Below are 55,170 nucleotides of genomic sequence, written 5' to 3'. Positions count from 1 at the left end.
GGGGGGGGGGGGGGGGGGGGGGGGCCTCGTCTGCACGGACCCTGCATCTGGACGCCTACCCACCCCCAACCCCTCCCTCAAAGGGAGGGGCGATGGATGCTATTTCACCGCGCCGCTTCTGAGCAGCTTCGGCACCAGGAACACCGCCGCGACCAGTGGCCATTTGCGCTGCCAGGGCTTGATCGCGATCTGCGTGCCCGCGTGCCGGTTGATCTTCCAGGCGAGGTAATCGATGCCGCCCGCGAAGGTGAAGCTCGCCTTGGCGAGCCGCGCCACGGTCAGCCTCTTGCCACGCCGCTGCAGCTGCGCCCAGCGGGTTTCGGCCTCGGCGCGCGGCAGGCTGCCGATATCGGGATGCTCGCGCGCGATCGCCTCGCCAACCCTGGCATAATGATCGGGCGCGAAATCGACGACCTTGTCGGGCCGGTCGCCGCGCTCGGCGCGCAGTTCCGCACCATAAGTGCGGGTAAAGCCCGTGCGCCAGATGGCAAGCGGATCCGCCGACGCGGCATCGGTCAGCGGCGCGGCGTGGCGCATCAGCGTCACCGGTGCATCACACAGGGCGTCCAGAACGCAGGCCTGCGCCACATCATCCGCGCCCCACACCAGCCGCACCGGCTGCGCAAAGCGCGCCCAGACCGAGACATCGCCCGCCTGCATCGAGCACGCCTTGGCGAGGTCAGCTTCGGACAGCACCGCGTATTTCGCGGCGAGGTTGTCGAACGCTGCGGGAAACACATTGGGCGGGATCAGCGCATTGGCGCGCGCCATCCAGCCGCCCTTGCCAGCCTGCCGATACGCCGCAGCATAGTCCGAGACGATCACGTAGAAATCGAGCATCAGCCCATCGAGCTGCGCCTCGCGCAGGCACGATCCGTAGAAGATCACCGCGCGCGCCGCACCGCCGAACGGGCGAACCAGCTCGGCGGCAAAGGCGCTGACGCGCGGGTCCACCGGCTGCAGCGCCTCGGCGGCGATCAGGGCATGGAGACGGTCGGTCATCGGCAACGCTTACCCCTCCCGCAGCCGGGAGGGGATGAAAATCTCAAGCCGCCAGACGCAGGAACGGTACCGGGTCGGTCGAGCGCAGGATGATCGGCTTGCCCGCGCTGGCCTCGAAGATTTCACCATCGAGCACGACCCGGCTGCGGCTGCGGTCGCTATCGATGCGGATCATGTCCTCGCGCGCCAGGTGCACGCCGCGCCCCCGCCGGGTGCCGAAGCGGCCCATCAGCGTGTCGATCAGCAATGTGGTGAGGCCCGCACGGTTGTGTTCCACAGCGATGAACTTCAGGTGGCCGGTAGGCGAACTGCCGCTTTCGGCCCTGCTGCCGAGCAGCAGCTTTTCCAGCGTCGTCACCATCACCACCAGGAAGCTGCCGTTGAGCTCTCCCTTCTGGAAGTACGAGATGCGCAGCGCCGAGCGCGTGATCGGCAGGAACTTGGCGGTGAGGCCGAACAGCATGGTCAGCAGCCCGGCGACCGCCGCGATGAAGTGGCTCACCGAATTGGGCAGCCCCAGCGGATAGATTTTCTGGCGGCAGTACAGGATGATCTCGGCCAGGCCAGCGCCGCCCATGAACATGCCCAGCACCGGACGGCCATCCTCGCCATCGGTCAGCGCGATCAGTTGGCGAACGACGATATGGCTTTCCAGATCATTGCGCGCGATGTCGACGATGCGGTCGAGCGTGGGGATCGGCTTGCCGCTGGCCCCCAGATCGAGCGCGATCAGGTTGGTCTTGCCGTTGGGCAGAACCGCGACCGGCGGAGGAGTCTTGCCGAAATGGCCGCCGTGATACAGTTCGGTGAGCGTCGCCTGCACCGTGCCGTCGCCGCCGTTGATCACCAGCACCCGCGGCTTGACCAACGCGATGGCGCGCAAGGCGTCGGCGATCTGGTGGACCTCCTCGACCTCATAGTGAAAGATGTCGGGATTGCGCGCGCAATAATCGCGCACCGCCGGCAGCAACGCCTTGTTGCCGGTGGAGCGGGGATTGGAAATGAGCGCAACGAGGGTCATTTGAGTTTATCCTATCGGCTTGATCGACATGCCCTGGCGATAGTTCATGACCACCGAGATGCGCGTTACGCCGGAACCGACCCGGATAGCGGTCTTGCTTGCAGAAGGCTTTAGGCTGAGCAGCGAGAGCGAGGGGTTATTGGAAAAGCCACCCCCGTCGTTCCAGCCCGACTTGCCGCTGCCATCGACATCATGGCGGACCGCGATGCCGTAAACGCCGGCTTCGGGAACCGGTACGCAGAAATTCATCTTGCCGCCGCGCGGGGCGACCGGAGTGTCGATGCGATTGATCCACGCTCCCTTTTCCAGCCAGCTGGCCTTGGTCCCGGGATAGGCCTGAACCCGGATCCGCCCGGTTTCCGCCTTGAAGCCGCTGACCTCGACATGCACCGCAGGGCCCGATGCCCCGGCGCTGCATTTGCGCATGTCGTTCGAGATTTCCTGACGCTGCGCGCTGGCCACAGGCACGGATACTGCAAAGGCAATGCTGCCTGCAGCCACGAAGGCCAATGATTTTGCCGCAATTTTGAACATGACGTATTCATTCCCAGAAGCTATAGCCAGACCGCTCCGAATGACGCGGTTTGGCTGATGAGCCCCCTTTACCCGTCTGCTTATGGGAAGCGTTTGCGGCCAAATCATGGTGACAGGGCGACAATAAGTTGAAATTGCTAACCGCCACAGACGCTTATATCGGTCGTCTCGTCTTCTTTCCGCTGGTCGGAACACTGGTCATCGCAGCCATGCTGCTGGTGCTCGACAAGATGCTGCGTTTGTTCGATTTCGTCGCGGCCGAAGGCGGCCCGGTGAGCGTGGTGTGGCGGATGCTGGCCAATCTGCTGCCCGAATATCTCTCGCTTGGCATTCCGATCGGCCTGCTGCTGGGCATATTGCTCGCTTTCCGCAAACTGGCGATGTCGTCCGAACTCGACGTGTTCCGCGCCGTCGGCCTCAGCTACACCCGGCTGCTGCGCGTGCCTTACATGTTTGCGGTCGCGCTGATGCTCGTCAACCTGGCGCTAGTCGGCTATATCCAGCCCAAGGCGCGCTATGCCTATGAAGAACTGGGCTTCGAGCTACGCTCCGGCGCGCTGGGCGCGTCGATCAAGGTGGGCGAATTCACCCAGTTGGGCGACCGGATGACGCTGCGCATCGAGCAGAGTCGCGACAGCGGGCGCGAACTCTACGGCATCTTCGTGCGCGCCGAGGCAAATTCGGGCACCAATCTGTCGGTCAGCGCAGAGCGGGGCAAGTTCCTGGCCACTGACGACCCCAACACCATCATCTTCCGCCTGACCAACGGCACGCTGATCCACGATGCGCCCGACTATAGAACGCCACGCGTGCTGACCTTCTCCAACCACGACCTGCCGATCGATCTGCCACAGATCGAATCGTTCCGCAGGCGCGGCGGTGGAAAGGACCGCGAATACACGATCCCCGAACTGGTGCGGATCGGTGCCGATGCGAACATCCCCGAACAGCTGCGCAACCAGAGCCGTGCCAACTTCCATTTCCGCATGGTCGAGGTGGTGATGATGCTGCTGATGCCGCTGCTGGCGGTGGCGCTGGCGATTCCGCCCAAACGATCGACATCGGCGCTGGGCGTGTTCCTGTCGATCGTGATGATCGTCACCTATCACAAGATCAACGAATATGGCGAGGATGTGGGCGCGCTGGGTCTGGTCGATCCGATCATCGCCCTGTGGCTGCCGTTCGCATGCTTTGCCGGGCTGATCGGGTGGATGTACTATCAGGTGGCCTTCGTGCCGGGCGGCCAGCCGATCGGGGCGCTTGAAAAGCTGTTCTCGAAATCGGGCGCCGCGATCCGCGGGCTGTTCAGCTTCGGGCGCAAGCGGGCTTTCCAGGAATAGGTGCCGGCGGATGCAAATGGAATTCTTCCCCTCGCGCACCGTCGCGATCTATATGGCGCGCAAGTTCCTCACCAGCATCCTGGCGGTGGCGGCCTTGCTGTTCATCGTGCTGCAGTCGCTCGACCTGCTGGGCCAGAGCGGCAAGATCATGGCCTATCCCGGCAACGGACAGGCGCAGCTGCTGACCTATATCTCGTTGCGCGCGCCGCAGATCATCGACCTTGTGCTGCCGTTCTCGGTACTGCTGGCGACCATCATCACGCTGGCAACGCTCAACCAGAACAGCGAAGTGGTGGCGATGAAGGCCGCCGGCCTGTCTGCGCATCAGGTGCTCGCGCCGCTGCTGATCGCCGCCTTTGGCGTATCGGCGATCACCTTCGTCTTTTCCGAACGCATCCTGACCCGCGCAACCGCCACGCTGAGCGCCTGGGAGCAGGCCGATTTTGGCCCCATTCCCCGCGATTCCAACGTCAAGGCGAACATCTGGGTGCGTGAAGGCGACAACATCATCCAGGCCGACATGGTCGAGGGCACCGGCAAGGCGACGCGGCTGACCGGCGTTGCCGTCTTCGCGCGCGACAGCCAGGGCGGGATTGCGCGCATCATCCGCGCTCGCAATGGCACCTTTACCGGCCAGGGGTGGAAGCTCACCGAGGCCAGCCGGTTTGACGTCGCCACCGGGCAGAAGCAGATGCTGGGCGATATCGTTGCTGCCAAGGGGGTTCGCCCCGACCAGTTCACGCTGAGCAAGGTCAACCCCGAGGGCCTGTCCTTCCTGCAATTGTGGCAGGCAATTGAAGAGCTCAAGGCGGCTGGCCGACCCACGGCCTCGCTCGAATCGAACCTGTGGCACAAGCTGTCCGGGCCGCTATCGGCATTGCTGATGCCGTTGCTGGGCGCGGTCGCGGCGTTCGGGCTGGCCCGATCGGGCCAGTTGTTCCTGCGCGCGGTGATCGGCATGGGGCTGGGCTTTGCCTATTTCGTTGCAGACAATTTCGCGCTGGCGATGGGCAATCTGGGTGCCTATCCGCCCGTGCTGGCGGCGTGGTCGCCCTTCTTTCTCTTCCTGATGGTTGGTGAAACGGTTCTGATCCGCACCGAGGAATAGCGGGCAGAACCGGTTTGCCGGACCCAGGCCGCCTGGTGCACGGCAGGCCGCAATCTGCGGTCGGCAACGCGCGGCGCTGATTGCCCATCCTGCCAAAGCCCGCTAAACCCGCGAGCCCAAGACCGTGCGCCAAGTACGGCGTCAAAGGAGCCTGAACCCGGTGATCGCCAACACATCGCTTGACCAGTTTGCCCGTTTCAACAATCTGCTCGATCTGTTTTTCGCGCGGGCCGAAGAGCTGGGCGACGCACCGTTCTTGTGGGCCAAGCGCGGTGGCACATGGACATCGATCAGCTGGAACCAGGCCGCAGGGCAAGTGGCAGAGCTGGCGCACGCGCTCAAGGACATGGGGCTGGCGCGCGGCGACCGGGTGATGCTGGTCAGCGAAAACCGGCCCGAATGGTGTATCGCCGACCTTGCGATCATGGCGGCAGGCTGCATCACCGTGCCGACCTACACCACCAACACCGAGCGCGATCACCAGCATATCCTCGACAATTCGGGTGCGCGTGCGGTGATCGTCTCCGATGCCAAGCTCGCCAAGACGCTGCTGCCTGCTGTTCTGCGTGCGGGCAACGCCTGGCATGTCATCGGCATGGAGCCGCTCAAGATCGGCCAGGCCAGCCGGTTCCGGGCGCACAGCTGGTCCGATCTGGTCACCGGCGATCCTGCGCGCCAGGCCGAACTGCTGGCCAAGGTGCGCAGCGATGCCGCAGCGCTCACCCGCAACGATACCGCCTGCCTGATCTACACCAGCGGCACCGGCGGCGCACCGCGCGGGGTGATGCAGCACCATGGCGCGATCCTGCACAATGTCGCAGGGCCCACCCGCGTGATCGCCGAGGATTTTGCCTGGGAGGAGGAGGTGTTCCTCTCATTCCTGCCGCTGTCTCATGCCTATGAGCATAGCGCAGGCCAGTTCTTCCCGATCGGCCTGGGCGCGCAGATCTATTATTCCGAAGGCCTGGAAAAGCTCGCCAGCAATATCGAGGAGGTGCGCCCGACTTTGATGGTCGTGGTGCCGCGCCTGTTCGAGGTGCTGCGCGCGCGCATCCTCAAGCAGATCCAGAAACAGGGCAAGGTCGCCAATTTCCTGTTCGAACGCGCCATGGCGCTGGGCGAAAAGCAGCTGGCGGGCCGGGCAGGCGTCATCGACAAGCCGATGGACTTCATCCTGTCGAAGAGCCTGCGCCCCAAGATCCAAGCGCGCTTTGGCGGGCGGATCAAGGCGATGGTCTCCGGCGGCGCGCCGCTCAACCCCGAGATCGGCGTGTTCTTCCATTCGCTCGGCCTCACTTTGCTGCAGGGCTATGGCCAGACCGAGGCCGCGCCGATCATCGCGTGCAACCGGCCCAGCGTGGGGCTGAAGATGGATACCGTCGGCCCGCCGCTCGCCGATACCGAAGTGCGCATCGCCGAGGATGGCGAGATTCTGGTGCGCGGCGAGCTGGTGATGCATGGCTATTGGCAGAACCCCGAAGAGACCGCGCGCGTCCTCAAGGACGGCTGGCTGCACACCGGCGACATCGGCCATATCGACGAGGCCGGGCGCATCGCGATCACCGACCGCAAGAAGGATCTGATCGTCAACGACAAGGGCGACAACGTCTCACCGCAAAAGGTCGAGGGCATGCTGACGCTGCAGCCCGAGATTCACCAGGCTATGGTGGCGGGCGATCGGCGCCCCTATGTGGTCGGGCTGGTGGTGCCAGACCCGGAATGGACGATGGAATGGGCCTCTGCGCAGGGGCTGAAGGTCGATTTTGCCGCGCTTCAGGCCAATCCCGCGTTCAAGGCGGCGGTGCGCGCAGCGATCGACCGCGTGAATGCCGACCTGTCGGTGATCGAAAAGGTGCGCCAGTTCGCCTTTGCCGATGAACCCTTCGGCATCGAGAATGGCGAGATGACGCCATCGATGAAGATCCGCCGCCATGTCATCCGTGGCCGCTATCAGGCAAGGCTGGACGGGCTGTACAAGAGCTGATCGCCGGTCAGGCGGCGGGTTGCCTGCGGTTCCACCACTGCAGCCCTGCCTCCGCCAGCGCCAGCGGCCCTGTCCAGAAGAGCCAGATGCCGAGCGCGGGGAGGAGCCCGTCGAAGCCCTCCAGCTGCTGCGCCAGGCGGCAGAAGACGAACGTCCAGGTCAGCACCATCGACCGGATCATCCACATCTGGTGGGACCGCCAGCGTTTCTGGCTGCCGCGCCGCCAGCCCATGCTGGTCGCAACCAGCCACACGGCCGCCAGCGTACCTGTCGCCAAGCCATTGGCCGGACTGCGGTGCGGATCGCTGATCGCAAGGAACAGCGCGACGAACGCCATCGTCATTCCGGCGCCCACATAGGTGCAGCCGGTGTGCCGGTGCCATTCGAAACCGCGCCGGGTCCAGCCCATCCACAGGGCGACAAAGCCTGACGCGAGCGTGAGCAGTCCGGTCAGTGCGTGCAGCACGATCCACAGCGAATGATCAGCATGGCCTTGCCGCGCACCGCCGCCCAGCGCAGGCATGACGTTGAGCCACAGCACCGGCAGCGTGGACAGCACGGCAAGCCAGAACAGCACGCTGGCCATAGTGAAGCCGGGCCGATGATCGATCGGCGGCCAAGCCTGGCTGGTCACGTCTCTCTCCCCCACTGCGCGATGATCGCCCTGCGCGCCATGATGGCGCAACCCGCCGGCGCTCGCAATGCAAACGAAAACCCCCGGTTCCATCACCTGGAACCGGGGGTTTTCGTATCGCTTTCCGACCGGGGCCGGAGCGGAGCAGCTTATTCGGCCGCTTCGTAATATTGCGGCGCAGCCTCGTTCAGGATCTCGAGGATCTTCTTGAGCGCAGCAGGCTCGTCGGTCTTTTCCATCGCGGCCAGTTCGCGCGCCAGGCGGCTCGAGGCGGCCTCGAAGATCTGGCGCTCCGAATAGCTCTGCTCGGGCTGATCGTCGGGGCGGAACAGGTCGCGGGTCACTTCGGCGATCGATACGAGGTCGCCAGAATTGATCTTCGCTTCATATTCCTGCGCCCGGCGCGACCACATGGTGCGCTTGACCTTGGGCTTGCTCTTCAGGGTTTCCATGGCTTCGCGCAGCGTCTTGTCCGAAGACAGCTTGCGCATGCCGATGCTTTCGACCTTGTTCACAGGAACGCGCAGGGTCATCCGTTCCTTCTCGAAGCGCAGCACGTACAGCTCGAGCTGCATGCCGGCAATTTCTTCCTTCTGAAGTTCCACAACACGGCCGACACCGTGCTTGGGGTACACCACATAATCGCCTACATCAAAAGACAGCGCTTTGGCGGCCATTCAAAAACCTTTCTCAATTCAGGGGAAGTGGGAGCCTTTTCGAACTTGCGGATTTGCCGTTCGAGTGAATCTCCTCAAATATGTACCGAAAGAGGGACACGGATCAGCGTTTATCTGCAGCGCTGATGAGCGGCACTTAACAGATTCGTCACAAAAAAGCCACCCTGTAATGGCCATTCCGGTCCCAAATGGGGTTTTGAGCCCCCAAAAACAAGGGTAGTGGCCTGTGCGCCGCCCAGCGACGCTACGGAATGTGCGAACGTTTGCAGGTAGGTGCGCATTCTGAACACGCCGGCAAGCTCCCCTCCCCGGTCGGGGAGAGGAGCATTGGCCTTCAGCGTGGGGAAAAAGAGGTCAGTCGCCCTCGCCGGGTTCGGGCGAGAAATAGGCCTCGAACTTGCCTTCCTTGCCCTTGTATTCATCGGCGTCGGGCGGCGAATCCCGCTTGACCGTGATGTTGGGCCATTCGGCGCTGTACTTGGTGTTCAGCTCCAGCCATTTTTCCAGGCCGTCTTCGGTATCGGGCAGGATCGCTTCGGCGGGGCATTCGGGCTCGCACACGCCGCAGTCGATGCACTCGCTGGGGTTGATGACCAGCATATTGTCGCCCTCGTAGAAGCAGTCCACCGGACAGACTTCCACGCAGTCCATGTATTTGCACTTGATGCAGGCGTCGGTGACTACATAGGTCATCGGCTGTGATCGCTCCCCTGAATGGCGCACCGGGGCATTCGACCGGTGGGGTATGATGATTCTGCGGGCCTTGCTATTGCGACAATGCCGGTGCGTCAATAAGGCGCTGCCTTCGCCGACGATAGCGGGGCTTTACCCTATCGCCTGCCGCTCGCCCGGTTCGCTGTAACAGGCCATCGCCTCGACCAGTGGCCCGCGCCGCCACGGCAGCTGGTCAATCTGCAGCACCAGAACGCGCGTTCCTTGCGGGACCGTGAGAATATCGCCGCAGCGCACCGCGTGATGGGCCTTGACGACGCGGTGTCCGTTGCTGCGGATCAGGCCCTGCTCGGCCAGAACCTTGCCCTGCGATCGGCTGCGCACCAGCCGCAGATACCACAGCAGCAGATCCATCCGCATCGAAGCGCCTGTTCCTGCCGAGCCTGCACCGCCCTTTTCAGCCAATCGCCACCTTCCATTCCTTCAACGCCGCAAAATGCCCCGTCGGCGCGACCTCAGGAACAGAGCCCGGCCTTGGCTTGCGATCCAGCCCGCGCCAGCGCCACAGCCCCGCACCTTGCCCGGCTTCCGCCGATCCATCGCGCCGGAATCCGGCCGCCCGCATCAACCGACCGACATTGTCGGCGCTCAGCCCCATCGAGATGGCGAGCGCGGGATCTATGGCGAATGTCGGCGCCTGTCCGCGCTTGTCGTGCGCGGCGCGGATCAGCTTTTCGGCCATGTCGACGCGCAAGCCCTGATCGCCCAGCACCCGATAGGCCGGATGCCCGCCTGCCGACAGCGCGGCTGCAGGTATGACGGTGCGAAGGCTCTCCACCATCGGATCGGCGGCAGCAGGCAGCGGCGTCCCCGCCCGCACCGCTCCGGCCAGCCGCAGCAGCCGCTGGCAATCGGGGCGGATCATCGGTGCACAGAACACGTCGAGGCTGCCCAGCCGGATGCCCAGCCGCTGCAGCACCTGCCGTCCGCCCGCGTCGATCGCGCTGATCAACGGTTCGGCCTGCACCCGCGCCATCGCTCCGCCCGCCTCGATCAGTTGCACGAGCAGCGCGCGCAACGGGCCGGGGCAGCGTCGGTCATCGGCGGCCTTGGCCAGCGCGCGCACCGGCGCCAGCGGCTTGAGCAGATGTCCGTCCAGCCAGGCTGCGACATGCGCCAGCAACGCCTCCTGATCGGCCTTGGGGATCGCCTCGAGCGCGCGGTCCGGCTGAAAGCGCGGCGCAGCCAGCGATGATCCACGCACCAGCAGGCCGATGCGCTGGTTATGCCAGAACAGCGCAGGGCGGCCCTTTTCGTCCGCCGCGATGGCCAGCGCGTCCGATCCATCGGCGATCAGCGCCCGCGCCCGCTTTGCCAGCAACCCCGGCAGATGCCGGTCAGCCGCCGCCACCAGCAGCTTGCGATCCGCCAGCCGCGCCTGCGCATCGACAACAAAGGCAAAGCCGCGCAGATGCCCGATCGGCTCGCCATCGACACAGATGGAATCGCCTTCCTCCAGCGTCACCGGCAGCAGCGAGGCATCGCCGCCCAGCCCGCGCAGCAGCACTGCGGTGCGCCTGTCGACGAAGCGCTGCGCCAGCGCGCGGTGCAAGGCATCGGACAGGCGTTCTTCCACTGCCCGTGCGCGCCCGGCCATCTCTTCGGGATCGGCCAGCCAGTCGCGGCGCTGAGCAACATAAGCCCAGGTGCGGATCGCAGCGATGCGCGCGCCCAGCTTCTCGACATCGCCCTGCACCGAGTCCAAGTCGGCAATGCGCCGCGCGATGAAATCGACCGGAATATGCCCGCGCCCCTGGCCCAGATGCTGCCAGAGCTGGGCAACGAAACTGGCGTGATGCTCCGCGCCGCGATGCTGGAAATCGGGCAGGCTGCACACCGACCAGAAGCGCCGCACCGCCGCCGTCCCGCGCACATTGGCGGCGATCTGCGGATCGTCGGCCAGGCGCCGCAGCACTGCCAGATCGATCGCCTCGGGGGCGGGCTTGAGCACCGGGCTGGACGGATTGCGCTCCAGATCGCCGATCAGATGGCCCAGGCTGTCGAAACGCAGCCGCGATTCGCGCCAGAACAAAGACTTGAGCGGCGGGAACCGGTGCTGTTCGATCCGCTCGATCTCTTCATCGGTGAACTGCGCGTCATGATGCCCGGCGACCGACCCGAACGTGCCATCGCGCTGGTGCCGCCCGGCGCGCCCGGCAATCTGCGCCATTTCCGACAGCGTCAGCCGTCGCCGGCGCGCGCCATCATATTTGTGGAGCGAGGCAAAGGCGACATGCTCGACATCCATGTTGAGGCCCATGCCGATCGCGTCGGTGGCGACCAGATAATCGACCTCGCCCGCCTGATACATCGCCACCTGCGCGTTACGCGTCGCGGGGCTGAGCGCGCCCATCACCACCGCCGCACCCCCGCGAAACCGCCGGAGCATTTCTGCCACGGCATAGACCTCTTCGGCCGAAAACGCGACGATGGCGCTGCGCGGCGGCAGGCGCGAGAGCTTCTTGATGCCTGCATAGCTCAGCGTCGAAAAGCGCGGGCGGCCGATGATCTCGGCATCGGGGATCAGTTCGCGCACCATCGGGGCCAGAGCCTCGGAACCCAGGATCATCGTCTCGTCGCGACCGCGCGCGTTGAGCAGTCGGTCGGTAAACACATGCCCGCGTTCGGGGTGCGCGCCCAGTTGCGCCTCGTCGATGGCGACGAACGCAAAGTCGCGGCCCTGATCGAGCGGCATGCTTTCGGCGGTCGAGAGGAACCAGCGCGCGCCGGGGGGAACGATCCGCTCCTCGCCGGTGACCAGAGCGACCTCGTTCGGCCCCTTGATCTTGACCACGCGGTCGTAAACCTCGCGCGCCAGCAAGCGAAGCGGAAAGCCGATCAGGCCGCTGGAATGGGCGCACATTCGCTCGATGGCGAGGTGCGTCTTGCCGGTGTTGGTCGGCCCCAGCACCGCAGTGACGGGGCGCGGCGAAAATCGGGTCATGGGAGCAGCCTCCGGCCCCATACATCATGGTCCGGCGTCCAAGTTGCAAGCCCCATTTGGATGCCGATCACCACGGCTGTGGACAGGTTGCGCTGCTGATCGGGCAATATGCACCGCTCGTCCCGGCCTGCGCGTTTCCCGCGCCGGGTTAATTTGACTTTAACCGGCTTTCTCCACAAGATTTCTGGGCGAGGGTGATCGCCATCGTGTCTGCCAGACGGCGCGGCACGGGAGGAATGGCGGCAAAAGGGTCGATTTTGTTTCAGCAACGCGAACAGCTTGTCGGCGCCGGTGCCGCCAGTGCCAGACTGTCACTGGCTGATGCGCTGCCCACGCCTGCCCTCCCAGCGCCCGCAACCGGACTGAAGGCGCTGCGCCAACGGCTTGAGCGTGCCCATGCGTTCGTCCACGAAACCAACTGGACCCCCGATCTTGGCCAGAACATCGGCAGCCTCGAATGGTTTCGCGGGCTTGCGACCCTGGGCCTGCTGTGCACCGGTGCCTATGCCGTGTGGCCGGGCATCCACCCGCTGGGAGCCGCAGCAAGCGCGCCTGCCCCTGTGGCGATCGAAGAACTGCGCAGCCAGATGATCATGCCGATGGCGTTCGGCAGCGATACCGGCCGCGCAATGGCGGCGACCGATGCCGTGGTCGCGCTGCGCCAGGCCCCTGAGCGCCCTACCATCGAACTGGCCGCCACCATCGGACGCGGCGACAGCTTCATGCGCGTGATGCAGCGCGCGGGCGTCGGCGGCGGCGATGCGCAGGCGGTGGCCAACCTCGTCTCCTCGGTCGTACCGCTCGAGGATATCCGCGACGGTACGCGCATCGACATCACCCTGGGGCGCCGTTTCGCGCGCAACCAGCCGCGCCCGGTCGAACTCATCGCCTTCCGCGCGCGCTTCGACATGAATGTCGAGATCGTGCGCGCCGGATCGGACCTCGACCTGGTGCAAAAGCCCATTCTGGTCGATGCGACCCCGCTGCGCATTCGCGGCACGGTTAGCTCCAGCCTCTATCGCTCGGCGCGCGCCGCTGGCGCGCCGCCTGCTGCGATCCAGGCCTATCTGCGCACCCTGGGCAGCCAGCTCTCGATCGGCAACGATATCCGCTCGACCGACGAGTTCGACATCATCGTCGATTACAAGCGCGCCGCCACCGGCGAGGTCGAAATGGGCGAACTGCTCTATGCCGGCCTCGAACGCAGCGGCAAGCCGCGCGCACAGATGCTGCGATGGAAGTCGGGCAACGGCATGCAGTGGTTCGAAGCCTCGGGCGTGGGCGAAGAGCGCGGCGAGTTTGCCCGGCCCGTCAACGGCGCGGTGACGTCGGGCTTCGGCTATCGTCGTCACCCGATCCTGGGCTTCCGCCGGATGCACAGCGGCATCGATTTCCGCGCACGCAGCGGCACCCCGATCTATGCCACCGCCGACGGCGTGGTGAACTATGCCGGACGCAAGGGCGGCTATGGCAATTTCGTCCGCATCGCGCACGGCGGCAACCTCGCCAGCGGCTATGGCCATATGAGCCGGATCGCGGTGAGCAGCGGCACCCGCGTGCGGCGCGGCCAGGTGATCGGCTATGTCGGCTCGACCGGCCTTTCGACCGGCCCGCATTTGCATTACGAACTGTATCGCGGCGGCCGTGCGGTCGACCCCGGATCGGTGAAGTTCACCACCCGCTCGCAGCTTTCGGGCAGCGAACTGGCCAATTTCCGCGCGCGGCTCAAGCAACTGCAAGGCGTGACGCCGGGGGCCGCGCTTCAGTCCATCGTCCCGGCACCCAGCACTGCGACGGCTGAACCCAAGCGCGAGATCGAACGGATCGCGGGCACGACGATCGCCTGACCGGCACCGGAACCGACCCCGCCACCAGACGGTAATCCTTCCGTGCGTCGCTGCAAACGCCGCGACCAGACGGAGACCGATGATGACCGATCAACCCAGACCCGATCCCGAAGAACGCGATACCCGCCCGAACGGCGAGAAGACCGCCCAACCCGATGACGGCGGGCTCGTCCCTAAGGATTCGCGCAACGTTACCGGAACCACCAAGGTCGAGGATGGTCGCTGGACAGGCGCAGCGGTTCATCCCGAAGAGGGTCCAAAAGTGCCTGATACCAAGGACTAACGCGCGGCCCCATCGATAGGGCCATGCACCGTCAGCCCTTCAACTCCACCCAGGTCGGCGCGTGATCGCTGGCCTTTTCGCGGCCGCGATGGTCCCTGTCGACGCCGATCGCGCTCAGGCGGTCGGCGGCCCGCGGGCTGAGCAGCAGGTGGTCGATACGGAAGCCATGGTCGCGCTGCCAGGCGCCGGCCTGATAGTCCCAGTACGTCCACACCCCGCCTGCTGGGCGCAGCGTGCCGATCGCGTCGGTCCAGCCATCGGCGAGAATGCGCTGGTACGCCGCGCGGCTTTCGGGCTGCATCAGCGCGTCGCTGGCCATCGCGCGCACCGAATAGGTGTCGTTGTCGCGCGGGATGACGTTGTAATCGCCCGCGAGCACCGCAGGCACCTCTTCGGCCATGATCTCAGCCGCGCGCTTGCGCAGCCGGTCCATCCAGCGCAGCTTGTAATCGAACTTCGGGCCCGGCTGCGGGTTGCCATTGGGCAGGTAGATGCTGGCGACGCGTAGCCCGTGGACATCGGCCTCAAGGTAGCGCGAATGCTCGTCCTCAGGTTCGCCCTTCAACCCACGTTGCACTTCGACCGGCTGCGCATCGCGCGCCAGGATCGCGACCCCGTTGAAGCCCTTCTGGCCATGCCAGATCGCGCCATAGCCGAGCTTTTCGAACTCGGCTGCGGGGAAGCCCTCGTCCTGCGTCTTGATCTCCTGCAGGCAGGCGATCGCAGGCCGGGTCTCGTCGAGCCATTCGAGCAGGCGCGGCAGGCGCGCCTTGATTCCGTTGATGTTGTAAGATGCGATACGCAGCATGTCGCCTTCTTATCGGCGCCGCGCACGCTTGCCCAGCGATTTAGCCCCTGTTCATTTCAGCCCGTCTAAGCCACGATCAATCGATACGTCTGGGGAGGCCAATATGCTGCGTTCGTCACGGTTCTGGATCGGAGCGGCTGCGATCAGCCTGGTCTCGCTTTCCTCGGGGATCACCCCCGCGCTGGCGCAGGACGCCGCCGATCCCAACGCGCCGAGCACGCAGGGCAATGTCTCGGTCACCGTGTACAACGGCGGCACCTCGCTGGTGCAGGACATCCGCAGGCTCAACATCGCCAGCGGCACCAGCCGGATCGAATTCCCCGATGTCTCCGCGCAGATCCAGCCAGAGACGGTGAGCTTCGCCGCCGATGGCGCGACGATCGTCGAGCAGAATTTCGACTTTGACCTGCTGACCCCCGGCAAACTGATGGAGAAGGCCGTGGGCGAGACGATCACGCTTGTGCGTACCAATCCCGCGACGGGCGCGGAAACGCGCGAGCGCGCCAAGGTGCTGTCGGTCAACCAGGGCGTGGTCGTGCAGATCGGCACGCGCATTGAGGTGCTGCGCGACGACGGCCTGCCGGTGCGGGCGATCTTCGACAAGGTGCCCGACAATCTGCGCGCACGCCCGACGCTCTCGATCACATTGGACAGCCAGCGCGCTGGCACGCGCGATGCCGCGATCCGCTATCTCACCGGCGGGCTTGGCTGGTCGGCGGACTATGTCGCCTTGTTCGACGAGGCCAAGGGCAGCATCGACGTGCAGGGCTGGGTGACGCTGTCAAACAGCTCGGGCACCACCTATCGCAACGCCGATACCTTGCTGGTCGCGGGCAATCCGCAAGGCGCATCGGGCTTTGGCGGCGGACGCGGCCGCAACATCCGCAGCGCCGGGACCGAGACCGCCAACCGCGAGAGGCTGGGCGATTTCTATCTCTATCCCGTCGGGCGTACGACGATTGCCGACCGCCAGACCAAGCAGATCAACTTTCTCGACGTGCAGGGCGTGCCCGCGTCGCGCGCTTATGAATACCGCGTCGGCTGGCTGGCGAGCGTCACCGAGCCGCGCAGCGCCGATACCGTGGTGAAGTTCAGCTCGAGCCAATCGGGCGGCCTGGGCGATGCGCTGCCCGCAGGATCGGTGCGCTTCTACCAGCGCGACCAGCGCGGATCACCGCAGTTCATCGGCGAAAACGCGATCGACCACACACCGATGGGCAGCGCGCTGGCGCTCAAGACCGGCGAGGCGTTCGACGTCAAGGTCAAGACCACGGTGACCGAGCGCAAGCGGCTTTCTGCGACCCGCTGGCAGACCAGCATGCGCTATGAACTGACCAACGCGCGCGACGGCGCGGTGACTGTCGATCTGATGCAATCGGGGCTCGATTTCGGCTGGGCCGATACGCGGATTGCAGCCGAGAGCGCCAAGAGCGAGCGGCGCAGCAGCAATGCGGTGGTCTGGGCGGTTCCGGTGCCTGCCAACGGCAGCGCGGAGGTCACCGCGACCTTTGAGACCAGGTATTGACCGAACTGCGAAGACCAAATCGATGCACTTGACCCCCTCTCCGAGTTCCCGAGCGAAGTCGAGGGACCTGCGCGCAACCGTGGCGCATACGTCCCTCGACTTCGCTCGGGATAGGCGGAGGGGGGTGCTTGGGGCCTTTTCACGGTGGGTGCTGGCGGCCTTGCTGATGATGGCATGGCTCACCCCTGCCCAAGCCCAGACCCGCCCCGAAATCATCTCGCCCAAGCCCGACTCCGTCGCCGTCACGATCTATCGCGATCCGGGCCGCGGCAATGGCGGGGGGATGAACCTCAGCTACCTCAACGGCTTTGCGGTGGTCACCGAAAAGCGCACGATCAGCGTACCCGCTGGCCCGGCCACCATCCGCTTTGCCGGCGTTGCCGAGGGCATGGTCGCCGTCTCCGCCGTGATCCGGGGCCTGCCCGGCGGGATCATCGAACAGAACCGCGACAAGAAATTGCTCTCGCCCGGATCGCTGGTTGATGGCACGCTCGGCAACCGCGTGACGCTGCGCCGGACCGATCCTGTGACCGGCGCGGTGAGCGAACGCGACGCGGTGATCCGCAGCGGATCGAGCGGCGCGCTCGTGGTCGAAACCGAGGCGGGCATCGAGGCGCTGCAATGCTCGGGCCTGCCCGAAAAGGTGATCTACCAGGACCTGCCCGGCGGGCTGTTCGCCACCCCGGTGCTGTCGGTCGACACCGTCTCGCCGCAGGCTGCCACCGCCGAGGTGACGCTGACGTACCTGGCTGCCGGGTTTGACTGGAACGCCGATTATGTCGTCAAGCTGGGGGCGGACGGCAAATCGCTCGACCTGTTTTCGTGGCTGACGCTCGCCAATGGCAATGCCGAAAGCTTCGCCGATGCCGAGCTGCTGGTGATCGCGGGCACGCTCAACATCCGCCAGCCGATGCAGCAGATTGCCGACAAGCCGCAGGCGACGCCGCTGTATATCCGGTGCTGGCCGCGCGGCAGCACCGCCGAGGGGATCGACGATATTCCGCCGCCCCCGCCGCCACCCCCACCGATGATGGCCGCAGCCCCTGCGCGCATGCGTACCGGCGCGGTTCGCGGGGAGGCGATGGACGAGATCATGGTCACCGCGTCGCGTAATGTGGAGGCGGAGCTCGAGGCGCTGGGCGATCTGAAGCTCTACCGCGTCCCCTTCCGCTCGACCGTCGCGGCCAGGGGGCAGAAGCAGGTGAAGCTGCTCGGCAAATCAAACGTGCCTGCAACGCTGATCTATCGCGGCAATGCCGATGGCTATGACGAGACGCCCGGGCCGCTGCAGATCGAAATCCGGATGGACAACAAGACCGCGACCGGGCTGGGCCTGCCTTTGCCGTCGGGGCGGATCGCGGTGTTCGATGGCTCCGCAGACAACGGTCTGCTGATCGGACAGGGCCGGATGCGCGATTATGCGGTGGGGCAGGAGGTGAAGTTCACCATTGGCGAGAGCAGCGCGGTGCAACTGGCATCAACCCAGCTGCCTGGATCGGGTCAGAAGGGCATCGAAGCGCGCAAGCTGGTGTTGACCAACACCAACCCTGAACCCGTCACCGCCGAGATCGACTTGGCCGCAATCGCCGACAGCGACCTGCGCAAGGCCAGTGGCCGCACGATTCGCAAGGACGGCAAGCATGTCTGGCTGGTCGAAATACCAGCCAATGACAGCGTGACACTCACTTACGAATCGCGGAGCAAAAACCGCTGAGCGCCGGTCGCGGCGCAAGCGCGCCGTTACTTAGGTGCCAGCACCATCAGCATCTGACGGCCTTCCATGCGCGGATAGGCTTCGACCTTGGCGGTTTCCTTGACGTCTTCCTGCACCCGCTGAAGCAAGGCCATGCCAAGCTGCTGGTGCGACAATTCGCGGCCACGGAAGCGCAACGTCATCTTGACCTTGTCGCCCTCTTCGATGAACGCATGGACCTTCTTCATCTTGACCATATAGTCATGGTCATCGATGTTCGGACGCATCTTGATCTCCTTGATCTCCTGCGTCTTCTGGTTCTTGCGTGCGGCATTGGCCTTTTTCTGGGCCTCGTACTTGTACTTGCCAACGTCCAGGAATTTGGCGACCGGCGGCTCGGCGTTGGGGGAGACCTCGACAAGGTCCAGCCCGACGGCAGCCGCGCGCTCTATCGCTTCAGCGGTACGCAATACGCCCAGATTTTCGCCATTCTCATCGATCACCCGAACCTGGGGTGACTGGATGAACTGATTGAAGCGCGGGCCGGATTTGGGTGGCAGAACAAGGCCGCGACGGGGGGCTGGCGGACGTATAGCGAATTCTCCTGATGTTTCTTCGAGCGCGCGATATAGGCGAAGTCGCTGAATAGATAAAGGCTTTGATGCACATGCCGTGCTGCAAAGGCCTCACAAGGGCCGCGCGGCGTGGCATTACCGCAACGATTCAGCCGCTTCTTGCCGTCAGTCGCCGCGCTTCCCATGTTCTCGACGACCAGCAACGCAGGAGAAACGCCATGAACGCACCCACAGCTCCGATCCGCATCGAGCATGAACGTTCCGCGCATGGCGGGCGATTCGTCTACCAGGCCCAGGGGGCAGAGGCCGAGCTGACCTATGCCCGTGCCCCGGCGAGCGGCGACACGCTGCGGGTCAGCGCCGACCACACCTATGTGCCCGATTCGATGCGCGGCCAGGGCATCGCCGCGCAGCTCACCGACGCGCTGATCGACGCCGCGCGCAGCGAGGGGTGGAAGGTCATCCCGCGCTGCAGCTATGTCGTCACCGCGTTCCGGCGACACCCCGAATGGGGCGATGTTCTGGCCAGCTAGGCTGCATCCGCCGCTGTCCGGACACGTTTGGGACTCGACGAACCGCGACCGGTTGGGCAACAGCGGGGGCGACATCCGTGTTGTGGCGACATCTCGATACAAGGCCGATCATGAGCGACCAACTGCATATCCTCAGCCTCTCCTGCCCCGACCAGCCGGGGATCGTCAGCCGCGTCACCGGGCTGTTGTTTGCTGCCGATGGCAATATCCGCGAGGCGGCGCAGTTCGAGGACCAGGAAACCGGTCGCTTCTTCATGCGCGTGGTCTTCGCGCTACCCGAGGCGCAAGCCGACGCGCTGCCTGCGCGCTTTGCCACGCTGGCGGACGAATATGCGATGCAATGGTCGGTCCGCCGCGCCGATGTGCCCCGCAAGGTGCTGATCATGGTGTCGAAGTTCGACCATTGCCTGGCCGACCTGCTCTATCGCTGGCGGATTGGCGAACTGCCGATGGACGTGGTCGGCATCGTCTCGAACCATCCCGCAGAGGCGCTCGCCGGGCTCGATATGGGCGGCGTGCCGTTCCACTATCTGCCGGTCACCCGCGACACCAAGCCGCAGCAGGAGGCGCAGATCAAGGCGGTGGTCGATCAGACCGGCGCGGAGCTGGTGGTGCTGGCGCGCTACATGCAGATATTGTCGGACGACCTCGCGCGCTTCCTCACCGGCCGATGCATCAACATCCACCATAGCTTTCTCCCCGGCTTCAAGGGCGCCAAGCCCTATCATCAAGCGCACGCGCGCGGGGTGAAGATGATCGGCGCGAGCGCGCACTACGTCACCGCCGATCTCGATGAAGGGCCGATCATCGCGCAGGATGTCGAGCAGATCACTCATGCCGATTCGCCCGACACCCTGGTCCGCAAGGGCCGCGACATCGAACGCCGCGTGCTGGCGCGCGCGGTGCGGCATCATCTGGCTGACCGGGTGCTGCTCAACGGATCGAAAACGGTGGTTTTCACCGACTGACGCGGTTGGTGCCTCACGTCAAAGCGCGATAGCTTCCGGAGCCGAGACGCACGCCCGTGCGTAGCTGTGTTCAAGGCGCATCGTCCCCTGGTGCGCGGGCACGTGAGGAGACACACCACATGAAAAAGCTGCTCGTACTCTATGGATCGTACCGCTCGGACCGGGCCGGCATCCGGCTGGCCGATTATTGCATCAACCGCTTTGCCGAGCGCGGCGTCGAGGCCGAACTGATCGACGCCAAGGCGGTGGGCCTGCCGATGCTCGATCGGATGTACAAGGAACATGAGCCCGGCACCGCGCCCGACGCGATGGAGGCGCTGGCCGAAAAGATCAGCGCGGCAGACGCGTTCCTGTTCATCGCGGGCGAGTTTAACTGGGGCGTGCAGCCGGGGCTCAAGAACCTGACCGATCATTTTCTCGAAGAGTGGTTCTGGCGGCCTGCAGCGCTTGCGACTTACTCTGCCGGGCGCTTTGCCGGCGTGCGGGCGGGCCAGGCCTGGCATCCGACATTGTCCGAAATGGGCATGGTGGTGATCCCCAGCATGCTGTCGGTCGGCCAGATCAGCAAGGCGATCGACGAGAATGGCGCGCCGATCGGGTCGGGTGGAGAAGCGCTGGAGCGCAGCTTCGGGAAATTTGCCGATGAACTGACCTGGTGGGCGGATGCCGCCACAGCGCAGAAGGCTGCTGCCAAGCCCCCGTACTGAGGGGGGAAAAGCGAAATGGTGCTGCTGGGGAGGATTGAACTCCCGACCTCAGCCTTACCAAGGATGCGCTCTACCACTGAGCTACAGCAGCACACCATTTCGCTGGCTTGCAAAATGCGGGGTCGCCGTGGCTGCCCGCTCGCAAGGCCTGCGCCTATGCGCAGGTGCCAATGGTTTGTCAACCCTCGCACAGCTTGCCAAATGCGCCTTTGCGGCGATATTCAGCGCCGACCATGTCGCAGCCCCCCAGCCCGTCCCGGCCCAGCGCCGCAGAAGACCGCAAGGCACGGCTTGCCGCCAATCTGCGCGCCAATCTCAAACGCCGCAAGGCGCAGGCGCGGGCGATGGGTGCCACCGAAGAACCGGCCGACGAATCGCAGGGCGATCAGCCCCTCGCGTAGAATTGCAGATGCACCAGACGGCCCGTGTCGGCATTCGCGCCGAATCCGTCGGCAGAATTGTGGAACAGCCAGGGGCTGAACAGAATCAGCCGGTTGAAGCGCATCGGCACCCGCATCACCCGCTCCCACCGCGCCGGCAGCAGCGTGTCTCGGTTGACGACATCCTCGACCAGAGCGTTGACGTCCGCATAGCCGCTTTGCGCCAGCGCCAGGGGATCGCTCGTCACCTTTTCGAGGCCCGTGCGCTTGTGGCGGAAGAAGTCCGTGCCGCCGCGCGCATCCTCGTTGCGGCTGAGGTAGAGGATGCCCGAATAGAAGCACGGATCGATGTGCACCCCGCTCACCCCGCGATCGCCCTTGAGCGTCAGGCGGCAATGGCCGTGCGTGGTCCCGGGCTGCGGCGCGACCGGCACGCCGATGATCCGCGATACCGACGCTTCCAGCCCGGATATCGCCAGCGGCGCGGACGACAGCGTGCCAGGATAATTGCCCTGGCGCGTCGAAGGATCATAGCCCGCAGCCAGCGCCGCAGCGCGGGCGGCATGCGGATCGGCCAGAAAATCGTCGAGGATGAGCAGCGAAGGCAACATGGCGCAGGCATAGCGGCGGATGCGCCTTTGCGAAAGACCGGGCAGTTGCATGGGCCGCAGGGCACGCTAGACAGGCTTATGCCCCGCCCCCGGACATTGTCATGCGCATCCTGATCGCCGGCGCCGGTATCGCGGGCCTCGCCGCCGCGCTGGCGCTCGCGCGCAAGGGCCATCAGGTTCAGATCATCGAACAGGCCGCAGCGCTCGAAGAGGTCGGCGCAGGGCTGCAGCTGGGCCCCAATGCCATGCGCGTGCTGGACGCCCTGGGCGTCGGTGATGCGGTCGCGTCGGCGGGCCAGACGCCGCCGACGATCACGATGCGCGACGGCCGCACCAGTCGCGAGATCCTGAAAATTCCGCTGGGCGATTCCGCGCGCAACCGATGGCGCGCAGCCTATGTGACGCTCCACCGCGCCGATCTGGTCGCGATCCTGGCGGATGCGCTCGAGCAGGCGCAGCCCGGCAGCCTGCGCACCGGGGTGGCGCTGACCGTCATCGAGAACCGGCCCGATGGGGTGACGGTCACAACCCAAACGGGCGAAACGCTCTCCGCCGATCTGCTGCTGGGGGCAGACGGCATTCGCTCGGTTGTCCGCCAGCACCTGTTCGGCGACGATGCAGCGAGGTTTACCGGCCACGTCGCCTGGCGCGCTTTGGTGCGGATCGACAAGGCCGATCCTGCCGCGCCGCCTGCAGGCGTGGGGGCGTGGATCGGCCCGCGCCGTCATGCGGTGACCTATCGCATCCGGCCCGATCTGGTGAACCTGGTCGCAGTGACCGAGCAAGCCGACTGGCGCGAGGAGGGCTGGAACCTGCCCGGCGACATCGACCGGCTGCGCGCCGAATTTGCAGGCTGGGGCGCGATCACCCGATTGCTCGACCGGGTCGAAGCGCCGCTGCGCTGGGGCTTGCACGATCGCAAGCCGATGCGCGCCTGGCACCGGAATCGCGCGGTGCTGATCGGGGATGCCTGTCATCCGATGCTGCCCTTTCTGGCGCAGGGCGCCGCGATGGGGATCGAGGATGGCTATGCCCTGGCCGTGCTGCTGCCTTCCGACGGCGCCGATATCGCGCCGGCGCTCACCCGCTTCTTCGCGCTGCGCCAGCCGCGCACCGCGCGGGTGCAGGCCACGGCGCGATCGAACGGAGTGGATTTCCACGAAGGCAACCCGCTCGCCAATCTGGCCATGCGCCTGCCGCTGGGCCGCGCCGCTGCTGCCCGGCCCGATGCGGTTCTGGCGCGCTGGGACTGGCTTTATGGCGGCGGGCCGATTGCGCCGGTCAGCGGCAAACTTGCCTAGCGCGGCGCTTTACCGCATAAGCGCTCGGCGTCGGCATATGGCCGGCAAACGGGATGAAGCATGTCCGATCAACCGACCATTTTCGTTCTCAATGGCCCCAATCTTAACCTGCTGGGCCTGCGCGAGCCCGAGATTTACGGTTCCGACACGCTCGACGACATCGCCGACCGGCTCGATGACCGCGCGCAGGAACTGGGCTTGGCTATCGACATGCGCCAATCGAACCACGAAGGCCATCTGATCGACTGGCTGCACGAGGCGCAGGCCACCGGCGCACACGCCGTGCTGCTCAACGCCGGGGCCTATACCCATACGTCGGTGGCGCTGCATGACGCGATCCGGTCGATCACCACGCCGGTGATCGAGGTGCACCTCTCCAACCCGCACGCGCGCGAGGAATTCCGGCACCTCTCGTGGGTGGGCCTTGCGGCCAAGGGCACGATTTGTGGCTTCGGCGCAGCATCTTATCTATTGGCGCTGGAGGCAGCAGCGCTGCTATGAGGTCCGGACACCTGACGATCGCGGTGCATCCGCGAACGCAGGACCGGGATTGAATTTACACGGGGAAGCCGCCAAAGACCGGCCCCCAAAATGACAGCAAGGGCGCAGGACACATGGCATCAACAAGCAGCAAAAGCGGCAATGCAAAACAGGGAGGCGGCATGAACATCGACAGCAAACTGGTGCGTGAACTGGCAGAACTGCTGGGCGAAACGGGTTTGAGCGAAATCGAGGTCGAAGACGGCGATCGCAAGATCCGCGTCGCGCGCACGATCAGCGCCGCTCCGGTCGCGCAAGTTGCCGTGGCCGCCGCGCCCGCGCCGGTGGCCGCCGCTCCGGCCGCTGCAGCACCCGCCGCAGCGTCTGCTGAGCCTGCCGGTCCCTCGATGGCCAATGCCGTCAAGTCGCCGATGGTCGGCACGACCTATCTCGCACCCGAGCCGGGCGCAGCGCCCTTCGTCAGCGTGGGCGCCAACGTCAAGATCGGCGATGCGCTGCTGATCATCGAGGCCATGAAGGTGATGAACCCGATCACCGCCGAACGCGCCGGCAAGGTCACCGCGATTCTGGTGGAAGACGGGCAGCCGGTCGAGTTCGACCAGCCGCTGGTCATCATCGAGTAAGCAGCTCATGGCCATCAAGAAAATCCTGATCGCCAATCGCGGCGAAATCGCGCTGCGCATCCATCGTGCGGCGCATGAGATGGGCATCAAGACGGTGGCGGTGCACTCCACCGCCGATGCCGACGCGATGCACGTGCGGCTGGCGGACGAGGCGATCTGCATCGGCCCGCCGCCTGCAGGCCAGAGTTATCTCAACATCGCCAACATCATTTCGGCAGCGGAAATCAGCCAGGCGGACGCGATCCACCCGGGATACGGCTTCCTGTCGGAAAACGCCAAGTTCGCCGAGATCGTCGAGGCGCACAAGATCATCTGGATCGGCCCCAAGCCCGAGCACATCCGCACGATGGGCGACAAGGTGGAGGCCAAGAAGACCGCAGGCGCGCTAGGCATGCCTCTGGTCCCCGGCTCCGACGGCGCGATCAAGGACATTTCCGAGGCCAAGATCATCGCGGCCTCGATCGGCTATCCGGTGCTGATCAAGGCGGCATCGGGCGGCGGCGGACGCGGCATGAAGGTCGTGCCCTCCGAAGACCAGCTCGAAACGCTGATGCAGCAGGCGGGCAGCGAGGCCAAGTCGGCGTTCGGCGACGACACCGTCTATATGGAAAAATATCTCGGCAACCCCCGGCATATCGAATTCCAGGTGTTCGGCGATGGCAAGGGCAACGCGATCCATCTGGGTGAACGTGACTGTTCGCTGCAGCGCCGCCACCAGAAGGTGCTCGAGGAAGCCCCCTCGCCCGTCATCACCGCAGAAGAGCGCGAGCGCATGGGCGGCGTCGTCACCAAGGCGATGGCCGACATGGGCTATCGCGGTGCGGGCACCATCGAGTTCCTGTGGGAAAACGGCGAATTCTACTTCATCGAGATGAACACCCGGCTGCAGGTCGAGCATCCGGTGACCGAGGCGATCACCGGGGTTGATCTGGTGCGCGAGCAGATCCGCATCGCCGAAGGGCATCCGCTGTCGGTCAAGCAGGACGAGATCGAGTTTCGCGGTCACGCCATCGAATGCCGGATCAACGCCGAAGACCCGCGCACCTTTGCGCCCTCGCCGGGCCTTGTCAGCCATTACCACCCGCCCGGCGGCATGCACGTGCGCGTCGATAGCGGGCTGTATGCCGGCTATCGCATCCCGCCCTATTACGACAGCATGATCGCCAAGGTCATCGTCTATGGTCGCACCCGCCAGGGCTGCATCATGCGGCTGAAGCGCGCGCTGGAAGAGTTCGTCGTGCAAGGGGTGAAGACCACCATCCCGCTGCATCAGGAGCTGCTCAACCAGCCCGACTTCCTCTCGGGCGACTATACCATCAAATGGCTGGAGCAATGGCTGGCCGAGCTGGAAGCCGAGGAAAAGGCCTGACAGGCAAATGACTTATGCTGCACCGCACAATTTTTCGTTGAAACGCGGTGCGGCATTGGTCATATTGGTCCGATGGACATCAACAAGACCGTGCTTGAGGCGATTGCGCTGCGCAAATGCCTGGAAGCGACCTACAACCGCACCCGCATCCGGTTTGCGCCGCACATTCTCTACACACGACACGACCAATTGTATCTGGATGCCGTGACGCTGGAGCGTGACGGCAAGCCGCCGCGTGAGTTGAAGGTGGGCGCGTTCAAGCTCGACGGGCTCAACGATCTTGCGCTCACCGATCGCCTGTTCGACCCCCAGCCCGTGTTCAACCCGGCAGAAGACCGCTACCAGGGCACGACCCTGTTCGCGGTGGAAATGGCCTGAGCATCAGCCAGCAGGCGCTCCGCTCTGCTGTGCCGCCACGCGTTCCACCTGCGCCATGACGCGCAGCACGTTGCCGCTCCAGATCTTCTCGACATCCGCCGGCGATAGTCCGCGCGCCAGCAGCGCCTGGGTGATTTTCGGAATGTCGCTGATCTGGTTGAGGCCGATCACGCCGCCGCCGCCATCCCAGTCCGCACCGATGCCGACATGGTCGACGCCGAGCAGATCGATGCAATGGAACACCGCCTGCATGTAGCGGTCGAAATCGGTGCCCGATCGCGGTTCGGCAGCATTGGCCTGTGCCCATTGCTTCATCAGCTGGGTACGCTCGCCCTGCGGCAGGCTGTCGATGACTTCCATCTTTGGACGCAGCGCATCCACCGAAGGGCGCGGCCTGTCGGGTGAGAGAAACAGGCTGTTGACCTGGATCACCCCGCCCTTGGCCGCCAGCGCCTCCAGACGGGCATCGTCGAGGTTGCGCGGATGATCGTGCAAGGCCTTGGGGCCGGAGTGCGACAGGATGATCGGCGCGGCGGAAAGTTCCAGCATCTGGTCGAAGCTGCTGTCGGCCGCATGGCTGGCGTCGATGATAATGCCCAGCCGGTTGGCCTCTTTCACCCAGGCCTTGCCAAGGTCGCTCAGGCCGCCGTGCACCGCCTCGCCATTGGTCGAATCGGCCAGCTGGTTGGTGCCATTGTGCACCGGCCCTGCCATGCGCAGCCCAAGCTGATAAAACGCCTCCAGATTGGCGATGTCGTTGCCCAATGGATAGCTGTTTTCCATCGAGATATAGACGATCCGCCTGCCACCTGCCACAATCTGTGCGGCATCGGCGGCGCTGGTCGCCAGCGCAAAGCTCTGCGGATTGGCGGCGACGAAATCGTGGATCTGATGCAGCCTTTTCAGCGCATGCGCGAGCGCAGCGGCTTGGCCGCGCGCGTCGTTGGGCCCCTGATCGGTGTAGATCACCCAGAAGCCGCCATCCAGCCCGCCTTCGATCATGCGTGGCAGATCGACCTGGGTGGTATCGTGCAGCACATCGTGCCGATCGGTGATTGTCCAGCCCGGCTGGTCGAAATTGGCCGGGCTATCCAGATGCGTATCGAGCGTCAGGATGCTTTCGTGCACCTGCGCTGCATCTGACAGGCCTTGAGCTGCAAGCGGACTGGACAGGCAGGCCAGCGCCAGCGCCGATAGTGTTCGCAATGTCATATCCCTTCAATCGGCCAGAGCCGCAGCGCGCTTGCGCCAGTCGGCGGCCAGCTGCGGCAGGTCCACCAGTGCACGCACAGCTTCAGGTTCTGCCTTGTATTGCCCGCCGATCAACAGCCGGAACACGCGGTCGACCGTCCAAGCGGAAGGCCCCGGCTCCACCAGCCGCATGACATCGCCGGCCTGCACCAGGCCAGGCTCCAGAACCCGGTAGTAAAATCCGCAGCGTCCGGTGCGCACGATCTCTGCCATGACCGATTGCTTGCCCGATACGCCAAAGCGGTGATCGATCTTCCAGCATGGCTGGCGCCCCTTGGTCAGCTCGACCAAAGCCTCGCCCAGCCGGAAGCGATCGCCGATGCGCATGTCGCTCTCCACCAGTCCGCGCGTCGAGATGTTCTCGCCGAACGCACCGGGCTTCTGCAGCAGCTTGTGCGAATCCAGCCGCTGCTGCCAATAGGGATAATGATCGATCGGGTAATGGTGGATCGCCATGTCGGGCCCGCCATGATGGACGGGATCAGCAACCTGATCGCCCTCGAAGCCCAGTTCGCCCAGCATCACCGGGCCGGTGACGGGCTGGCGCGCAATGGCGCTCATCGTGCCGTCTTCACGAAAAGGGCGGGGCTTGCCGGTGAGCAGCGCCAGAATGCGGACCGCTTGCGAACTCATGCGCTGTCAGCCTAACGCGCCCGACTAGATCGCGCAATCCAATTCCATCCCGAATTAACGGGGTTTTACAAAGCTGAATGGCGAGTCAACCGATCGGTTAAGCTGCGGGTCAGGCGAGGCCCGCTAAACCATGCCATCTGAACTGTCCTGTGCCGCGTGGTTGCCGACACGATTGCCCAGGCCATTATCGAAAGGTCGATCATGGTCACCCCACAAACCTCGCTTGCGCATCCCTCCTCCGTCACGATCGAATATACCCGTCCGCTGGGCCACCGGCTGCGCGGAAAGTTTCACCGGCTTCCGCTGCTGCTCGCGTCAATTGCGGTGGCCAGCCTGTTGCTTCCTCTCGCCACAGCCGATGCTGCGGTGCTGAATGCACCGGCAGAGCAACCTGCGGCGGCCATGGCCTCCGGCCTCGAACCAGCAGCGCAGCAGCGCGAAGGGCGCCGAGGCGGCGGCGAGTTTCGCGGCAACCGGGGCGGTGGGGGAGGCCGCGAGGCCCGGGGTGGCGGCGGCCGCGAATTCCGGGCGCAGCCTCGCAGCAATATCGGCAGCGCGCGCATCGATACCCCGCGCGAGTTCCGGCAGGAGCGGCGCGCAGATCGTCAGGATTTCAGGACCGAACGGCGCGGCGATGTTCGCGACTTCCGGCAGGAACGCCGGGGCGACCAGCGCGACTTCCGGCAGGAGCGGCGTGCCGACCGGCAGGACTTCCGCCAGGGCGAGGTCACCCGGCCTGAATTTCGCGCCGACCGACGCGACGACCGTCGCGATTTTCGTCAGGACCGACGGGGCGACACCCGCGACTTTCGCGCTGATCGCCGCGGCGACGTTCGCGATTTTCGGGCCGACCGGCGCGACGACCGCCGTGACTACCGCGACAACCGGCGCGGCTGGGACGGGCGCGGCTTCGCTAGCAGAGGCTGGGACGGCGGTCGGGATGGCCGCGCCTGGGATGGACGGGGCCGCGACTGGAACCGGGGCTGGCGCAACGACCGCAGGTATGACTGGGTCGGCTATCGCAACCAGAACCGCAACTTCTACCGCGTTGGCCGCTATTACCCCCCGGTGCGTGGCTGGAACTATCGCCGCCTGAACATCGGCTTCACCTTGGGCGCTCCGTTCTTTGCCAGCAGCTTCTGGATCAACGATCCCTGGGCCTATCGTCTGCCCCCCGCCTACGGCCAGTACCGCTGGGTGCGCTATTACGGCGATGTGCTGCTGGTCGATGTCTACACTGGCCAGGTGGTCGACGTGATCAACGACTTCTTCTGGTAAGCCAGGCTTGCTGGCGCTCGACCCGCCGAAGCATTCCGGCGGGTCGTGATGCCGTGGTGGCGCACGCTTGACAGGCCTTGCCCGCGCGGCGCAACCAGTGCGGCGATGATAACCGACTTTCTCCACCGCAAGCAGCTGGCGCAGATCGGCCGCGAGGTCGGCGCGCGGCTGGATGCGCACCCGCATGTCCAGCGCATCAGCTTTGACGACGTTCAGGTGCCGATGCAGGTCTATTGCTACCAGGACTTCATGTCGCGGGCCGAATGCAGCGAACTGATCGGGGCGATCGATGCCGATGCCATCCCGTCGGAGCTGTACAACAACGGCCGGGACGACGAGAGCGATTTTCGCACCAGCTACAGTTGCAACCTCGACCGCTGGGACCCCGATGTGCTGCGCATCGACGACCGTATCTGCGCGCTGACCGGGATCGATCCACGGCGCGGAGAAACGCTGCAGGGCCAGCGCTATGCGGTGGGGCAGCAGTTCAAGCCGCATCACGATTTCTTCCATACCGACCAGCCATATTGGCCCAAGGAGCGCAAGTCTGGTGGTCAGCGCAGCTGGACGGCGATGGTGTTCCTCAACGAACCGGGCGGCGGGGGCGAAACCGAATTTCCGCAGCTTTCGTTCAAGATGATGCCGCGCACCGGAATGCTGCTGATCTGGAACAACATGCTGCCCGATGGGCGGCCCAATCTCCACCTGCTGCACAGCGGCAATCCGGTGACCAGGGGCACCAAATACATCATCACCAAATGGTTCAGACGCGGGTTCTGGATGTAGGCGCACCTGTCATGCAAGGGCAGGATATCGCAAGTTGCAGCAGCTTGCGGGAATACGCCGTGGACCGGCGCTCTGGACGAATCACGGGTGCAGCCTTGGCGGACCAGCGCGGCAAGCCTGACCGGGGGACGACGCGTTTGCGATCATTGGAGACGAATTTTCATGCCCACTGCCGATTTGCGTGAACAAAATTCTTCATCTGGCGTTCATCCATAGCCTTGCCCACTTTTCATTGGGCCCAGTGCGTCTATATTGGCCTATGCTTTAAGGCGGTTGTCGCCGAGCAAAAGGAGAGTTCATGTCCAGATTGAATGCACTGCGCTACACCGGCGTGTTTGCCGGTCTCGCGCTGCTGGCCGCCTGCTCGGGTGGCAGCGAAACCCCTGCGGCCGAAGACGCAGCCGCTCCGGCTGCTGATGCCACCGCCGAAACGCCTGCCGCTACCCCGGCTGCTGCCGAAGCGCCTGCACCCGACAACACCGATACCCTGGACGGCAAGAAATTTGCTGACATGACCGGCAATGCTGCTGAAGGCGAGAAGGTCTTCATCCAGTGCAAGACCTGCCACGTCAAGGAAGCCGGCCAGAACCGCGTCGGTCCCTCGCTCGCCGGCATCGTCGGCCGTGCAGCCGGCACCGTCGAAGGCTTCAACTACTCGCCCGCCAACAAGAACAGCGGCATCACCTGGTCGCCGGAAAAGCTGTTCCAGTATCTGGAAAAGCCCGCCCGCGTCGTGCCCGGCACCAAGATGGTGTTCGCCGGACTTCCCGATGCGCAGAAGCGCGCGGACGTCATCGCCTATCTGCAGCAGCCCTGATCGCTTCGATCCGGACCTGAGCCGAAACAGAAAGGCCGTCCCTTGCGGGGCGGCCTTTTTGCATGTCCGGCGGCCAGGCCAGCCAGATTGCATCCCGAACCCGCCGTCCCCGCCGCCGCAGCAGGGGGACGGCCCAGATCGGGCAACGTGTCAGGCAGCGATCGCGCGCCGCGCCAGCTCGCACTGCGACCAGATGTCGCTCAGCGCGTGGATCAGCTTGTCGATGTCGCCATCGCTGTGGACGGGCGACGGTGTGATGCGCAGCCGCTCGGTGCCCTTGGGCACGGTCGGATAGTTGATCGGCTGCACATAGATGCCGTGGTTCTCCAGCAGCCAGTCGCTGATCCGCTTGCACTTGTGCGGATCGCCCACCATCACCGGGATGATGTGGCTGGGGTTGTCGAGATGGGTGATGCCCATCAGGTCGAGCCGGCGGCGAACCTTCTCGACCCGGTCCTGGTGGCGGGCGCGTTCCATCTGGCTGGTCTTGAGGTGACGCAGGCTGGCAGTAGCACCGGCGGCGAGCGCGGGCGGCAGCGCGGTGGTGAAGATGAAGCCGCTGGCAAAGCTGCGGACGAAATCGCACAGCGCGGCCGATGCAGCAATGTAACCGCCCATCACGCCGATCGCCTTGCCCAGCGTGCCTTCGATCACCGTGATCCGGTCCATCAGGCCTTCGCGCTCGGCAATGCCGCCGCCGCGCGGGCCATAGAGGCCGACAGCGTGCACTTCATCGATATAGCTCATCGCGCCGTGCTTTTCGCAGACGTCGAGAATTTCGGCGATCGGCGCAATGTCGCCGTCCATCGAATAGACGCTTTCGAACGCGACCAGCTTGGGACGGCCCGGCGCGATACCCGCCAGCAGGCGGTCGAGGTCTTCGGGGTCGTTGTGCTTGAACTTGAGGCATTCGGCGCGACTGTGGCGGATGCCCTCGATCATCGAGGCATGGTTGCCCGCATCGGAGAGCACCACGCAATTGGGCAGCTTGGCCGCCAAAGTGCCCAGCGCCGCCCAGTTGGAGACATAGCCCGAGGTGAACAGCAAGGCCGATTCCTTGCCGTGCAGGTCAGCGAGTTCCGCCTCGAGCAGCACATGGTGGTGGTTGGTGCCTGAGATGTTGCGCGTGCCGCCGGCGCCCGCGCCGCACTGGTCGAGCGTGTCGTGCATCGCCTTCAGCACATCGGGGTGCTGGCCCATGCCGAGATAGTCGTTCGAGCACCATACGGTGACCTCGTCGGTCCCCTCTTCGGTATAGCGCGTGGCGTGAGGAAAGCGGCCGCGATGGCGTTCCAGTTCCGCGAAGATGCGATAACGTCCCTCATCGCGGATCGTATCGATTTCGCTCTGGAAAAAGCCCTCATAATCCATAACCACTCTCCTTCATTTATCCTTGACGGCCACTGGGCAAGGCCCAGCGCCACAGCGCGCCGTCTCGGAACGGCAACGCCAAAAACACGTGCTCCAGCGCGCCGAGCGCTGCAAGCGTGAAAACCAGGGTCGCGCTGACCGCCGCAAAGCTGTCATCGGGTGCGGCGAGCGCACGTGCCCCCAGCCATAGCGACAGCGCGGCAAGCGCGACCAGGCTGAAAGCCAGCGCGCCATGCAGGCGGCGCGGGCCGAAATAGGTCTTCAGATATTCCAGATGCCCCGGCATGATCTCGTCGCTCATGTTGGGCACGCCGACGAACAGGTTGAGCTTGGCCGAGAGGCGCAGCGCGAACAGCAGGGTGAAGATCACGGCACCCGTGGGGTTGGCGCTGTCCCAGGTCAGCGATACCAGCATCATCATGACGCCTGCAATCGCGATCTCGTGGTAGATCAATGTCGCCGCCGCATCCGAAAACCGCCGCCAGCCGCGTGCCTTCGGGTCGCTGACCGTCCGGCGGGGGCCTGCAACGATACCGGTGAGGAACGTCAGTTCCAGCCAGCCCCAGATCACCAGCGCCGCGCCGAAGCTGACATAGGCGTCCGTCAACGTCGGCCCTGCGGCATCATGGCCATGGGCTGCGAACACGACCACGCACAGGCAGATGCCTGCGGCAAAGCCCGCCCATGAAATGCTGCGCGCAAACGTGTCCTTGCCGCGATTGGCAAGCCACGCGACCACGCCGGTGCTGCCGAACCAGGCAAACAGCACCACCAGGGCAGGCAGTATATGGCCGTGCAGGCTCATTACCAGGCCGGCTGCAGGCGGATGACGGACGGCAGCGCGTTGGGCTTGCCGGGCATGAAGTACATCCGCGCAAAGGCCGTGCCTGCGCCAATCATGCCGCCTGCCCGCTGGACCAGACCGCCCACGCCGCCGCGCGCCTTGCCCGCCGCGATTCGGTCTGATGCCAGACGCAGCTTTTCCATCTGCAAGCGCAGCGCCGGATTGTCGGTGTCGATCTCCACCGGGAAGACCTGGCGGCTGATGGCGGTGCAGATGTCGAACACCTTGTAGTCATACTCGGTCGTGTCGACGCCAAGGGCGGCATGGAACACGGGCCGATTGTGGTCGCGCACATACATGGTGGCATAGACCGACAGGATGAAGAACTTGATCCAGTAGCGGTTCATGCCCTTGAGCAGCTTGGGGTCGGCGTGCAGCAGCATGGCGAAGGCCTCGCCATGGCGGAACTCGTCGTTGCACCACTGTTCGAACCAGTTGAAGATCGGGTGAAACCGGTTTTCCGGATGCCGCGCCAGGTGCCGGAAGATCGCGATATAGCGGGCATAGCCGATCTTCTCGGACAGATAGACCGCGTAGAAGATGAACTTCGGCTTGAAGAACGTGTACTTCTTGGTCTTGGTGAGGAAGCTGAGGTCGATGCCGATCCCGGCGTCCTTGAGCACTTCGTTGATGAAACCGGCATGGCGGCTTTCATCGCGCGCCAGCAGCTTGAACAGCTTCTTGACGTCGGGGTTCTTGGTGCGGCGGGCGATCTCGGCATACAGGATGCAGCCGGAAAACTCCGACGTCAGCGAGCTGACGAGGAAATCGATGAACTCGCGGCGCAGCGCCGGTTCGAGCGATTCGATGACGCCATCGAACGATTCGCTGCGGCGGAAATGCGCCCGGTTCGGGTCGCCCTCCATGTCGGCCATCAGCTGATCCCATTCGGCACGCACCCGGCTGACATCGATGCTGTCGAGCGCATCGAAATCGGTGGTGTAGAAGCGCGGAGACAGCACCGTCTCCTGCGTCGCCAGCTCCATGGTATCAGGAATATCAGCCTGGCTCGTCGCCGGTTTGATCTTTGCCTGCATGTTCATCGCACCACTCCCGTTGTCATCTGAACAGCGTTCACCACCGGCTGGTGGTGAAGCTTACTTCGTAGAGCTCCTTGAGCTCGCCCATCGCGGTCAGCTTGGTCCATGCCCGCAGCAATGGACCTGCCGGATGCACCGTGGCCATGCGCTGGATCAAAACGGACTCGCCAAATCCCACAATAATCGGGTCGCCATGCACCCGCACCTTGTCGCCCGGCTGGATCGCGACATCGCCGTCCAGCTCGACATGCGCATGGAAATGTGCCTCGCTCTGCTCCACCGCGATACGGCAGGGCGTGTCGAACGACGTTTCGCGAAGAAGTCCCATCCTCCGGCCCCTTACTTCAGCAGCGCTTGGAACGTGGCGCGATTGGTCGGACCGAATGCGCCAAGCTCGACAATGCGGTTGGTCGCGGTATCGGTCAGCGACAGCGAACCGTCGCTCCAGTGGTTGAGCTCATAGGGCGCAAGCATCGGAATCGCGCGCTTCTGCCGTTCGCGGCCCATTCCGCGCAGCACGCCACGGATGAAACCGCTGCCTTCGCCGTCATACACGTGCACCGTCGCGCCGCTGCTCGCATCGGTCACCACGACGGTGCCGCCTGCGCCATCGGCAAACTGCAGGATCCGGGTCGACAGCGCCGTCGCGGCCTGCGCGGAGCGCACTTCGCTGGCAGATGGCGAGGGCGAGATCCAGCCCAGCTGGGTGGCGCTGGTCAGCGCCAGGGTCACCAGCACAACGCCGCATGCCATGACCAGCGCGCCCTTGGGCACGGTGTTTTCATGGCTGTGTCCATGGCCGTTGTAGCTGTTGCTCGGCGCGCTGTGCGGTACGGTGTTCATGCGATTGCTCCCTGAAGCCCGGCGGGCATCGTGTCTGCCTGAGGCGCGACCTGTTCCTGCGCGCGGTCGACCGGCGCGATGGCCGCCACGGCACGCGCCAGCCGCTCACCCACGACAGCCGCATCGGGCAGCGCGCGGAGCATCGGTTCGGGATGGCTCAGCTTCCACGGGCGGGCATGCGGCCACAGCACCATGTATCCCAGGTTGTGCTTGCCGATCAGCTGCAAGGCGAGATCGCCTTCCACCGGACCCAGCGCCCGCAGGTTTGCGCCGCCGATCTTTCCAAGCGGCAGGTTGATGCACATGTTGAGTGCAACCCCGACGCGCATCACCACGCGGCGGCTGGTGAGCGTGTACACCGTGGTCCGTCCCACCAGCCAAGCATAGAGCATCAGCAATCCGATGCCCAAGGCGCCGGCGATCAGCGTGGCAATCACGCCGCTGGTGCTGCCGTTGTAGATCGCCAGCACGACAAGTCCGGCGAAATACAGGCCGACGATGCGGGTGAAGAACGCGCTTCGGGCCAGCAGACGCCAGTCGGGTGACCCCTGCCAGAGCAAAGTTTCGCCCTCCGGCAGCTCGCCGGGGAGACCCCGGACGGGTTCATCGTCATATTCCGTGATCATATCAGCGGCTCCTGCCGGGCAGCGTTGGCGTAAAGGTAGCCACCGCCGAAATATCCGGAGATCTTGTCTTCTTCGTAGCGGCTGATCTGTCCGGGCGTTTCGACCTGCGGGCATCCGCTGAACTGCGCAGCGTTGATCGCATCGACCACGATCTGACGGGCAGACTTGCGGATCTTGGCCATCGGCATCGGTGCGAGCGCATGCACGCCTTCTGCGGTGACGACCTCAAGATACCGCACCTGATGCTCCGAGCGATCGACCCAGATTTCCGCCACGGTGCCGGCGACGGCACCATCGGCGCCGATCACGGTCATGCCGCGCGGATCGGGATCGCCGCGTGCGATCGAGAAGCTGGGCTCCAGCGCCATCGGCACGATGCGGTTGTTGCCGAAGGCATCGATGTCCGGAAGACGGCTGCGCTCGGCATAAGCCGACGGGCCGATGCAATCTGCCAGCGGGTTGCCGGTGGGGATATAGGGATCGCCTGCACCCGGGCCGGCCTTGCGCGCGGCGATGTTGAACGGCTCCTTGCCGATCGTCGGCGTATACACCGTGCCGCGGCCGAAGGGCAGCTTGAACGACTTGGGGGCAGCATGCAGCAGCGGACCGCCCATGCCGAGCGAACGTCCGGTCAGCTCGTCTTCCAGCGGGAAGCCCTCTCGGCGATCCTCTCGCCTGAGATAATAGATCAGCCCGATGAAAAAGAGCACGAACGCCCAAAAAGCGATCGATGCGACATCGATGTTCCCCACGATATTGCCGTTAAACATGGCGCTTACCTCTCTTCTTCAAAACTCTCATGTCGGAAATTCGGTGAGGCCGAACCGCGTCTGCGGCGCGGCGGAATCAACGGGCTGGCCCCCGACAAGCGGGCCAAGCACAATCATGGTGACAAGCAGCAGGATGATTTCGATCAGATAGACGGTGCCATAGCCCGTCGCACGATAGGCCAGGGTGTGACCGATCTGGTCAGCGAGCGCGAGCGCGGACACACCGTCGCGGATCAATCCGCCAGACAGGATGGCAAGCCCGCTGGCGCTGGCCTGAACCGCGCCCCAGGCACCCAGCGCCAGGCCCGATCCCTTGTGCTGGCCGCTGCCGGCGATCGCCATGATCGCGCTCAGCGTGCCGACAGAGAACAGGCCCGAGCCGATGCCGATGGTCAGCGATCCGGCAAACACCAGCGCGCTGGTCTCCAGCGGCACGGCAAACAGCAGCATCGCGAACGCCAGCATGCCGATGACCGCGCCAAAGCCGGCCAGCCGCAGCGGATCGACCCCTGCGCCCAGGCGGCGCGCGGCATAGCCGAAGCTCAGCAGCATGCCGAACGCCCACAAGCCGGTGAGGATCGTGGTCGAGCCCACCGACATGCCCAGAATCTCGCCGCCGAAAGGTTCGAGCAGCACATCCTGCATGCTGAACGCCGCCGTGCCGCAGCCGATGGCAAACAGCAGCCGCGCGTTGCGCGCTTCTGCGGTGAATTCGCGCCAGACGACCGAGAATTTCGGCGTCGGCCGTTCAGGCCGGGTGGTCGAGGGGCGGCGCGCTTCCTGCTTCCACAGGGCAATGATGTTGAGCGCCATGGTGAACATCGCCGCGCCCTGGACGATCGCGACCAGCCGGGTGGCCGAGAAATCGGCGAGCAGCGATCCCATCACGAACGCTGCCATCATCATGCCGACCAGCAGCATCACGAACATGAGGGCAACGACGCGGGGGCGCGTGTCTTCGGGGGCCAGATCGGTGGCGAGCGCAAGGCCTGCGGTCTGCGTGGTGTGCATGCCAAGCCCGGTCAGCAGAAACGCAACCGCGCCCGCGATCAGGCCGACGGTGAACGTATCGCCGCGCGACAGCAGCAGCAGCGCGAAGGGCATGATCGCAAGGCCACCGAACTGCAGCAGCGATCCGAACCAGATATAAGGCACGCGCCGCCAGCCGAGCATCGACTTGTGGTTGTCCGACTTGTGACCGATCAGCGCGCGGAAGGGGGCTACCAGCAGCGGAATGGCGATCATCAGCGCGACCAGCCAGGCGGGCGTGCCGAGCTCGACGATCATCACGCGGTTGAGCGTACCGTTGAGCAGCACCGTCGCCACCCCTACCGTCACCTGGAACAGCGAAAGCCGCAACAGGCGGCCCATCGGCAGCTCTGCGCTCGCCGCATCGGCGAATGGCAGGAAGCTGCTTCCCAGGCCGGTAAAGAACCGGGTAGAGGCGCGCGACAGATTCATCCGCGCGACACCAGCATCGCGTGGCTGGTGTAGAAACCGCTGACAATCCGTTCGCTCGCGGCGATGCCATGGCTGGGGAGACGCTGGGCAAGCAGTCTCGACAGCTTCGCTTCGGCCACCGGCACGATCGCGGGTGCGCGATCTGACTTGGGAAAGAGTTTCCCGGTGGCATGCATCGCCGCGAGCAGAGGTGTACGCGGTGCGAAAGTGAAGGCGATCGACGGTGCACGCGCGCCCAGCGCAGTCAGCACATCGACGATATCGCCGGTTTCATAGTGGATCAGCGAGTCCATCGCGACGACATGGTCGAATTCGCCCAGCGCCGGATCGAGCATGTCGCCCACCCGCCAGTCGATATCGAGCCCCGAGGGCGCACGGTCGCGCGCGACATCGACAAGCCCTGCAGAAATGTCGATCGCGGTGACATGCGCGCCCAGCTGCGCGGCAGCCACGGCCAGGGCACCGGTGCCGCAACCGGCGTCGAGGATGCGCTTGCCCTGCAGATCATCGGGCAGCCAGTCGAGCAGCATCGCGCGCATCCGGTCGCGACCGGCGCGGACCGTGGCACGGATGCCGCTGACCTTGGCGTCCGAGGTCAGATCAACCCAGTTCTGCCGCGCGGTGCGGTCGAAATAGGTCTCCAACCGTCCGCGATAGGCGTCATAGGTGGAGCGGGGCGCGTGGCTTGCCATCATTCGAATCCCAGGAATTCGAAGATGTCGCGGTCCTTCATCGGCATTGCGTCGAGCGGATCGGTGCCCTTCCACAAGGTCGCGGCAAGCCGCATGTATTCGAGCTTCACAGCCTCGATCTCGGGCGTCGAATCCATTTCGAAGATGGTGCACTTCTTCAACCGGCTGCGACGGATCGCATCCAGATCGGGGAAATGCGCCAGCCGCTTGAGGCCGGTCGCTTCGTTGAACCGGTCGATCTCGTCGGTGGCGGCAGACCGGTTGGCGATCACGCCCGCCATGCGGACCTCGTAGTTCTTCGACTTTGCCTTGATGGCCGCGACGATGCGGTTCATCGCGAAGATGCTGTCGAAATCATTGGCTGCGACCACCACAGCGCGCTCGGCATGCTGCAGCGGGGCTGCAAAGCCGCCGCACACCACATCGCCCAGCACGTCGAAGATCACGACATCGGTTTCCTCGAGCAGATGGTGCTGCTTGAGCAGCTTGACCGTCTGGCCGACGACATAGCCGCCGCAGCCGGTGCCCGCGGGCGGGCCGCCGGCCTCGACGCACATCACGCCGTTGAAGCCCTGGAACATGTAATCTTCGGGCCGCAGCTCTTCATGGTGGAAATCCACCGTCTCGAGCACGTCGATCACCGTCGGCATCAGCTTCTTGGTCAGCGTGAAGGTGCTGTCGTGCTTGGGATCGCAGCCGATCTGCAGCACGCGCTTGCCCATCAGCGACAGCGCGGCGGACAGGTTGGAGGAGGTCGTCGACTTGCCGATGCCGCCCTTGCCGTAAACGGCAAACACCTTGGCGCCGGTGATCTCGTCGCGCGGGTCGAGCGCGACCTGGGTGCTGCCTTCGCCGAAGCTCGGTGGCGCGCTGCCGTGGTCCAAAAGGCTCATATCAAATCTCTCCCGTCATTCTGCTGCGATCAGGCCTTCCAGCCTGTCTTCGATATCGTCCGCAGCCGCGCGGAGCGCCGCCAGGGTTGCGGCATCCGGTTCCCACAGCCGGCGGTCGCATGCTTCCAGAAGGCGTTCGGCGACACGCGCCGAGGCTTTCGGGTTCAGGGTGGCCAGGCGTGCGCGCATTTCATCGTCGAGCACGTAGGTTTCACTGATCTGCTGATAGACCCAGGGCGCGACCTGGCCGGTGGTGGCCGACCAGCCCATCGTCGTGGTGACATGGCCCTCGATCTGGCGCACGCCCTCGAAGCCATGCTTGAGCATGCCTTCATACCATTTCGGGTTGAGCATCCGGGTGCGCGTCTCGCGGTCGATCTGTTCGGACAGGGTGCGCACCTTGGCGGCACCTTCGGTCGCATCGACGATATAGACCGGCGCGGCCTTTCCGCCGCGGGCGCGGGTCACCGAGCGGCTGACGCCGCCCAAGGCATCGACATATTGGTCGATATCGGTGACGCCCAATTCGACCGAGTCGAGATTCTGGTAAGTGAAGTCGACCGAGGCGAGCGCGGATTCGAGCAGTTCGCGCTGCTTCATCGGCGCGCCGTTGCGGCCATAGGCATAGCCCTTGTGCGTTTCGAACGCTTCGGCCAGCTCATCGGGATCGGCCCAGGCACCGCCATCGATCATCATGTTGACCTGCGCGCCGTACGCACCCTCGGCATTGGAGAACACGCGCAACGCGGCGGTTTCCATGTCGCAATCCATCTTGGCGGCGTGGCTGAGCGAATGCTTGCGGATGAAGTTCAGCGTTTCGGGCTCGTCGGCGGTCGATGCCAGCCAGGCGGCTTCGGCAATCATCCGGGTCTGCAGCGGCAGCAGGTCGCGGAACACGCCCGAGAGCGTGGCAACGACATCGATGCGCGGACGGCCGAGCTCGGCCAGCGGGATCAGTTCTGCGCCTGCCAGGCGGCCATAGGTGTCGAAGCGGGGGCGTGCGCCCATCAGGTGCAGCGCCTGGGCAACCTGGGTGCCCTCGCTCTTGAGGTTGTCGGTGCCCCACAGCACCATCGCGATGCTTTCGGGGACCGGCTCGCCAGCCTCGACATGGCGGGCGAGCAGTGCATCGGCCTGCGCCGCACCGGTGGCGCAGGCAAAGGCGCTGGGGATGCGGAAAGGATCGAAACCGTGCGTGTTGCGGCCGGTGGGCAGCACGTCGGGATTGTGCAGAACGTCGCCGCCAGGGGCAGGACGGACATAGCCGCCATCGAGCGCATGCATCAGCGCGCCGAGTTCGTCATTGGCGGACAGCTTGGCGTCGAGCTCCGCGCGGGTCGCACCATTGTCGGTAGCAGCCAGCGCATCGAGAAACGCTTCGCGTTCCTCGCCCTGCAGCTGGTTGCCCAGCACGTGCAGACCGAACGGGATCAGCGCGCGTTCGAGCTCGTACAGATTGCCCGCCAGCGCCGAAATGTCGGCAGCGTCGATATCGAGCGCGGCGGCGGCATCGCGGATCATGACCTCGAGCGCAGCGCGCTCGACACCTTCACCCGCCAGCGAGCGCCAGCGTTCGACGAGCGCCTTCAGATCGGCAAAGCCCTTGTAAAGCCCCGCTTCAGCCAGCGGCGGGGTGAGGTACGACACGATCGTCGCGCCCGACCGCCGCTTGGCGATGATCGCTTCGGACGGGTTGTTCGCAGCGTAGAGATAGAAATTGGGAATATCGCCCAGCAGCCGGTCGGGCCAGCAATCGCCCGAAAGGCCTGCCTGCTTGCCCGGCATGAACTCGAGCGCGCCGTGCGTGCCGAAATGCAGCAGCGCATCGGCGCGGAAGTCTTCGCGAATCCAGCGATAGAAGGCGGCAAAGGCGTGCGTCGGGGCGAAATCGCCATCGAACAGCAGCCGCATCGGGTCGCCCTCATAGCCGAAGCTGGGCTGGACGCCGACGAACACATTGCCGAACTGCTTGCCCAGCACATGGATCGACCAGCCATCGCTCTGCAGCTTGCCCGGAGCCGGGCCCCACTGCTTCTCGATCGCGCGCAGGTGCGGCTCGCCGGTGACATGGTCGTCGGTCGAGATGCGCACCGCGACATTGGCGTCGGAGCCGAAGCGTTCCGAATTGCCCTTGAGGATCGCATCGCGCAGGCCATCGACGGTGGCGGGGGGCGAACAGTCATAGCCCTCTGCGGCCAGCCGGTGCAGCGTGGCGTGGAGCGACTCGAACACGGCGAGGTGCGCCGCGCTGCCGGTGGCTCCGGCGTTGGGCGGGAAGTTGAACAGGATGATCGCCAGCTTGCGCTTGGCGCGTTCCGACCGGCGCAGCATGACCAGACGATCGACTTTGGCGGCCAACGCCTCGGCGCGCTCGGGGCAGCTCTGCATCGCGCGCATCGCATCGGGCGCGGTGAACAGGCAATGGCGGGCACAGCCCTCGCACGGTTCGCCGGCACCGCTCGAACGGCCACCAAAGACATGCGGGATGACCGCGCCGTCCAGCTCGGGAATGGCGACCATCATCGTCGATTCCAGCGGCAGCAGCCCCTGGTGACGTGAACCCCATTGCTCCAGGCTCTGGAACTCGATCGGGTGCGCGGCGACATAGGGCAGGTCCATGCCCGCCAGGGTCTCTTCTGCCGCAGCGGCATCGTTATAGGCAGGACCGCCCACCAGCGAGAAGCCGGTGAGGTTGATCACGGCATCGACCACGGGCTTGCCGTCGCGGACCAGGTACCTGGCGATCGCCGGGCGTGCATCGAGGCCGCTGGCAAAGGCCGGGATGACATTGAGCCCGCGCGCTTCGAGCGCGGCGATCATGCCGTCATAATGGCCGGCATCCTTGCCCAGCAGATAGGACCGCAGCAGCAGCACGCCGACCGTGCCGGTGGCAGCAGGGTTGCGCGGCAGGGCGCTTGCATCTTCGGTCATGCGCTCGGCCAGCGCCGGGTGATACAGGCCCAGTTCGGGATATTCGCGTGGCGGCTGCGCCGGGGTCGTACCCTTCAATGCAGCGCGCTCGCCCGAGGCATAGCGGTCGATCAGCCCGCGGATCATCGACATCACATTGTCGTCGCTGCCCGCCAGCCAGTATTGCAGGGTGAGGAAATAATGCCGCACGTCCTGCGCGGTACCGGGGATGAACTTGAGGATCTTGGGCAGGCGGCGCAGCATCTTCATCTGCCCCGCACCCGAATTGCCGCCGGGCTTCGGCGATCCGCGCAGCTTCTTGAGCAAGGCCAGCGGACCGCGCGCGGGCGCATCCATGCGATAGCCGCCCATGCGCGTCAGCTTGACGATATCGCCTGCGGACATCAGCCCCAGCATCGCGTCGCACTGTTCGCGCCGCGCTTCGAGCGCGGGCAGGATGGCGCGGACATGGTCTTCGAGGAACAGCATCGTGGCGATGACGATGTCGGCGCGCGCGATATCGGCGCGCGCGGCATCGATGGTGCCGGGATCGCGGCCCCAGTCGGCGGCGGCGTGGAAGCCGATCGACAGGCCGGGCAGATCCTTGACCAGCAGAGCCTCTGCCCGGTCGACCGCGCCCGACAGATGGTTGTCGAGCGTGATGAAGACCACGCGGATCGGAGCGCTGCGGCCCTTCACGGGCTGGGAGGGGGTTCTACCGGGCATAATGCGCCTTCGCATCGTAGAGCGTATCGAGGGATATCGACGCGAGGCCGCGCTCTTCGGCATACCGTTCGGTGTTCCGGCGCGCCTTGCCGCGGACGAAGAACGGAATTTTCTTGAGTTCCGCTTCCGCCTCGGCGGTCCAGCGGGTCATTTCGAGGACATCGCCGCCTGCAGCGACACTCCCCGATGCGAAAAGGACAGGAGCGGCCGCTGCAATGTCTGCCATCACAGGTTCGGCCACCGGCTCGGCGACGGGCGTCGTCTTGGTGGTGCCGTGGGACAGATGGCTTGCACCTGCGCCGTCGTGAAATTCGAAATCGTCGCGGAACATGGTGAGCAGATGCTCTTCCAGCCCCATCACCAGCGGATGCACCCAGCTGTCGAACAGCACGTTGGCGCCTTCAAAGCCCATCTGCGGGCTGTGCCGTGCCGGGAAATCCTGCACATGGACCGGCGCCGAGATCACCGCGCACGGAATCGACAGCCGCTTGGCGATGTGGCGCTCCATCTGCGTGCCGAGCACCAGCTCGGGGTGCGCAGCGGCGATGGCGTCCTCGACCTCGAGATGATCGTCGGTGATCAACGGCTCGACGCCATGTTCGGCAGCGGCAGCGCGCAGATCACGGGCGAACTCGCGGTTGTAGCAGCCCAGGCCGCAGACCACGAAGCCCAGTTCGTCGCGCGCCACGCGGGCCGCGGCGATGGCATGCGTGGCATCGCCGAAGATGAAGACCCGCTTGCCGGTGAGATAGGTCGAATCGACCGAGCGGCTCCACCAGGGCATCCGTGCCTCGGGCAGGTTCAGCGCAGGCGCGGGGTCGACATTGGCAAGGGCGGCAACTTCACGGATGAAGTCGACGGTCGCGCCATGACCGATCGGGATCGTCTTGGTGAACGGCTGCTGGAAGGTCTTTTCCAGCCAGCGCGCTGCGGTTTCGGCGATTTCCGGATAGAGGACGATGTTGAAATCCGCCTCTCCCATCCGGGCTATGTCTGCCGCGCTGGCCCCCATCGGCGCGGTGACGTTAATCTCTATGCCGAGCGCAGCGAGAATCTTCGCGATCTCGACGATATCGTCGCGATGGCGAAAACCCAGTGCGCTCGGCCCAAGCAGGTTCGCTTTGGGACGCGGAGAACCTGCCTGGCGCGGTGCGGGGCGGGAGGAATCCCCGACCGCGAGAGTCCTGACAATCTGGTAGAATGTTTCCGAAGCGCCCCAGTTCTCCTTGCGGGAGTAGCTGGGCAGCTCGAGCGGAATCACGGGAATGTCGAGGCGCATCGCCTGCGCCATACCCGCCGGATCGTCCTGAATGAGTTCGGCGGTGCACGATGCGCCGACCAGCAGCGCGGCCGGACGGAAACGTGCCACCGCATCGCGCGCGGCGGACTGGAACAGCTCGGCTGTATCCTTGCCCAGATCGCGCGCCTGGAATGTGGTATAGGTGACCGGCGGGCGCTTGCCGCGCCGTTCGATCATCGTGAACAGAAGATCCGCATAGGTATCGCCCTGCGGCGCGTGCAGCAGATAATGCACATCCGTCATGCCGGTCGCGACCCGCATTGCCCCGATGTGAGGGGGCCCTTCATAGGTCCAGACCGATAGCTGCATGGCCCTATACCCTCAACACATCGCGGCGGCGGATCGGCCGTGCGAAAAGTTCGGCAAGATCGCCAGCCTGGTCGAAACCGTGGATCGGCGAGAACACCAGTTCGATCGCCCATTTGGTCGTGAAGCCTTCGGCCTCGAGCGGATTGGCCAGGCCCAGACCGCACACGGTGATGTCGGGCTTCGAGGCGCGCACCCGGTCGAGCTGCTTGTCAACGTCCTGGCCTTCGCTGATCACGGTCGTCGAAGGCAGCTGGGCCAGTTCGAGCGCCATGTGCTGGCGGTGCAGATAGGGGGTGCCGACCTCGATCGGGACCATGCCAAGCTCGGTGTGCAGGAAACGTGCGAGCGGCAGTTCCAGCTGCGAATCGGGCAGGAAGAAGATGCTCTTGCCTTCCAGCTGCGCGCGGCTGTGCTCGAGCGCACGCTTGGCGCGTTCGCGGCCCGGCGCAACAGTGGCGCGGAAGTGCATTTCATCCACGCCGAATGCAATCGCGGCGGCATGCAGCCAGTCGGTGGTGCCTTCTGCGCCGAAGGGGAATGGCGCGGGCAGATGCACGGCGCCGCGATCTTCGAGCGCCTGTGCGGTCTCGCCCAGGAACGGCTGCGCCAGCAGGAAGCGGGTGTTGGGACCCACCGGCGGCAGATCGCGCGATTCGCGCGCTGGCAGGCAGGCAACATTGGTGATGCCCAGATCGCGCACGAGCCGCAGCAGCTGGTCTTCGACGATATCGGGCAAGGCTCCGACGATCAGCAGCTGCTGGTCGCAGGCCGCAGGATGGGCGGGCATGAACGGCACGAGTGCTGCGAGGCACGCATCCTCGCCCTGGGTGAACGTGGTCTCGATGCCGCTGCCCGAGTAGTTGACGATGCGGACATCGGGCAGGAACGCGCCGGCCAGCCGCTGGGCGGCGCGCGACAGATCGAGCTTGATGACTTCGGACGGACAGCTGCCTACCAGGAACAACGTGCGGATCTCGGGACGGCGAGCGAGCAGACGGCGCACGACGCGGTCGAGCTCCTCGTTGGCATCAGCCAGGCCTGCCAGATCGCGCTCCTCGATGATCGCGGTGGCAAAGCGCGGCTCGGCGAAGATCATCACGCCGGCGGCCGATTGCAGCAGATGCGCGCAGGTGCGCGAGCCAACGACCAGGAAGAAGGCGTCGGGCATCTTGCGATGCAGCCAGACGATGCCGGTGAGGCCGCAGAACACTTCGCGCTGGCCGCGTTCGCGCAGCACCGGGGCAGAAGCACAGCCCTGGCTGGCGGCAAGAGGAGCAGCGGCGATCATCGTGCCACCGCCAGGCGGGGCTGCTGCTCGTCCGATGCCGCGCCTTCAAGACGGGCCACCCGCAGCTTCCAGAGGAACTGCGCGGCGTTGATGACATAAGCGGCATAGCCGGCCAGTGCGACGCCCAGCCGCTGCTCGACGGTGCCGATCGCTGCCAGCAGCATCACCAGATACAAGGTGTGCAGCGCGAGCACGAGCATCGAGAACACGTCTTCCCAGAAGAACGATGGTGCGAACAGCCACTTGCCGAAGACCACCTTCTCCCAGATCGAGCCGGTGACCATGATGGTATAAAGTGTGAGGGTCTTGATGATGATCGAGATGTCGGCCGCCGCAGCGCCCTCACCCGTCCCGAAATAGCGCAACACCAGCGCCAGGCTCACCAGAAATACCAGAAACTGGACGGGTGCCAGCAGGCCCTGGACCAGTGTCCACACTGTCGAATCACGCCGCCGGCGCTCCTCTGCAGTATAGAGCGAAGCGCTCGCACGCTTGCCCTGGCGATCCATCAGATCGCCCGCAAGCTGGCGGTTTTCCGCTGTTCCAGGCTGGTTTTTCAGTAGCATGAGGGTTGAAGCGCCTCCCTTTTCAAGAACTGAAACCTACCCCCCACTTCCCAAAAGTGTCAAGTTAAATTGACGTATAGTTTGCTTGACAAATCTGTGGTTGTCAGGCTCTCTGGACAGGCGTACCATCAGGTTCTGGCAAGGTGATGCACGCAGAACGTTTCCAGCCACGGGGCCGGCGCACGGCGCGTCGACAAGACTAGGAGAGTCTGAATGGCCTCAGTTTTTGGCATCGATCTGTTCCGGTCGACATCAGGACTGTTCCGCAACGCGCGCCTGCGCAAGAAGGCGTCGTCCTGGGATGGCGAGCAGACTGGCTCCAGCCGTTTCGCGCGCCATGGACTGAGCGACGATGTCGGTCGGCTGGTCGAGGATGAAATCATCCCCCGGCTGCTGATGGTTCACCAGGATGATCCTCGCATGCAGCATTTCCCCGCTGATCAGTCACCGCACCTGGTCTCGTCCACACTGGCACCCGAACCGGTCAGCCAGGAACCCGTGGCGGACAAGGATTTCCGTGACACATCGGGCACCCAATCCAACGACAATACCAATGCCGGCGATGCCGCGCCCATGCGCAAGGACACGCCGACACCCATGTTTGACGAACCTTCTATAGCAGCCTTCGCCAACCAGGTGCTGGCGCACGAGGTCAACGAGCTGGCCGACATCATCATCGATCACCTCGACAGCGATGTTGCTCCCGAAACGCTGTTCATCGAGCTGATCGCGCCCACCGCCCGCGAACTGGGCGAAAAGTGGACCCGCGACGAATGCGATTTCGTCGATGTGACCATGGGCCTGTGGCGGCTGCAGCTGCTGCTGCGTACCATCGCGGTCTGGGCACCGCCCACGCCCGGCTGGCACCTGCGCTCCAACCGCGCGCTGTTTACGACGATGCCGAACGACCAGCACAGCCTGGGCACCTTGATGATCTCCGAATGTTTCCAGCGGGCAGGCTGGGATGTCGAGGCGCTGGTCGAGCCGGACCAGTCTGAAATCCTCCGCGCGCTCAGCTCCTCGTCTTTCGATGTCGTCGGATTGACAGTCACCACCGACTTTTCTATCGCGGCTGTTCCCAAGCTGCTGACGGCAATGAGAAGCGTGTCCTGCAATCCCAATTTGGCGATCATGATCGGCGGTCCGGCCATTGGCCATGATCCCGAACGTGCGCGTGCACTGGGTGCGGATGGAACTGCACCTGATGCCGCTGCTGCGCTCGCATTGGCCGATGAACTTGTATCTGCCGGGGTTGAGCGCACCGCTCTTTCGAATTGAAGACCGCACCCGGCGCGGCATGAACAAGGACGAGCTTTCAGCAATTGCTATGCCTTTCCGCGACCTCAAAGGCGTTGTCGGTACCCTAGAAATCGGCGCAGCACTCGCATTGGTGCTGGCCGCAGGCGATATTGCCTTGGCGCTCGATGAAGACGGCGTCATCAGCGATGTTTCCGTGAGTGCCGACGACATGCCTGACCTTAGTGGGTGGATTGGCCGCCGCTGGGAAGACACGGTCGCGCTCGACAGCCGCCCGAAGATCAGCGAAATGCTGTCCGCGCCATCATCGGACAAGCCCGCCAGATGGCGGCAGGTCAACCATCCCGGACCCGAGGGCAATCTTCCGATCCACTATCGGCTTGTCAGCCTGGGCGAGGGCAAGCCGCGCATGGCCATCGGCCGCGATGTGCGCGCCTGGGCGAATCTGCAGCAGCGGCTGCTCCAGACACAGCAGTCGCTCGAGCGCGATTACCTGAAGCTGCGCCAGACCGAGGCGCGCTTCCGCCTGCTGTTCGACATGATCGTCGATCCGGTGCTGGTCATCGATTCGGGCACGCGTCGCATCGTTGCCGCCAACCCCGCCAGCTACCGCCTGTTCGATGCCAAGCCCGGCAGCCTGGACAACCGCGATCTGGCCAATGTCATCGGCGGCATTTCGCGCGACGAGCTGATCGCCAGCCTGGGCGGTGCGACCGCAACGGGCGACCATTGCGAGATGCAGGTGAACATCCGCGAGGGCGAACCGCCGATGGTGCTGACCGCAGTTCCCTTCCGCCAGGACAATGGCCGCCAGTTCATGATCCGGCTCGCCAGCGGCGATGCGCCATTCGATCTGGCGGGCGAGCGCCGACCGATGGCCGACCTCATCGAGCGGATGCCCGATGCGTTCGTGCTGACCGACAGCAAGATGCACATCATCACCGCCAATTCGGCCTTTGTCGATCTGGTGCATGGCAGTTCCAAGGAGGCGATCACCGGCCAGCCGCTCAGCCGTTTCATCGGCCGTCCCGGCATCGATGTCGACCTGATGCGCAAGCAGCTGGACGACCACGGCCAGGTGCGCAACGCCACCACGATCGTGCACGCCGATGATGCGATCGAGGAAGCAATCGAGGTTTCCGGCGTCAAGACCGAGGCGCAGGGCGGGCATTACGGCTTTGCTATCCGCACCGTCAGCCGGCGCGTGCGCGACCTGCCGCCGTCCGACCGCGACCTTCCGCGTTCGGTCGACCAGCTCACCGAACTGGTCGGGCGCATGCCGTTGCGCGAGATCGTGCGCGAATCCACCGACCTGATCGAGCGCATGTGCATCGAAGCAGCGCTCGCCTATACCTCGGACAACCGCGCCTCCGCCGCCGAAATCCTGGGCCTGAGCCGCCAGAGCCTGTATTCCAAGCTCCACCGCCATGGCCTTGGCAACCTTATCGGTCGCAAGGACGAGCTCAGCTAGCCTGTCCCGCGCGAGCTACCGGCCGATCAACCCCAGTGCATGCCGGATAAAGGCATCGCGGTCCGTCACCCATTGCGCATCGGGCGGCAACTGCGGATCGGCATAGGTCCAGCCTTCCGGCGAATAGGCCCTGCGGAACGTTCCCCTGGTGTTGAACGCCAGCGACACCATGCGCTGCTGTGCCCTGGTGGTGCGATCCTGGCCGATCACGGTGGGCGTGCCCGGCTCGACTCCCAGGCCCTGCATCCCCAGCCGGAAAACGAACGGTTCGCTGCGATAGCTCTCGACCACGGTGTTGTGGAACACCGACAGATAGACCTGATCGAGTGCGGCCAGGGGCGCCGGCGGCATGCGCCAGTCGGGGCTGACCATGATGCTCCAGGGGTGATGATCAGGCGCCCCGTAGATGATCTCGGTTCGCAGATCGAGCAGCGCATCGCGCGGTGCTTGCGCAGGGGCGACGCGCTTGAGCCGCAGATTGTTCGACCAGGTGAACCCGAAGGCCGAGATATCGACCAGCGGCATCGCCGACGGGGTCGTTGCACCCGGCAGGTTGGCCACGGTGACGTCTTCGTAGACGCGCAGATACGCCTTGTCCTTCAGCTGGTGGCCGCTCGCCACATCGATCCAGCCCTTCTGGCCATACCAGACCGAGTTGCGGATGTGCGAGACCAGGGTCCCGTTGATATAGGTGGAATGTTCCTGATCGACATTGTCGCCGACATTGCCGCGGATCTCGCTGTCCTCGATCAGCACCATCGTCTCCCCGCCGGGCACGAAAATGGCATTCTTGCCGCCGAAGATCCTGGCCCGGCGGATGACGGCCGTCACCAGTCCGGGCCGGGTAACGCCCAGCACCTCGAGATGCACCGCACCCTTGACCTCGCCGGCGTTCGGAAAATCGAGCCCGATGTCGCGCATCTCGAAATGGATGCGCTGCGGACCCAGGTCGAATAGGCGCAGATTGATGGTCGCCCAGGCGTCATTGGTACGGAAAGTCACCGGCACGCCCGGCACCGAGGAGCGGATGATATATTGCGTGCCCTGAGTCGCTCCGGTGATCTGCGGCATCCAGGGGGAAAACGGGTAGACGCACGGGCGCCCTGCGCTGTCATACGCCTCGTAGATGAACTCGAACCCGCCTTCGACCCGGCCATAGAGCGATTCGGCAGATGGCCCTGTATAGATCTCGCGCCCCGCCGCGCGCGAGGCATCGCACCGGATCTTCAGCGTGACGGCGGGCGCACGAAGCCCCTGCATCGGCATGTAGAAGGGATAGGCCCGGTCGCTGCGTTGCGGTTGGGCGGGCTGGTCGGGGGCCGTGACCTCGGCTGTCGGCGCAAGCTTTTCCGTCTCCAGCCGGATCACCGGCGCGCTGCTGCCAGGCCCGGCGGACGACACCAGCAGCGCCGGCAGGAACGCGAGCAGCATCGCCAATCTGTACAAAGACATCATCCGCCCCTTTTGCTGGCCTGCGTTTTTTGCCGTTTTGTCGGCTGTCGGCTAGCCCCAATTGCTTAAAATCCGAAAAGCGCAGGCCAGGACGCCTGCTGCCATCCGAACTTGCCCTGGCTGTCGGGGGCAACGCCGGTCAGACTTACAGCACAAACTGTCCATTCTGATTGACACTTTGGCCCATCGGGCATAGCCTCGGCCCTATGGATCGCTCCGCCAAAATCCCCCGCCCCGTGCCGATTCCCGCTGCGCGCGACGTTCTGGAACTGTTGAAGCCGGTCACCTGGTTTCCGCCGATGTGGGCGTTTTTCTGCGGCGTGATGTCGTCGGGCGCGGGGCTGGATGGCCGCTGGTGGTTCCTGCTGGGCGGGGTCCTGCTCGCAGGGCCCATGGTCTGCGGCACCAGCCAGGCGGTCAACGACTGGTACGACCGGCATGTCGATGCGATCAACCAGCCCGAACGCCCGATTCCCTCGGGCCGGATCGCCGGACGCTGGGGCCTGTATGTTGCGCTGATCGGGTCTGCACTCTCGCTGCTGCTAGGTGCGGCGCTGGGCTTCTGGGTGTTCATCGCGACGATCGTCGGGCTGCTGTGCGCCTGGGGCTACAGTGCGCCGCCGTTCCGGTTCAAGATGAGCGGCTGGGTCGGCCCTGCGGTCGTCGGGCTGAGCTATGAAGGGCTGAGCTGGTTCACTGGCGCGAGCGTGATGAGCGGCGGATTGCCCGACACGCGCGTGCTGATCGTCATCCTGCTCTACAGCCTGGGCGCGCATGGCATCATGACGCTCAATGATTTCAAGGCGGTCGAGGGCGACACCGCGATGGGCGTGCGCTCGTTGCCGGTGACGCTGGGCGTCGCCAACGCCGCGCGGCTCGCCTGCGCGGTGATGGCGGTGCCGCAGATCGTGGTCATCGCATTGCTGTTCAACTGGGGCCTTGGCATTTCAGCGCTCGCGGTGTGCGTATTGCTGGCGATGCAGTTCGTCTTCATGCGGCGGTTGCTGACCGACCCCAACAAATACGCGCCCTGGTACAATGCAACCGGCGTCTCGTCCTATGTCTTCGGCATGCTGGCCGCCGCTTTGGGCCTGGGGGGCTGGATATGATCCGCGCTCCCCGTATCGGCTCCCCCCGTATCGGCTTGGGCTGGCTGGACATCATGCGCATGGGGCTGGTGCAGGCCAGCATCGGCGCGATCGTGATGCTGGCGACATCGCTGCTCAATCGGGTGATGGTGGTCGAATATGCATTGCCCGCAGCGCTGCCCGCCGGGCTCGTCGCCTGGCATTATGCGGTACAGCTGTCGCGCCCGATGTGGGGCCATGGGTCAGACAAGGGCCGCAAGCGCACGCCGTGGATCATCGGCGGAATGGGCATCCTGGCTTTGGGCGGCATCGTCGCGGTCAACGCGACGATCCTGCTACCTGTCTCGCCGCTCTATGGCACGCTGCTCGCCATCCTCGCCTTCAGCATGATCGGCGCAGGCGTGGGTGCGGCGGGCACGTCGCTGCTGGCGATGCTCGCCTCGGGCGTGGTGCCCGAGCGGCGCGCGGCCGCCGCAGCGATCACCTGGATCATGATGGTCGCAGGCATCGTCATGGCCGCAGCCACTGCGGGCAGCCTGATCGACCCGTTCACCGAGCAACGGCTCGCGGTCGTCTCCGGCGGCGTGGCGCTGAGCGCCTTTTGCCTGGCATGCGTCGCGATTGCGGGGATCGAAAGGCGGCTGATACCGCCCCAGCATCCCAATGCCGATGCGCCGACCGCCAGCTTTGGCGAGGCATTGCGCGAGATCCTGGCCGATGCCACCGCGCGCCGCTTCACCATCTTCGTGTTCGTCTCGATGCTCGCCTATGCGATGCAGGACCTGATCCTCGAGCCTTATGCGGGCCTCGTCTTCGGCATGAGCCCGGGCGAATCGACCAAGCTATCCGGGCTGCAGCACGGCGGCGTGATGGTCGGCATGATCGTCGCCGGGATCGGCGGCAGCGCCTTTGCCGGGCGGCGGCCTGCGGACCTTCGCTGGTGGATCCTCGCCGGATGCGGCGGCTCTGCGCTGGCGCTCGCCGGGCTGGCGATTGCCGCAACGACAGGCGGCGACTGGCCGCTCAAGGCGAACGTTGCCGTGCTGGGCTTTGCCAACGGGCTGTTCGCGGTTTCCGCGATCGGCGCGATGATGGGGCTGGCAGGCGCGGGCCAGCAATCGAAAGAGGGTGTCCGCATGGGCGTGTGGGGCGCGGCGCAGGCGATCGCCTTCGGCCTCGGCGGGCTGACCGGCGCGATGGGCGTGGATATCGCGCGCGGGCTTCTGGCCAGCGATGGCGCGGCCTTCCAACTGATTTTCGCAGGCGAGGCCGGGTTGTTCATCCTGGCCGCGTTGCTGGGGGTGCGCGTGACCATGCGCACTGCCAATCCGCTGATGGTGGCGGCACCGGCCTGAGGGCCAGCACAAGGAGCACGAGGCGATGGCACAGGCAGACTTCGACGTAGCCGTCATCGGCGGGGGGCCCTCGGGCGCCACAGCGGCCAACGATCTGGCCCGGCGCGGGCTCAAGGTGCTGCTGCTCGACCGCGACGGCCGCATCAAGCCATGCGGCGGTGCGATCCCGCCGCGCGCGCTCAAGGATTTCGAGATTCCCGAATCACTGCTGGTCGCCAAGGCGCGCGCGGCGCGGATGATCGCGCCATCGGGCCGCGAGGTCGACATGCCGGTGGGCGATGGCCCCGAAGGCAAGGGCTATGTCGGCATGGTCGACCGCGACGTCTTCGACGAATGGCTGCGCGCGCGGGCCGCGCTCAACGGCGCGGAGCGGATCACCGGCACATACGAACGGATCGACCGCGATAGCGACGGCATGGCGGTGTTGGTATACCGGCAGGAACGCGGCGGTCCCGACCGGCGGCTGCGCGTGCGCAGCGTCATCGGGGCCGATGGTGCGCGCTCTGCCGTCGCCCGGCAGAACATCAAGGGCGCCGAACAGGTCAAGTGCGTGTTCGCCTATCACGAGATCATCAAGACGCCCGACCCGGCGACCGCCCGCGCTGCGGACTTCGATGCCGACCGGTGCGATGTCTATTACCAGGGCCACCTCTCGCCCGATTTCTACGCCTGGGTGTTCCCGCACGGCGACACCGCCAGCATCGGCCTGGGCAGTGCCAACAAGGGCTTTCCCCTGCGTGAAACCACCGCGCTGATGCGCGAGCAGATCGGGCTGGCAGGCTGCGAGACGATCCGCAAGGAAGGCGCGCCGATTCCGTTGAAGCCCCTGAAGCGCTGGGACAATGGCCGCGACCTGGTGGTCGCAGGCGATGCCGCCGGCGTGGTCGCCCCGGCTTCGGGCGAGGGCATCTATTACGCGATGGCCTGCGGGCGGCTGGCGGCGGACGCGGTGTTCCAGTTCCTCGCCACCGGCAAGCCTGCCGCGCTCAAACAGGCGCGCAAGGCCTTCATGGCCAAGCATGGCAAGGTGTTCTGGATCCTCGGCATCATGCAGTATTTCTGGTACTCGTCGGACAAGCGCCGCGAGCGTTTCGTGAAGATGTGCGCCGATCCCGATGTGCAGTATCTCACCTGGCAGAGCTACATGCATAAGGAGCTCGTCCGCCGCAAACCGGTGGCGCATGCCAAGATTTTCGTGAAGGACATGGGGCATCTGCTCGGGCTGTCGCGCGCCTGACAGGACGATTACGCGATTTTTTTACAGCTGGGAGGCTGCTGGTTACATGCACCGTGAAGGTTTTCTGCCCGTCATCCTGGCGGCGATGGCGGCATTGATCGTGGCCGCGGGCGGTGCGACGATCACCGATCTGGGCCCCTGGTATCAGGGCCTGACCCAGCCTGGCTGGGCGCCGCCCGGCTGGCTGTATGGCGTCGCGTGGACACTGATCTTCGCGTTGGCCGCCATGGCCTCGCTCGCTGCGTGGCGCGCCGCCCCCAGCCGCAACGCACGCACCAACGTCATCGGCCTGTTTGCGTTCAACGGCTTTCTAAACGTGCTTTGGAGCCTGTTGTTCTTCCGCGTGCAACGCCCCGACTGGGCGTTGATCGAGGTGGCGGCGCTGTGGCTGTCGGTCGCGGTGCTGATCGTCTATTGCGGGCGCTTCTCCAGGGCGAGCGCCGGACTGCTGCTGCCGTATATCGCCTGGGTCAGCGTCGCAGCCGCGCTCAACTATGCCATCGTCCAGCTCAACGGACCATTTGGCTGATGGGCGCGGCATCTGCCCTTTTTGTCAGCGGTCATGCGGCGGACCTGATCCTGATCGTGCTGGCGGCGGAGTTTATCTGGCTGGTAGTGCGTGGAGCCAAGGCGCTGGATGTTGCGCTGGCGCTCGGCCCTGCGGTGTTCATCGTCCTTGCGCTCCGCGGCGCACTGACCGGCGCGGACTGGCCGATGATCGCACTGCCGCTGATGCTGTCGTTCCCGGTGCATATCGCGGACCTGAGGCGGCGCGGGATGGTCGGCAAAAGGCTTTAGCGCAACCGCCCCCCCCCCCCCCCCCCCCCC

At 65.0% G+C, this 55,170-nt stretch carries 54 protein-coding genes and 1 tRNA gene; 26 read left to right on the top strand and 29 right to left on the bottom strand.

Annotated elements, in window-relative coordinates; translation table 11 throughout:
• Positions 1-99 precede the first annotated feature (99 nt).
• From D618_RS0116845 to D618_RS0116835, 3 genes are read right to left on the bottom strand one after another with little or no spacing between them, the layout of a single operon-like run.
• A complete protein-coding gene (locus D618_RS0116845; RefSeq protein ID WP_017672710.1) occupies positions 100-1,002 on the bottom strand; it encodes a hypothetical protein in 903 nt (300 codons plus the stop codon).
• A 43-nt stretch (positions 1,003-1,045) separates the two neighbouring features.
• A complete protein-coding gene (locus tag D618_RS0116840; protein WP_017672709.1) occupies positions 1,046-2,023 on the bottom strand; it encodes an acylglycerol kinase family protein in 978 nt (325 codons plus the stop codon).
• A 6-nt stretch (positions 2,024-2,029) separates the two neighbouring features.
• Positions 2,030-2,491, bottom strand: a complete 462-nt coding sequence (locus D618_RS0116835) for a DUF2141 domain-containing protein (RefSeq protein ID WP_238550708.1) — start codon at positions 2,489-2,491, stop codon at positions 2,030-2,032.
• A 200-nt stretch (positions 2,492-2,691) separates the two neighbouring features.
• Between D618_RS0116835 and lptF the strand changes: the two genes are divergently transcribed.
• The 3 genes from lptF to D618_RS0116820 all read left to right on the top strand — a co-directional run bounded on the left by lptF (position 2,692) and on the right by D618_RS0116820 (position 6,989).
• Positions 2,692-3,897 (top strand): LPS export ABC transporter permease LptF, encoded by a 1,206-nt coding sequence (lptF, locus tag D618_RS0116830; protein ID WP_026091806.1) that lies wholly within the window; start codon positions 2,692-2,694, stop codon positions 3,895-3,897.
• A 10-nt stretch (positions 3,898-3,907) separates the two neighbouring features.
• Complete coding sequence (lptG, locus tag D618_RS0116825) at positions 3,908-5,005, top strand: LPS export ABC transporter permease LptG (RefSeq protein ID WP_026091805.1); 1,098 nt, start codon at positions 3,908-3,910, stop codon at positions 5,003-5,005.
• A 160-nt stretch (positions 5,006-5,165) separates the two neighbouring features.
• A complete protein-coding gene (locus D618_RS0116820) occupies positions 5,166-6,989 on the top strand; it encodes an AMP-dependent synthetase/ligase (protein ID WP_017672705.1) in 1,824 nt (607 codons plus the stop codon).
• Positions 6,990-6,996: 7 nt separating this feature from the next.
• Here the strand turns inward: D618_RS0116820 and D618_RS0116815 are convergent, their stop codons facing one another.
• The 5 genes from D618_RS0116815 to D618_RS0116795 form a co-directional block, all read right to left on the bottom strand.
• The gene (locus D618_RS0116815) at positions 6,997-7,623 is read right to left on the bottom strand and encodes a DUF2306 domain-containing protein (RefSeq protein ID WP_193746739.1); all 627 of its coding nucleotides are present in this window, start codon (positions 7,621-7,623) and stop codon (positions 6,997-6,999) included.
• A 149-nt stretch (positions 7,624-7,772) separates the two neighbouring features.
• The gene (locus D618_RS0116810) at positions 7,773-8,300 is read right to left on the bottom strand and encodes a CarD family transcriptional regulator (protein ID WP_017672703.1); all 528 of its coding nucleotides are present in this window, start codon (positions 8,298-8,300) and stop codon (positions 7,773-7,775) included.
• Between the two features lie 354 nt (positions 8,301-8,654).
• Positions 8,655-8,993 carry a ferredoxin FdxA gene (gene fdxA / locus D618_RS0116805; protein WP_017672702.1) on the bottom strand — a complete coding sequence of 113 codons (339 nt, stop codon included), beginning with the start codon at positions 8,991-8,993 and terminating at the stop codon, positions 8,655-8,657.
• A gap of 132 nt (positions 8,994-9,125) precedes the next feature.
• Positions 9,126-9,437, bottom strand: coding sequence for a S4 domain-containing protein (locus D618_RS0116800; RefSeq protein ID WP_017672701.1), 312 nt, complete (start codon positions 9,435-9,437; stop codon positions 9,126-9,128).
• Complete coding sequence (locus D618_RS0116795) at positions 9,430-11,976, bottom strand: helicase-related protein (RefSeq protein WP_017672700.1); 2,547 nt, start codon at positions 11,974-11,976, stop codon at positions 9,430-9,432. The genes D618_RS0116800 and D618_RS0116795 overlap by 8 nt, the downstream gene beginning before the upstream one ends.
• Before the next feature lie 257 nt (positions 11,977-12,233).
• Between D618_RS0116795 and D618_RS0116790 the strand changes: the two genes are divergently transcribed.
• Positions 12,234-13,823 (top strand): M23 family metallopeptidase, encoded by a 1,590-nt coding sequence (locus tag D618_RS0116790; RefSeq protein WP_051041416.1) that lies wholly within the window; start codon positions 12,234-12,236, stop codon positions 13,821-13,823.
• Positions 13,824-13,905: 82 nt separating this feature from the next.
• On the top strand, positions 13,906-14,106 hold the full coding sequence (locus tag D618_RS0116785) for a hypothetical protein (RefSeq protein WP_152414810.1): 201 nt from the start codon (positions 13,906-13,908) through the stop codon (positions 14,104-14,106).
• Between the two features lie 31 nt (positions 14,107-14,137).
• Here D618_RS0116785 and xth read toward each other — a convergent pair whose 3' ends face one another.
• A complete protein-coding gene (gene xth, locus D618_RS0116780) occupies positions 14,138-14,911 on the bottom strand; it encodes an exodeoxyribonuclease III (RefSeq protein ID WP_026091801.1) in 774 nt (257 codons plus the stop codon).
• 106 nt (positions 14,912-15,017) lie between these two features.
• Here xth and D618_RS0116775 point away from each other — a divergent pair, with 106 nt between their 5' ends.
• Together D618_RS0116775 and D618_RS18790 are read left to right on the top strand one after the other, a co-directional pair.
• Positions 15,018-16,439, top strand: a complete 1,422-nt coding sequence (locus D618_RS0116775) for a DUF4139 domain-containing protein (protein WP_017672696.1) — start codon at positions 15,018-15,020, stop codon at positions 16,437-16,439.
• A gap of 166 nt (positions 16,440-16,605) precedes the next feature.
• Positions 16,606-18,153 (top strand): hypothetical protein, encoded by a 1,548-nt coding sequence (locus D618_RS18790; protein ID WP_152414809.1) that lies wholly within the window; start codon positions 16,606-16,608, stop codon positions 18,151-18,153.
• 26 nt (positions 18,154-18,179) lie between these two features.
• On the opposite strand, the gene infC is transcribed toward D618_RS18790, so the two are convergent.
• Complete coding sequence (gene infC / locus D618_RS0116765; protein WP_040371003.1) at positions 18,180-18,725, bottom strand: translation initiation factor IF-3; 546 nt, start codon at positions 18,723-18,725, stop codon at positions 18,180-18,182.
• 200 nt (positions 18,726-18,925) lie between these two features.
• Between infC and D618_RS0116755 the strand changes: the two genes are divergently transcribed.
• The 3 genes from D618_RS0116755 (at position 18,926) to D618_RS0116745 (ending at position 20,915) form a co-directional block, all read left to right on the top strand.
• The gene (locus tag D618_RS0116755; RefSeq protein WP_017672693.1) at positions 18,926-19,240 is read left to right on the top strand and encodes a GNAT family N-acetyltransferase; all 315 of its coding nucleotides are present in this window, start codon (positions 18,926-18,928) and stop codon (positions 19,238-19,240) included.
• Between the two features lie 110 nt (positions 19,241-19,350).
• Positions 19,351-20,208, top strand: a complete 858-nt coding sequence (purU, locus tag D618_RS0116750; RefSeq protein WP_017672692.1) for a formyltetrahydrofolate deformylase — start codon at positions 19,351-19,353, stop codon at positions 20,206-20,208.
• Positions 20,209-20,327: 119 nt separating this feature from the next.
• The gene (locus D618_RS0116745; protein ID WP_017672691.1) at positions 20,328-20,915 is read left to right on the top strand and encodes an NADPH-dependent FMN reductase; all 588 of its coding nucleotides are present in this window, start codon (positions 20,328-20,330) and stop codon (positions 20,913-20,915) included.
• Positions 20,916-20,931: 16 nt separating this feature from the next.
• Here the strand turns inward: D618_RS0116745 and D618_RS0116740 are convergent.
• Positions 20,932-21,006 (bottom strand) — tRNA-Thr (locus D618_RS0116740).
• 142 nt (positions 21,007-21,148) lie between these two features.
• Between D618_RS0116740 and D618_RS19930 the strand changes: the two genes are divergently transcribed.
• Positions 21,149-21,316 carry a hypothetical protein gene (locus D618_RS19930; protein ID WP_017672690.1) on the top strand — a complete coding sequence of 56 codons (168 nt, stop codon included), beginning with the start codon at positions 21,149-21,151 and terminating at the stop codon, positions 21,314-21,316.
• On the opposite strand, the gene D618_RS0116730 is transcribed toward D618_RS19930, so the two are convergent.
• Positions 21,301-21,906, bottom strand: coding sequence for a DUF6445 family protein (locus tag D618_RS0116730; protein ID WP_026091797.1), 606 nt, complete (start codon positions 21,904-21,906; stop codon positions 21,301-21,303). The genes D618_RS19930 and D618_RS0116730 overlap by 16 nt on opposite strands.
• Positions 21,907-22,007: 101 nt before the next feature.
• On the opposite strand from D618_RS0116730, the gene D618_RS18785 reads away from it, so the two are divergent.
• From D618_RS18785 to D618_RS0116705, 5 genes are all read left to right on the top strand, one after another.
• A complete protein-coding gene (locus D618_RS18785) occupies positions 22,008-23,207 on the top strand; it encodes an FAD-dependent monooxygenase (protein WP_017672688.1) in 1,200 nt (399 codons plus the stop codon).
• Positions 23,208-23,267: 60 nt separating this feature from the next.
• On the top strand, positions 23,268-23,708 hold the full coding sequence (gene aroQ / locus D618_RS0116720) for a type II 3-dehydroquinate dehydratase (protein ID WP_017672687.1): 441 nt from the start codon (positions 23,268-23,270) through the stop codon (positions 23,706-23,708).
• A 161-nt stretch (positions 23,709-23,869) separates the two neighbouring features.
• A complete protein-coding gene (gene accB, locus D618_RS0116715) occupies positions 23,870-24,331 on the top strand; it encodes an acetyl-CoA carboxylase biotin carboxyl carrier protein (RefSeq protein ID WP_040371009.1) in 462 nt (153 codons plus the stop codon).
• A gap of 7 nt (positions 24,332-24,338) precedes the next feature.
• On the top strand, positions 24,339-25,700 hold the full coding sequence (accC, locus tag D618_RS0116710; protein WP_017672685.1) for an acetyl-CoA carboxylase biotin carboxylase subunit: 1,362 nt from the start codon (positions 24,339-24,341) through the stop codon (positions 25,698-25,700).
• A gap of 72 nt (positions 25,701-25,772) precedes the next feature.
• A complete protein-coding gene (locus D618_RS0116705; RefSeq protein WP_017672684.1) occupies positions 25,773-26,078 on the top strand; it encodes a hypothetical protein in 306 nt (101 codons plus the stop codon).
• A 3-nt stretch (positions 26,079-26,081) separates the two neighbouring features.
• On the opposite strand, the gene D618_RS0116700 is transcribed toward D618_RS0116705, so the two are convergent.
• Both D618_RS0116700 and D618_RS0116695 read right to left on the bottom strand, forming a co-directional pair.
• Positions 26,082-27,290 (bottom strand): dipeptidase, encoded by a 1,209-nt coding sequence (locus tag D618_RS0116700; RefSeq protein ID WP_017672683.1) that lies wholly within the window; start codon positions 27,288-27,290, stop codon positions 26,082-26,084.
• A gap of 6 nt (positions 27,291-27,296) precedes the next feature.
• Positions 27,297-27,962: an MOSC domain-containing protein gene (locus D618_RS0116695; protein WP_017672682.1), complete on the bottom strand. Its 666-nt coding sequence runs from the start codon at positions 27,960-27,962 to the stop codon at positions 27,297-27,299.
• Between the two features lie 201 nt (positions 27,963-28,163).
• Here D618_RS0116695 and D618_RS0116690 point away from each other — a divergent pair, with 201 nt between their 5' ends.
• From D618_RS0116690 to D618_RS0116680, 3 genes are all read left to right on the top strand, one after another.
• The gene (locus tag D618_RS0116690; protein WP_238550707.1) at positions 28,164-29,240 is read left to right on the top strand and encodes an RcnB family protein; all 1,077 of its coding nucleotides are present in this window, start codon (positions 28,164-28,166) and stop codon (positions 29,238-29,240) included.
• 105 nt (positions 29,241-29,345) lie between these two features.
• Entirely contained in the window at positions 29,346-30,026 is a 681-nt protein-coding gene (locus D618_RS0116685; RefSeq protein WP_017672680.1) for a 2OG-Fe(II) oxygenase, read from the top strand.
• 298 nt (positions 30,027-30,324) lie between these two features.
• On the top strand, positions 30,325-30,843 hold the full coding sequence (locus D618_RS0116680) for a cytochrome c family protein (protein WP_051041414.1): 519 nt from the start codon (positions 30,325-30,327) through the stop codon (positions 30,841-30,843).
• 150 nt (positions 30,844-30,993) lie between these two features.
• On the opposite strand, the gene hemA is transcribed toward D618_RS0116680, so the two are convergent.
• Genes hemA through bchF form a run of 14 tightly spaced genes read right to left on the bottom strand, consistent with a single transcriptional unit; the run spans position 30,994 to position 46,425 of the window.
• Positions 30,994-32,214 (bottom strand): 5-aminolevulinate synthase, encoded by a 1,221-nt coding sequence (gene hemA, locus D618_RS0116675; protein WP_017672678.1) that lies wholly within the window; start codon positions 32,212-32,214, stop codon positions 30,994-30,996.
• A 16-nt stretch (positions 32,215-32,230) separates the two neighbouring features.
• A complete protein-coding gene (gene puhE, locus D618_RS0116670) occupies positions 32,231-33,019 on the bottom strand; it encodes a putative photosynthetic complex assembly protein PuhE (protein WP_017672677.1) in 789 nt (262 codons plus the stop codon).
• A complete protein-coding gene (gene acsF, locus D618_RS0116665) occupies positions 33,019-34,101 on the bottom strand; it encodes a magnesium-protoporphyrin IX monomethyl ester (oxidative) cyclase (protein ID WP_017672676.1) in 1,083 nt (360 codons plus the stop codon). The genes puhE and acsF overlap by 1 nt, the downstream gene beginning before the upstream one ends.
• 31 nt (positions 34,102-34,132) lie before the next feature.
• Positions 34,133-34,426 carry a hypothetical protein gene (locus tag D618_RS0116660; protein ID WP_017672675.1) on the bottom strand — a complete coding sequence of 98 codons (294 nt, stop codon included), beginning with the start codon at positions 34,424-34,426 and terminating at the stop codon, positions 34,133-34,135.
• Positions 34,427-34,437: 11 nt separating this feature from the next.
• Positions 34,438-34,941, bottom strand: coding sequence for a photosynthetic complex assembly protein PuhC (gene puhC, locus D618_RS0116655; RefSeq protein WP_017672674.1), 504 nt, complete (start codon positions 34,939-34,941; stop codon positions 34,438-34,440).
• Positions 34,938-35,567, bottom strand: coding sequence for a photosynthetic complex putative assembly protein PuhB (puhB, locus tag D618_RS18780; protein WP_017672673.1), 630 nt, complete (start codon positions 35,565-35,567; stop codon positions 34,938-34,940). Before puhB ends, puhC begins: the two co-directional genes overlap by 4 nt.
• A complete protein-coding gene (gene puhA, locus D618_RS0116645) occupies positions 35,564-36,337 on the bottom strand; it encodes a photosynthetic reaction center subunit H (protein WP_017672672.1) in 774 nt (257 codons plus the stop codon). Before puhA ends, puhB begins: the two co-directional genes overlap by 4 nt.
• Before the next feature lie 27 nt (positions 36,338-36,364).
• The gene (locus D618_RS0116640) at positions 36,365-37,798 is read right to left on the bottom strand and encodes a PucC family protein (RefSeq protein WP_017672671.1); all 1,434 of its coding nucleotides are present in this window, start codon (positions 37,796-37,798) and stop codon (positions 36,365-36,367) included.
• Positions 37,795-38,490: a magnesium protoporphyrin IX methyltransferase gene (gene bchM / locus D618_RS0116635; RefSeq protein WP_017672670.1), complete on the bottom strand. Its 696-nt coding sequence runs from the start codon at positions 38,488-38,490 to the stop codon at positions 37,795-37,797. The genes D618_RS0116640 and bchM overlap by 4 nt, the downstream gene beginning before the upstream one ends.
• Positions 38,490-39,383 (bottom strand): ferredoxin:protochlorophyllide reductase (ATP-dependent) iron-sulfur ATP-binding protein, encoded by an 894-nt coding sequence (gene bchL / locus D618_RS0116630; RefSeq protein WP_017672669.1) that lies wholly within the window; start codon positions 39,381-39,383, stop codon positions 38,490-38,492. Before bchL ends, bchM begins: the two co-directional genes overlap by 1 nt.
• A gap of 15 nt (positions 39,384-39,398) precedes the next feature.
• The gene (locus tag D618_RS0116625; RefSeq protein WP_017672668.1) at positions 39,399-42,992 is read right to left on the bottom strand and encodes a magnesium chelatase subunit H; all 3,594 of its coding nucleotides are present in this window, start codon (positions 42,990-42,992) and stop codon (positions 39,399-39,401) included.
• A 16-nt stretch (positions 42,993-43,008) separates the two neighbouring features.
• Positions 43,009-44,628: a ferredoxin:protochlorophyllide reductase (ATP-dependent) subunit B gene (bchB, locus tag D618_RS0116620; protein ID WP_026091793.1), complete on the bottom strand. Its 1,620-nt coding sequence runs from the start codon at positions 44,626-44,628 to the stop codon at positions 43,009-43,011.
• A 4-nt stretch (positions 44,629-44,632) separates the two neighbouring features.
• Positions 44,633-45,916, bottom strand: a complete 1,284-nt coding sequence (locus D618_RS0116615; protein WP_017672666.1) for a ferredoxin:protochlorophyllide reductase (ATP-dependent) subunit N — start codon at positions 45,914-45,916, stop codon at positions 44,633-44,635.
• Entirely contained in the window at positions 45,913-46,425 is a 513-nt protein-coding gene (gene bchF / locus D618_RS0116610) for a 2-vinyl bacteriochlorophyllide hydratase (RefSeq protein WP_040371006.1), read from the bottom strand. Before bchF ends, D618_RS0116615 begins: the two co-directional genes overlap by 4 nt.
• Positions 46,426-46,695: 270 nt before the next feature.
• On the opposite strand from bchF, the gene D618_RS19195 reads away from it, so the two are divergent.
• Together D618_RS19195 and ppsR are read left to right on the top strand one after the other, a co-directional pair.
• Entirely contained in the window at positions 46,696-47,760 is a 1,065-nt protein-coding gene (locus tag D618_RS19195; protein WP_017672664.1) for a cobalamin B12-binding domain-containing protein, read from the top strand.
• Positions 47,714-49,210 carry a transcriptional regulator PpsR gene (gene ppsR / locus D618_RS0116600; RefSeq protein WP_193746738.1) on the top strand — a complete coding sequence of 499 codons (1,497 nt, stop codon included), beginning with the start codon at positions 47,714-47,716 and terminating at the stop codon, positions 49,208-49,210. The genes D618_RS19195 and ppsR overlap by 47 nt, the downstream gene beginning before the upstream one ends.
• A 15-nt stretch (positions 49,211-49,225) precedes the next feature.
• On the opposite strand, the gene D618_RS0116595 is transcribed toward ppsR, so the two are convergent.
• On the bottom strand, positions 49,226-50,662 hold the full coding sequence (locus D618_RS0116595; RefSeq protein WP_152414806.1) for a hypothetical protein: 1,437 nt from the start codon (positions 50,660-50,662) through the stop codon (positions 49,226-49,228).
• A gap of 206 nt (positions 50,663-50,868) precedes the next feature.
• Here D618_RS0116595 and chlG point away from each other — a divergent pair, with 206 nt between their 5' ends.
• From chlG to D618_RS18770, 5 genes are read left to right on the top strand one after another with little or no spacing between them, the layout of a single operon-like run.
• A complete protein-coding gene (gene chlG, locus D618_RS0116590; RefSeq protein WP_017672661.1) occupies positions 50,869-51,771 on the top strand; it encodes a chlorophyll synthase ChlG in 903 nt (300 codons plus the stop codon).
• Positions 51,768-53,105: a BCD family MFS transporter gene (locus D618_RS0116585; protein WP_017672660.1), complete on the top strand. Its 1,338-nt coding sequence runs from the start codon at positions 51,768-51,770 to the stop codon at positions 53,103-53,105. Before chlG ends, D618_RS0116585 begins: the two co-directional genes overlap by 4 nt.
• A gap of 25 nt (positions 53,106-53,130) precedes the next feature.
• Entirely contained in the window at positions 53,131-54,342 is a 1,212-nt protein-coding gene (locus D618_RS0116580; protein ID WP_017672659.1) for a geranylgeranyl diphosphate reductase, read from the top strand.
• Between the two features lie 46 nt (positions 54,343-54,388).
• The gene (locus D618_RS0116575) at positions 54,389-54,871 is read left to right on the top strand and encodes a TspO/MBR family protein (RefSeq protein WP_017672658.1); all 483 of its coding nucleotides are present in this window, start codon (positions 54,389-54,391) and stop codon (positions 54,869-54,871) included.
• Complete coding sequence (locus D618_RS18770) at positions 54,871-55,140, top strand: hypothetical protein (protein WP_017672657.1); 270 nt, start codon at positions 54,871-54,873, stop codon at positions 55,138-55,140. The genes D618_RS0116575 and D618_RS18770 overlap by 1 nt, the downstream gene beginning before the upstream one ends.
• The last annotated feature ends 30 nt before the right edge of the window (positions 55,141-55,170 follow it).

The organism is Blastomonas sp. AAP53 (assembly GCF_000331245.1).
Classification (GTDB): Bacteria; Pseudomonadota; Alphaproteobacteria; order Sphingomonadales; family Sphingomonadaceae; genus Blastomonas.
The sequence above is the reverse complement of the archived record's forward strand: the minus strand, read 5'-3'. Positions and strand labels throughout refer to the sequence as shown.

What these genes read in the sequence shown, in the direction of transcription:
- D618_RS0116595 (WP_152414806.1), bottom strand. Translation starts at nt 50,662, where the DNA reads ATGTCTTTGTACAGATTGGCGATGCTGCTCGCGTTCCTGCCGGCGCTG.
- D618_RS18770 (WP_017672657.1), top strand. Translation starts at nt 54,871, where the DNA reads ATGGGCGCGGCATCTGCCCTTTTTGTCAGCGGTCATGCGGCGGACCTG.
- bchM (WP_017672670.1), bottom strand. Translation starts at nt 38,490, where the DNA reads ATGGCAAGCCACGCGCCCCGCTCCACCTATGACGCCTATCGCGGACGG.
- accB (WP_040371009.1), top strand. Translation starts at nt 23,870, where the DNA reads ATGAACATCGACAGCAAACTGGTGCGTGAACTGGCAGAACTGCTGGGC.
- bchF (WP_040371006.1), bottom strand. Translation starts at nt 46,425, where the DNA reads ATGGATCGCCAGGGCAAGCGTGCGAGCGCTTCGCTCTATACTGCAGAG.
- D618_RS0116685 (WP_017672680.1), top strand. Translation starts at nt 29,346, where the DNA reads ATGATAACCGACTTTCTCCACCGCAAGCAGCTGGCGCAGATCGGCCGC.
- aroQ (WP_017672687.1), top strand. Translation starts at nt 23,268, where the DNA reads ATGTCCGATCAACCGACCATTTTCGTTCTCAATGGCCCCAATCTTAAC.
- D618_RS0116615 (WP_017672666.1), bottom strand. Translation starts at nt 45,916, where the DNA reads ATGATCGCCGCTGCTCCTCTTGCCGCCAGCCAGGGCTGTGCTTCTGCC.
- fdxA (WP_017672702.1), bottom strand. Translation starts at nt 8,993, where the DNA reads ATGACCTATGTAGTCACCGACGCCTGCATCAAGTGCAAATACATGGAC.
- D618_RS19195 (WP_017672664.1), top strand. Translation starts at nt 46,696, where the DNA reads ATGGCCTCAGTTTTTGGCATCGATCTGTTCCGGTCGACATCAGGACTG.
- lptG (WP_026091805.1), top strand. Translation starts at nt 3,908, where the DNA reads ATGCAAATGGAATTCTTCCCCTCGCGCACCGTCGCGATCTATATGGCG.
- ppsR (WP_193746738.1), top strand. Translation starts at nt 47,714, where the DNA reads ATGAACTTGTATCTGCCGGGGTTGAGCGCACCGCTCTTTCGAATTGAA.
- D618_RS0116795 (WP_017672700.1), bottom strand. Translation starts at nt 11,976, where the DNA reads ATGACCCGATTTTCGCCGCGCCCCGTCACTGCGGTGCTGGGGCCGACC.
- D618_RS0116680 (WP_051041414.1), top strand. Translation starts at nt 30,325, where the DNA reads ATGTCCAGATTGAATGCACTGCGCTACACCGGCGTGTTTGCCGGTCTC.
- D618_RS0116840 (WP_017672709.1), bottom strand. Translation starts at nt 2,023, where the DNA reads ATGACCCTCGTTGCGCTCATTTCCAATCCCCGCTCCACCGGCAACAAG.
- D618_RS0116580 (WP_017672659.1), top strand. Translation starts at nt 53,131, where the DNA reads ATGGCACAGGCAGACTTCGACGTAGCCGTCATCGGCGGGGGGCCCTCG.
- puhA (WP_017672672.1), bottom strand. Translation starts at nt 36,337, where the DNA reads ATGTTTAACGGCAATATCGTGGGGAACATCGATGTCGCATCGATCGCT.
- puhB (WP_017672673.1), bottom strand. Translation starts at nt 35,567, where the DNA reads ATGATCACGGAATATGACGATGAACCCGTCCGGGGTCTCCCCGGCGAG.
- D618_RS0116745 (WP_017672691.1), top strand. Translation starts at nt 20,328, where the DNA reads ATGAAAAAGCTGCTCGTACTCTATGGATCGTACCGCTCGGACCGGGCC.
- D618_RS0116690 (WP_238550707.1), top strand. Translation starts at nt 28,164, where the DNA reads ATGGTCACCCCACAAACCTCGCTTGCGCATCCCTCCTCCGTCACGATC.
- D618_RS0116845 (WP_017672710.1), bottom strand. Translation starts at nt 1,002, where the DNA reads ATGACCGACCGTCTCCATGCCCTGATCGCCGCCGAGGCGCTGCAGCCG.
- D618_RS0116640 (WP_017672671.1), bottom strand. Translation starts at nt 37,798, where the DNA reads ATGAATCTGTCGCGCGCCTCTACCCGGTTCTTTACCGGCCTGGGAAGC.
- hemA (WP_017672678.1), bottom strand. Translation starts at nt 32,214, where the DNA reads ATGGATTATGAGGGCTTTTTCCAGAGCGAAATCGATACGATCCGCGAT.
- D618_RS0116775 (WP_017672696.1), top strand. Translation starts at nt 15,018, where the DNA reads ATGCTGCGTTCGTCACGGTTCTGGATCGGAGCGGCTGCGATCAGCCTG.
- D618_RS0116755 (WP_017672693.1), top strand. Translation starts at nt 18,926, where the DNA reads ATGAACGCACCCACAGCTCCGATCCGCATCGAGCATGAACGTTCCGCG.
- bchB (WP_026091793.1), bottom strand. Translation starts at nt 44,628, where the DNA reads ATGCAGCTATCGGTCTGGACCTATGAAGGGCCCCCTCACATCGGGGCA.
- D618_RS0116695 (WP_017672682.1), bottom strand. Translation starts at nt 27,962, where the DNA reads ATGAGTTCGCAAGCGGTCCGCATTCTGGCGCTGCTCACCGGCAAGCCC.
- D618_RS0116575 (WP_017672658.1), top strand. Translation starts at nt 54,389, where the DNA reads ATGCACCGTGAAGGTTTTCTGCCCGTCATCCTGGCGGCGATGGCGGCA.
- D618_RS0116700 (WP_017672683.1), bottom strand. Translation starts at nt 27,290, where the DNA reads ATGACATTGCGAACACTATCGGCGCTGGCGCTGGCCTGCCTGTCCAGT.
- D618_RS0116785 (WP_152414810.1), top strand. Translation starts at nt 13,906, where the DNA reads ATGACCGATCAACCCAGACCCGATCCCGAAGAACGCGATACCCGCCCG.
- D618_RS0116660 (WP_017672675.1), bottom strand. Translation starts at nt 34,426, where the DNA reads ATGGGACTTCTTCGCGAAACGTCGTTCGACACGCCCTGCCGTATCGCG.
- acsF (WP_017672676.1), bottom strand. Translation starts at nt 34,101, where the DNA reads ATGAACATGCAGGCAAAGATCAAACCGGCGACGAGCCAGGCTGATATT.
- D618_RS0116730 (WP_026091797.1), bottom strand. Translation starts at nt 21,906, where the DNA reads ATGTTGCCTTCGCTGCTCATCCTCGACGATTTTCTGGCCGATCCGCAT.
- D618_RS18790 (WP_152414809.1), top strand. Translation starts at nt 16,606, where the DNA reads ATGATGGCATGGCTCACCCCTGCCCAAGCCCAGACCCGCCCCGAAATC.
- D618_RS0116810 (WP_017672703.1), bottom strand. Translation starts at nt 8,300, where the DNA reads ATGGCCGCCAAAGCGCTGTCTTTTGATGTAGGCGATTATGTGGTGTAC.
- D618_RS18785 (WP_017672688.1), top strand. Translation starts at nt 22,008, where the DNA reads ATGCGCATCCTGATCGCCGGCGCCGGTATCGCGGGCCTCGCCGCCGCG.
- purU (WP_017672692.1), top strand. Translation starts at nt 19,351, where the DNA reads ATGAGCGACCAACTGCATATCCTCAGCCTCTCCTGCCCCGACCAGCCG.
- puhE (WP_017672677.1), bottom strand. Translation starts at nt 33,019, where the DNA reads ATGAGCCTGCACGGCCATATACTGCCTGCCCTGGTGGTGCTGTTTGCC.
- chlG (WP_017672661.1), top strand. Translation starts at nt 50,869, where the DNA reads ATGGATCGCTCCGCCAAAATCCCCCGCCCCGTGCCGATTCCCGCTGCG.
- D618_RS0116585 (WP_017672660.1), top strand. Translation starts at nt 51,768, where the DNA reads ATGATCCGCGCTCCCCGTATCGGCTCCCCCCGTATCGGCTTGGGCTGG.
- puhC (WP_017672674.1), bottom strand. Translation starts at nt 34,941, where the DNA reads ATGAACACCGTACCGCACAGCGCGCCGAGCAACAGCTACAACGGCCAT.
- D618_RS0116705 (WP_017672684.1), top strand. Translation starts at nt 25,773, where the DNA reads ATGGACATCAACAAGACCGTGCTTGAGGCGATTGCGCTGCGCAAATGC.
- D618_RS19930 (WP_017672690.1), top strand. Translation starts at nt 21,149, where the DNA reads ATGTCGCAGCCCCCCAGCCCGTCCCGGCCCAGCGCCGCAGAAGACCGC.
- accC (WP_017672685.1), top strand. Translation starts at nt 24,339, where the DNA reads ATGGCCATCAAGAAAATCCTGATCGCCAATCGCGGCGAAATCGCGCTG.
- bchL (WP_017672669.1), bottom strand. Translation starts at nt 39,383, where the DNA reads ATGAGCCTTTTGGACCACGGCAGCGCGCCACCGAGCTTCGGCGAAGGC.